41 protein-coding genes are annotated in these 50577 nt (G+C 71.5%); 14 read left to right on the top strand and 27 right to left on the bottom strand.

Annotation, left to right across the window (positions count from 1 at the left end; all coding sequences use genetic code 11):
• Positions 1-81: 81 nt before the first annotated feature.
• Positions 82-1041 (bottom strand): hypothetical protein, encoded by a 960-nt coding sequence (locus ACT3SP_RS16795; RefSeq protein ID WP_444588443.1) that lies wholly within the window; start codon positions 1039-1041, stop codon positions 82-84.
• A gap of 250 nt (positions 1042-1291) precedes the next feature.
• Between ACT3SP_RS16795 and ACT3SP_RS16790 the strand changes: the two genes are divergently transcribed.
• Positions 1292-1816, top strand: a complete 525-nt coding sequence (locus ACT3SP_RS16790; RefSeq protein ID WP_444588442.1) for a PH domain-containing protein — start codon at positions 1292-1294, stop codon at positions 1814-1816.
• A 97-nt stretch (positions 1817-1913) separates the two neighbouring features.
• On the opposite strand, the gene ACT3SP_RS16785 is transcribed toward ACT3SP_RS16790, so the two are convergent.
• A complete protein-coding gene (locus tag ACT3SP_RS16785; protein ID WP_444588441.1) occupies positions 1914-2456 on the bottom strand; it encodes a DUF2199 domain-containing protein in 543 nt (180 codons plus the stop codon).
• 250 nt (positions 2457-2706) lie between these two features.
• Between ACT3SP_RS16785 and ACT3SP_RS16780 the strand changes: the two genes are divergently transcribed.
• From ACT3SP_RS16780 to ACT3SP_RS16760, 5 genes are all read left to right on the top strand, one after another.
• Positions 2707-3753: an Atu2307/SP_0267 family LLM class monooxygenase gene (locus tag ACT3SP_RS16780; protein ID WP_444588440.1), complete on the top strand. Its 1047-nt coding sequence runs from the start codon at positions 2707-2709 to the stop codon at positions 3751-3753.
• A 116-nt stretch (positions 3754-3869) separates the two neighbouring features.
• Positions 3870-4334 (top strand): PH domain-containing protein, encoded by a 465-nt coding sequence (locus tag ACT3SP_RS16775; protein WP_444588439.1) that lies wholly within the window; start codon positions 3870-3872, stop codon positions 4332-4334.
• A 226-nt stretch (positions 4335-4560) separates the two neighbouring features.
• A complete protein-coding gene (locus ACT3SP_RS16770) occupies positions 4561-5502 on the top strand; it encodes a 3-methyladenine DNA glycosylase (RefSeq protein WP_444588438.1) in 942 nt (313 codons plus the stop codon).
• The gene (locus ACT3SP_RS16765) at positions 5499-5657 is read left to right on the top strand and encodes a hypothetical protein (RefSeq protein ID WP_444588437.1); all 159 of its coding nucleotides are present in this window, start codon (positions 5499-5501) and stop codon (positions 5655-5657) included. Before ACT3SP_RS16770 ends, ACT3SP_RS16765 begins: the two co-directional genes overlap by 4 nt.
• A 90-nt stretch (positions 5658-5747) precedes the next feature.
• Positions 5748-8309 carry a DEAD/DEAH box helicase gene (locus tag ACT3SP_RS16760; protein ID WP_444588436.1) on the top strand — a complete coding sequence of 854 codons (2562 nt, stop codon included), beginning with the start codon at positions 5748-5750 and terminating at the stop codon, positions 8307-8309.
• Between the two features lie 93 nt (positions 8310-8402).
• Here ACT3SP_RS16760 and ACT3SP_RS16755 read toward each other — a convergent pair whose 3' ends face one another.
• The 10 genes from ACT3SP_RS16755 to ACT3SP_RS16710 all read right to left on the bottom strand — a co-directional run bounded on the left by ACT3SP_RS16755 (position 8403) and on the right by ACT3SP_RS16710 (position 19939).
• The gene (locus ACT3SP_RS16755; protein WP_444588435.1) at positions 8403-8705 is read right to left on the bottom strand and encodes a hypothetical protein; all 303 of its coding nucleotides are present in this window, start codon (positions 8703-8705) and stop codon (positions 8403-8405) included.
• Between the two features lie 117 nt (positions 8706-8822).
• A complete protein-coding gene (locus ACT3SP_RS16750) occupies positions 8823-9860 on the bottom strand; it encodes a trypsin-like serine peptidase (protein WP_444588434.1) in 1038 nt (345 codons plus the stop codon).
• A gap of 315 nt (positions 9861-10175) precedes the next feature.
• On the bottom strand, positions 10176-10703 hold the full coding sequence (locus tag ACT3SP_RS16745) for a glycine cleavage system protein R (protein WP_444588433.1): 528 nt from the start codon (positions 10701-10703) through the stop codon (positions 10176-10178).
• 48 nt (positions 10704-10751) lie between these two features.
• Positions 10752-12368: a citramalate synthase gene (gene cimA, locus ACT3SP_RS16740; protein WP_444588432.1), complete on the bottom strand. Its 1617-nt coding sequence runs from the start codon at positions 12366-12368 to the stop codon at positions 10752-10754.
• A gap of 5 nt (positions 12369-12373) precedes the next feature.
• On the bottom strand, positions 12374-13465 hold the full coding sequence (locus ACT3SP_RS16735) for a branched-chain amino acid aminotransferase (RefSeq protein WP_444588431.1): 1092 nt from the start codon (positions 13463-13465) through the stop codon (positions 12374-12376).
• 52 nt (positions 13466-13517) lie between these two features.
• On the bottom strand, positions 13518-14594 hold the full coding sequence (locus ACT3SP_RS16730; protein ID WP_444588430.1) for a 3-isopropylmalate dehydrogenase: 1077 nt from the start codon (positions 14592-14594) through the stop codon (positions 13518-13520).
• Positions 14595-14666: 72 nt separating this feature from the next.
• On the bottom strand, positions 14667-16274 hold the full coding sequence (gene serA / locus ACT3SP_RS16725; RefSeq protein WP_444588429.1) for a phosphoglycerate dehydrogenase: 1608 nt from the start codon (positions 16272-16274) through the stop codon (positions 14667-14669).
• Between the two features lie 203 nt (positions 16275-16477).
• The gene (gene ilvC / locus ACT3SP_RS16720; protein ID WP_444588428.1) at positions 16478-17509 is read right to left on the bottom strand and encodes a ketol-acid reductoisomerase; all 1032 of its coding nucleotides are present in this window, start codon (positions 17507-17509) and stop codon (positions 16478-16480) included.
• A gap of 118 nt (positions 17510-17627) precedes the next feature.
• Entirely contained in the window at positions 17628-18179 is a 552-nt protein-coding gene (gene ilvN, locus ACT3SP_RS16715; protein ID WP_444588427.1) for an acetolactate synthase small subunit, read from the bottom strand.
• 2 nt (positions 18180-18181) lie between these two features.
• The gene (locus ACT3SP_RS16710; RefSeq protein ID WP_444588426.1) at positions 18182-19939 is read right to left on the bottom strand and encodes an acetolactate synthase large subunit; all 1758 of its coding nucleotides are present in this window, start codon (positions 19937-19939) and stop codon (positions 18182-18184) included.
• Positions 19940-20459: 520 nt separating this feature from the next.
• Here ACT3SP_RS16710 and ACT3SP_RS16705 point away from each other — a divergent pair.
• From ACT3SP_RS16705 to ACT3SP_RS16680, 6 genes are read left to right on the top strand one after another with little or no spacing between them, the layout of a single operon-like run.
• Positions 20460-21599 (top strand): ABC transporter permease, encoded by a 1140-nt coding sequence (locus ACT3SP_RS16705; RefSeq protein WP_444588425.1) that lies wholly within the window; start codon positions 20460-20462, stop codon positions 21597-21599.
• Between the two features lie 3 nt (positions 21600-21602).
• The gene (locus ACT3SP_RS16700) at positions 21603-22541 is read left to right on the top strand and encodes an ABC transporter permease (protein WP_444588424.1); all 939 of its coding nucleotides are present in this window, start codon (positions 21603-21605) and stop codon (positions 22539-22541) included.
• Positions 22542-22551: 10 nt separating this feature from the next.
• Positions 22552-23409: an ABC transporter ATP-binding protein gene (locus tag ACT3SP_RS16695; protein ID WP_444588423.1), complete on the top strand. Its 858-nt coding sequence runs from the start codon at positions 22552-22554 to the stop codon at positions 23407-23409.
• On the top strand, positions 23402-24253 hold the full coding sequence (locus ACT3SP_RS16690; RefSeq protein WP_444588422.1) for an ABC transporter ATP-binding protein: 852 nt from the start codon (positions 23402-23404) through the stop codon (positions 24251-24253). Before ACT3SP_RS16695 ends, ACT3SP_RS16690 begins: the two co-directional genes overlap by 8 nt.
• A complete protein-coding gene (locus ACT3SP_RS16685; RefSeq protein ID WP_444588421.1) occupies positions 24250-24492 on the top strand; it encodes a hypothetical protein in 243 nt (80 codons plus the stop codon). The genes ACT3SP_RS16690 and ACT3SP_RS16685 overlap by 4 nt, the downstream gene beginning before the upstream one ends.
• Positions 24485-26314 carry an ABC transporter substrate-binding protein gene (locus ACT3SP_RS16680; RefSeq protein ID WP_444588420.1) on the top strand — a complete coding sequence of 610 codons (1830 nt, stop codon included), beginning with the start codon at positions 24485-24487 and terminating at the stop codon, positions 26312-26314. Before ACT3SP_RS16685 ends, ACT3SP_RS16680 begins: the two co-directional genes overlap by 8 nt.
• Before the next feature lie 67 nt (positions 26315-26381).
• Here the strand turns inward: ACT3SP_RS16680 and ilvD are convergent, their stop codons facing one another.
• The 8 genes from ilvD to ACT3SP_RS16640 form a co-directional block, all read right to left on the bottom strand.
• Positions 26382-28214 (bottom strand): dihydroxy-acid dehydratase, encoded by a 1833-nt coding sequence (gene ilvD, locus ACT3SP_RS16675; RefSeq protein ID WP_444588419.1) that lies wholly within the window; start codon positions 28212-28214, stop codon positions 26382-26384.
• A gap of 191 nt (positions 28215-28405) precedes the next feature.
• On the bottom strand, positions 28406-30748 hold the full coding sequence (locus ACT3SP_RS16670; RefSeq protein WP_444588418.1) for a GNAT family N-acetyltransferase: 2343 nt from the start codon (positions 30746-30748) through the stop codon (positions 28406-28408).
• A 14-nt stretch (positions 30749-30762) separates the two neighbouring features.
• Positions 30763-32088 carry a lysine N(6)-hydroxylase/L-ornithine N(5)-oxygenase family protein gene (locus ACT3SP_RS16665; RefSeq protein WP_444588417.1) on the bottom strand — a complete coding sequence of 442 codons (1326 nt, stop codon included), beginning with the start codon at positions 32086-32088 and terminating at the stop codon, positions 30763-30765.
• Positions 32085-33626, bottom strand: a complete 1542-nt coding sequence (locus tag ACT3SP_RS16660) for a pyridoxal phosphate-dependent decarboxylase family protein (protein ID WP_444588416.1) — start codon at positions 33624-33626, stop codon at positions 32085-32087. Before ACT3SP_RS16660 ends, ACT3SP_RS16665 begins: the two co-directional genes overlap by 4 nt.
• A gap of 310 nt (positions 33627-33936) precedes the next feature.
• Complete coding sequence (gene gatB / locus ACT3SP_RS16655) at positions 33937-35448, bottom strand: Asp-tRNA(Asn)/Glu-tRNA(Gln) amidotransferase subunit GatB (RefSeq protein WP_444588415.1); 1512 nt, start codon at positions 35446-35448, stop codon at positions 33937-33939.
• Positions 35445-36953: an Asp-tRNA(Asn)/Glu-tRNA(Gln) amidotransferase subunit GatA gene (gene gatA / locus ACT3SP_RS16650; RefSeq protein ID WP_444588445.1), complete on the bottom strand. Its 1509-nt coding sequence runs from the start codon at positions 36951-36953 to the stop codon at positions 35445-35447. The genes gatB and gatA overlap by 4 nt, the downstream gene beginning before the upstream one ends.
• A gap of 43 nt (positions 36954-36996) precedes the next feature.
• Positions 36997-37293 (bottom strand): Asp-tRNA(Asn)/Glu-tRNA(Gln) amidotransferase subunit GatC, encoded by a 297-nt coding sequence (gene gatC, locus ACT3SP_RS16645; protein WP_444588414.1) that lies wholly within the window; start codon positions 37291-37293, stop codon positions 36997-36999.
• A 119-nt stretch (positions 37294-37412) separates the two neighbouring features.
• Positions 37413-38234: a GNAT family N-acetyltransferase gene (locus ACT3SP_RS16640; protein ID WP_444588413.1), complete on the bottom strand. Its 822-nt coding sequence runs from the start codon at positions 38232-38234 to the stop codon at positions 37413-37415.
• 124 nt (positions 38235-38358) lie between these two features.
• On the opposite strand from ACT3SP_RS16640, the gene ACT3SP_RS16635 reads away from it, so the two are divergent.
• Together ACT3SP_RS16635 and ACT3SP_RS16630 are read left to right on the top strand one after the other, a co-directional pair.
• Positions 38359-38589, top strand: a complete 231-nt coding sequence (locus ACT3SP_RS16635; protein WP_444588412.1) for a hypothetical protein — start codon at positions 38359-38361, stop codon at positions 38587-38589.
• A gap of 119 nt (positions 38590-38708) precedes the next feature.
• Positions 38709-40991: a DEAD/DEAH box helicase gene (locus ACT3SP_RS16630; protein ID WP_444588411.1), complete on the top strand. Its 2283-nt coding sequence runs from the start codon at positions 38709-38711 to the stop codon at positions 40989-40991.
• Between the two features lie 13 nt (positions 40992-41004).
• Here the strand turns inward: ACT3SP_RS16630 and ACT3SP_RS16625 are convergent, their stop codons facing one another.
• The 7 genes from ACT3SP_RS16625 to ACT3SP_RS16595 all read right to left on the bottom strand — a co-directional run bounded on the left by ACT3SP_RS16625 (position 41005) and on the right by ACT3SP_RS16595 (position 50572).
• Complete coding sequence (locus tag ACT3SP_RS16625) at positions 41005-42237, bottom strand: hypothetical protein (RefSeq protein WP_444588410.1); 1233 nt, start codon at positions 42235-42237, stop codon at positions 41005-41007.
• Positions 42238-42403: 166 nt separating this feature from the next.
• A complete protein-coding gene (locus ACT3SP_RS16620; protein ID WP_444588409.1) occupies positions 42404-44986 on the bottom strand; it encodes an NAD-dependent DNA ligase LigA in 2583 nt (860 codons plus the stop codon).
• A 39-nt stretch (positions 44987-45025) separates the two neighbouring features.
• Entirely contained in the window at positions 45026-46150 is a 1125-nt protein-coding gene (locus ACT3SP_RS16615) for a hypothetical protein (RefSeq protein ID WP_444588408.1), read from the bottom strand.
• The gene (gene mnmA, locus ACT3SP_RS16610; RefSeq protein ID WP_444588407.1) at positions 46147-47259 is read right to left on the bottom strand and encodes a tRNA 2-thiouridine(34) synthase MnmA; all 1113 of its coding nucleotides are present in this window, start codon (positions 47257-47259) and stop codon (positions 46147-46149) included. The genes ACT3SP_RS16615 and mnmA overlap by 4 nt, the downstream gene beginning before the upstream one ends.
• Positions 47260-47382: 123 nt before the next feature.
• A complete protein-coding gene (locus ACT3SP_RS16605) occupies positions 47383-48606 on the bottom strand; it encodes a cysteine desulfurase family protein (RefSeq protein WP_444588406.1) in 1224 nt (407 codons plus the stop codon).
• The gene (locus ACT3SP_RS16600) at positions 48603-49580 is read right to left on the bottom strand and encodes a hypothetical protein (RefSeq protein WP_444588405.1); all 978 of its coding nucleotides are present in this window, start codon (positions 49578-49580) and stop codon (positions 48603-48605) included. The genes ACT3SP_RS16605 and ACT3SP_RS16600 overlap by 4 nt, the downstream gene beginning before the upstream one ends.
• The gene (locus ACT3SP_RS16595) at positions 49577-50572 is read right to left on the bottom strand and encodes a vWA domain-containing protein (protein ID WP_444588444.1); all 996 of its coding nucleotides are present in this window, start codon (positions 50570-50572) and stop codon (positions 49577-49579) included. The genes ACT3SP_RS16600 and ACT3SP_RS16595 overlap by 4 nt, the downstream gene beginning before the upstream one ends.
• Positions 50573-50577 lie beyond the last annotated feature (5 nt).

The raw sequence follows: 50577 nt of genomic DNA, 5'->3' as shown, positions 1-50577 counted from the left end.
GAGGAGTTCGACGAACTCCTGAGCGAGATCCTCACCGGGAGCTCCCTGCAGCAATGACTCAGGGCTGCAGCCCTCGGGCCTTCACCAAGGCATACGATCTCGGATCCACTCATTCGCGTCCGTCGCCGTGCCCTCGATCCAGTCCTGAGCTCCCGAGGGGATGATGTTCTCGACGACGTGCTGAGGCGCATCGATGATCGGATCGATGATCGGGACGGCGTCACGGATGGTCTCGGACCCCCAGCCGAAGCCGTCCTCCACTGCCCCCGTCACAGCACCGGTGGCGTCGGACAGCATGGAGTTCCCCGTCGTCTGCTCGAGCAGCCATCCGGGCATCTCCAGCATGTAGCGGCTCGTAGAGCCATCCCCCGGCCCCCCGGCAATGGCGGACATCTGGGCCTGTGCGGTCAGCGCCGACCACGCGATGTCCAGCGAACCCGTGACTGCCCCCAGACCCTCCCCGACGACCTTGACGTGAGGTGCCGGAACCATGGAGAGCACGCCGGCGGGGATGTCGAGGAGGTTCACTCCCGCGGTCACGAGCCCGTCGAAGGTACCGAACGGATCGCCGTCCTGGAAGGACTGCGCGGCATCGTAGAGTCCGATGCCGGCGGACATCGCATCGATGGCGAGGCCGAACCCCGCCGCGACGCCGGTCGGCTCCGGAACGAGACCCGCGATGTCTCCCGCGATCGAGACCCCGCTCCAGCCGAGATTCCCCCAGTACCCCGCTTCAGGGCCTCCCAGGAGATCGCCGAAGAAGCCATCGCTCTCCTTCGCCTCGTAGCCTTCGAGCCAGCCCTGGAAGTCGTCCCATGGTGACGAGCCCTGGCCTCCTCGCGAGCCCGGGTCGCTCCCGCCCTCCCCGTCGCCGCTGCACGTGTCCTGCTCCTCCGCCTCCTCCTCCAGAAGTGCGGCCCTCCGCTCGAGGCGCTCACAGGACTCCTGGCCGAGCGATCGCACTTCACCATCCCACCGCTGGCGGAACGCGTCGGCATCGGGGCCGACCCACTCGATCGCACGGACCGTGCCGTCGAGCATCTCGATCAGCTCCTCCAGCCGACGACCGCCGTTCCTGGTCGTCGTCCCATGGTCGCGCAGCTGGTCGGTGTCCGCCCCGAGAAACACCATGTCGAGTCCTTCCCCCCTCGCCTCGCACGCCGCCGCAGCGCGTGCTGTCCATCGTCCCGGCGATAGTAGGCAGGCGAGGTCTCATCCCGCCACGGGGAGAACTCCCCATCGGCCCCCCGGATACGATGTGGCCCGTCGTCCGTCCAGAGGAGGAGTTCCCGTGAGCGCACCCCGAGCGGACCGCGAGCGAGCTGCGAGTCCGATCTACCGGGCCGGTCCGTCTGTCCTGTACCGGGTCCTGGTCGGGGTTCTCCTGCTGCTGCTCGCCGCCTCCCTGCTGGGCGGGATGCTGCTGGCGCTCCTCGTGCCGGAACGGCCTCACCTCCTCCTCGCCGCCGTCGCGCTGGTGATGCTCGTCCTGCTCGGGGCCGGCCTCTGTCTGCTTCTGCGGCCCTCCTTCCGGGTGACCACGCGCGGAGTGGAGATGCGCGGCCTCCTGGCCACGCGCCGCATCGACTGGCCCGATATCGCCGTGGTGGAGATCGACCGCTCCCTCATGAACCGTGGTGCCGTCGTGATCGTCACCCGGGACGGACAGCGTGCCACGAGCGCGCTGACCGGCTCGCGTTTCGCGCTGTACCGCGGGGAGTCGACCTTCGACCACGGCCAGGACCTGCTGCAGCCGGCGCGGCCTGCCCGCGCTGCGATCGACACCCACCGTCGGTTCCTGCACGGGGCCCTCTGAACTCGGCGTCCATGGCGCCGCCGGGAATCGCCACCCAGGGCGGCCCCCGGGCGTCGTCGCCCGTCCCCGCGCCGCGCTCGGTCCTCCGCGTCCCCGATCAGACCTCCGTGTCCTCGAGGAGCATCGAGCGGATCCGCAGCTCGGCCTCCTGGCGGCTGATGCCCTCGCGCTGCTCCCGTACCAGGGCATGGCCGGAGGCAGGATCGGGCTCGATCAGCGGCGGCAGCTGCCCGGGAGCGGTGACGAGCACCGGGACCGCCTGCGGGTGCTCGCACCCCGGCAGGACGCTGGCCAGCGTGCCCCGATAGCTCCCGCGGAAGCGGAGATTGCCCCAGTTCTCCAGCAGGTCCACGTAGTCGGCCTCGCGCAGCTTCACCCATGGCACGTACAGCAGCCTCGCCTCCTCGTCCCGGACCGGGAGGGAGAGCACCCCGGTCACGTAGCAGTCCACCGTGTCGCCGTTGTCGATCAGGCACATCTCCTCGGTCGCCCGCGCCCGGAACACCCGTTCCCAGGGGTTCATCCGCAGGTACGCCTCCGGACCGTCGAACTCGAGCAGCGGCCAGGGGTTGGCCTCCGTCCCGTCGGCCCCCTCGTGGCGACGGCCGCAGCCCTCGCAGTCGTAGTCGATGCCGGTCATCGCTGCTGCTCCTCCCCGCCCGCGGCGACCTGCCGCCGGACGGCTCCACCGTAGGAATCCACGCTGGTCCGCGGTCACGAGGAGCCCGTCGCTGTGGACGGCGGCGGGCTGGGGAGGAACGGTCGCGGGCCGCGCAGGACGAACCGGCCCCGCTCCCCGGCACCGGCGGACGTCTCCGACCGGACTGGACGTCGAGGCCGCCCCCTCCTATGCTTGAAGCATCAACTATTCGTGCGGGGAGCGCAGACAGATGAGCATCGATCCCGGGTCCATCACCTTCGGACTGGACACCTTCGGCGACGTGACCGTGGACGACGCGGGCGATCCCGTGGCCCCGGCCCAGGTGATCCGCGACATCGTCGCCCAGGGAGAGCTCGCCGACCAGGTGGGCATCGACCACTTCTCGGTCGGCGAGCACCACCGCCCCGACTTCGCCGTGAGCGCCCCCGACATGGTGCTCGCCGCGCTCGCCGCCCGCACCGAGCGGATCACGCTCGGGACGGCCGTCATCGTGCTGAGCTCCGACGACCCGTTGCGCGTCGTCGAGCGCTTCTCCACCCTCGACGCCCTCTCGCGGGGGCGGGCCGAGCTCACCGTGGGGCGCGGCTCCTTCACCGAGTCGTTCCCGCTGTTCGGCTTCGCGATGCAGGACTACGAGACCCTCTTCGAGGAGAAGCTGGATCTGCTCGTCGCGGCGCTCTCCGGCGAGCCGATCACCTGGTCCGGCACGACGCGCGCGCCGCTGGAGGATCAGTCGCTGCACCCGGCGCTCGAGCGGGAGCTGCCCACCTGGGTCGCCGTCGGCGGGAGCCCGGACTCGGTGATCCGCACCGCCCGGCACGGCCTGCCGCTCATGCTCGCGATCATCGGCGGGCCCGCGCAGCGCTTCGCGCCCTTCGTCGATCTCTTCCACGAGGCAACGGCGAAGCTCGGCGGCGAGCGCCGGCCCGTCGGCGTCCACTCCCCCGGGCACATCGCCGTGGACGACGCCGTCGCACGCGAGCAGCTCGCCCCGCACTGGATCCACCACCGCAACGAGATCGGCCGCGAGCGCGGCTGGGGCCCCTCGGGCATCGCCGAGTTCGACGGCGAGATGCAGCACGGCGCGCTGTACGCCGGCTCCCCCGAGACGGTCGCACGGAAGATCGCCTCGACGATCACGACCCTCGGCATCGACCGCTTCGACCTGAAGTACGCCAGCGGCCCCATGCCGCACGAGCAGCTGATGGAGTCGATCCGCCTCTACGGCACCGAGGTGATCCCGCGGGTTCGGGAGCTGCTCGCGGAGCAGCGGTAGGGAGTCTCCCGTGCGAGGACGACGTCGCCCCGACCGACAGGGTTCTTCCCGGATGCCCCCGCCTCCTCCCCCGCCCACGGTGCTGTGCACCGCGTCCCGCGCTGTGGGTCCGTCTCGTGCTGCTGGCCGTGGGCATCTCCGTCGCACTCATGATCGGCGGCGGGTCGATCGCGCTGCTGCTCTCGGACGGCGGCCCCTCGCCCGTCGGCTGGGTCACGCTCGTGCTCGCCGCCCCGTGCGCGCTCGTCGCACTCGCCCTCGTGCTCCTCGGGCAGCGCCCCCGCTTCACCGTGTCGACGACGGGCCTCGAGATCCGAACTCCCCTGCGCACTCGACGCCTCCCATGGGCCGAGATAGCGGTCGTCGAGGTCGACCATGGTTGGGTGCACCAGGGCCAGACCGTCGTGGTGCTCCGCGACGGGCGGCGGATCGGCGCTCCGATCACCGAGGCCCGATCGGCGAGGCGACGCGGCGAGCGCATCGCCGACCACGGCCCGGGATCCCGTGAGCCGGCGATCACGACCCGTGCGGCGATCGACGCCCATCGACGATGGCTGCGGGGCGAACTGTCCGGCCGGTGAGGATGCGCGCCCGGACGGCTGCCCTGTGGGCGAACCGGTCCGGACCGAGCGGGATGAGATGACCTCGCAGGTCGACGACCTGCACGAGCGAGCGATCGTCGCGGCGGGTGCGCTCGCGGAATGCGTCGGCGGGCCGCGATGGGGAGGGCTTCCCATGCCCCCGCCAGGGGAGAGCGGACCTACGATGAGACGCCACCGCTCCCCCGCTCCCCGAGGAACGCGCCCGATGCCGCATCCCACACCCCTCCGCACGCTCTCGGCCGACGAGGCACGAGGGCAGCGGTGCGCGCACGAGGAGCGGGCCGATGCGCTCACCGCCGCGCACCGCGAGCGGAAGCAGCGGGGCGAGAAGCATGCGGTCGAGGACTTCCTGTTCACCTACTACCCCTTCTCGCCCGCACGGCTGCGTCGCTGGCATCCGGGGTGGCGCACGGGCTACGAGACGGCGGCCGACGTCGACGCCGAGGGACGGCCGCTGATCGCCGACGTGGACGAAGCGGGGCATCGCTCCTGGTACGTCGACTCCCCCGGTCCCGACGCGGTACGGCGGGCCGACGTCGAGCGCTATCTCGCCGAGCGGGCCGACGCCTTCGGCTTCATGACACGGCTCCTGCGCGCCTCGACCCTCACGCGGCGTCGGCCGGAGTTCGGCTGCTTCGGGCTGCACGAGTGGGCGATGGTGCACCGGGTCCCCGAGGGCACGCAGCGCCACGAGGACCTGCCCCTGCGCCTCTCCCCCGCCGAGACCGACGCGGTGGTGGAGCGGGAGAACCTGATCTGCTCGCACCTGGACGCCTTCCGCTTCTTCACCCCGTCGGCCGCGCCGCGAAATGCGTTCGAGCCCACGCGCGCGACCCAGGTCGAGAACGACAACCCCGCCTGTCTGCATGTGGGGATGGACCTGTACAAGTGGGCCATGAAGCTCACCCCGCTGGTGCCCTCGGACCTGGTGCTGGACTGCTTCGAGCACGCCCGCGAGACCCGGGTGCTGGACATGGAGGCGAGCCCGTACGACGTGCGGCCGCTGGGCTACGGGGTGGTGCCGATCGAGACGCCCGCGGGCAAGGCGGAGTACGTGCGGCGCCAGCGCGAGCTCGCCACCCGGGCCGACGCTCTGCGCGAGCGCCTGCTGGACGTGCTCGATCCGCTGACCGGGAGGTCCCCGTGACTGCCGAGCACGGAGCCGGCACCGAGCGGGGCGAGCTGCTCTACGAGTGCCGCATCGAGGTGCGCGGCTATCCGAGCGACCGCTGGAACCTCTGGGAGCAGGTGGCGCGGGTGGAGACGAGCGATCACCGGTACCGGCGCCGTGCCACCCGCTGAGGCGCGGAGCGGGTCCGGCACGGCGCGGTCGAGGTGCAGTGCAGGACCGAGGCGGCTCGGCTCGTCGGCCCGCCCTGGCAGACTGGGCACATGCCGATCCTCACGCCCTTCCTCCCCGATCTCTCCTCCGAGGACGGATCGGACGGCATCGTCGACGGGTTCGTGCGGGCGCAGGAGTCGGTGGGGCGCACGCTCTACCCGCACCAGGAGGAGGCGCTGCTCGCGATCGCCGCCGGCGACCACGTCATCGCCGCGACACCCACCGGCTCGGGCAAGACCACCATCGCCTACTCCGCGATCTTCGCCGCCATGGCCCGCGGGGAGCGGTCCTACTACACCGCCCCGATCAAGGCGCTGGTGAGCGAGAAGTTCTTCGACCTCGTCGCCCAGTTCGGCGCCGAATCCGTCGGCATGATGACCGGCGACTCAGCGGTCAACCACGACGCCCCGATCATCGTGTGCACCGCGGAGATCTTCGCCAACCACGCCCTGCGCGACGGGGCAGGCAGCGACGTGGGCCTCGCGGTGATGGACGAGTTCCACTACTACGGCGACCCGCAGCGCGGCTGGGCCTGGCAGGTGCCGCTGGTGGAGCTGCCCGCGTGCCAGTTCGTGCTCATGAGCGCGACCCTGGGGGACGTCACCGTCCTCTCCCGCGACCTGGAGGAGCGCACCGAGAGGCAGGTGGAGGTCATCGACGACGCCCCGCGCCCGGTGCCGTTGGACTTCCGCTGGTCGCTCGAACCGCTGCCGGACACGATCCAGACGATCCTCACGGACCGCGACGCGCCCGTCTACATCGTCCACTTCACGCAGAAGGACGCGCTCGAGCAGGCACAGGCCCTGCAGGGGCAGAAGATCCTCAGCAGCGAGGAGAAGGAGCGGATCCGGGAGATCATCGGGGACTTCCGATTCTCCAAGGGGTTCGGCCAGATCCTCTCGCGCCTGGTGCGCGAGGGCATCGGCGTGCACCACGCCGGCATGCTGCCCAAGTACCGCCGTCTGGTGGAGAAGCTCGCCCAGTCCGGGCTGCTGCGGATCATCTGCGGCACGGACACGCTCGGGGTGGGGATCAACGTGCCCATCCGCACCGTGCTGCTGACGGGCCTGGCAAAGTTCGACGGCAAGCGGATGCGGCTGCTGAACGCGCGCGAGTTCCACCAGATCGCCGGGCGGGCCGGGCGGGCCGGTTTCGACACCCTCGGCCATGTGGTGGTGCAGGCCCCGACCTGGACGATCGAGTTCGAGAGGGAGCGGGCCAAGCTGCGGGCGCGGGAGGAGGCCGGCAAGGCCCCCAACAGTGCGAAGAAGCGGAAGAAGGAGCCCAAGCCGCGCATCCCCGAAGGAGCGGTGAACTGGTCAGAGGCGAACATGACCAAGCTGGTGGAGAACGCGCCGGAGCCGCTGCGCCCGCACCTGAGGATCACCGCAGGGATGGTGCTGGCTCTGATCGCACGACCGGGGGACGCGATCGCCTCGGGTCGGCATCTGCTCATGACCAGCCATCAGACGACCACGCAGAAGCTGAAGCTGGTGCGCGAGGCCGTGGAGATCTTCCGCGGGCTGCGGGAGGCGGAGATCATCGACGTGCTCGACGAGCCGGATCATCTCGGCCGGCGCTTCGCCCTGGTGGAGGACCTGCAGCTGGACTTCACCATGAACCAGCCTCTGGCGCCCTTCGCGATCGCGATGATCGACTCCCTGGACGAGGAGTCCGACACCCTGACCCTGGACACCGTCTCGATCATCGAGTCTGTTCTCGAGGATCCCCGCCAGATCCTGCTCGCGCAGCAGAACGCCGCCAAGGGCGAGCTGCTCGCGGAGCTCAAGGCCGACGGGGTCGAGTACACCGAGCGGATGGCGAGGCTGGACGAGGTCACCTGGCCGAAGCCCCTCGAGGAGGACCTCGAGGCGGCGCTGGAGATCTACGCCCGCACCCGGCCGTGGGTGCGCACCGAGGACCTCTCGCCGAAGTCCGTGGTGCGGGAGATCTACGAGACCGGGCAGACCTTCAGCGAGTTCGTGCAGCGCTACGGCCTGCAGCGCTCCGAGGGCATCGTGCTGCGCTATCTCTCCGACGCCTATCAGGCGATGCGCCGCACCATCCCGCAGGACCTGCGCACCGAGGCCCTCGAGGACATGATCGAGTGGCTCGGGGTGCTGGTGCGCGGCATCGACTCCTCGCTGCTGGACGAATGGGAGGCCCTGACCCACCCGGAGGACGCCGATCCCGACGGCGCCTCGGAGATCCGCCCCACCACTCCTCGCGGGCTGTCGGCGCAGACGAAGGCGCTGCGCACGATGGTGCGCGCCGCGATGTGGCAGCGCATCGAACACTTCGCCTTCGAGCGCGAGGCGCGCCTGGCGGAGCTCGACGCGGCCTCCGGGTGGGACCGCGCGCGGTGGGCCGCGGCGATGGACGACTACTACGACGCGCACGACCACGTCGGGATCGACGGGGCGGCCCGCTCACCGCAGCTGCTGCAGATCACCGAGGAGTCGATGGTGTGGAGGATCCGTCAGGTCATCGACGATCCCGCGCGGGACCATGACTGGGCCATCGAGGCCGAGCTCGATCTCGAGGCGACCGACGAGGCCGGGGAGCCCGTGCTCGCCATCACGCATGTCGGGGAGCTCTCCGCCCGCCCCTGATCGCGGAGGACGGGTCCGCGCAGCACAGGAGGCCGGGACCACGGGGGTCCCGGCCTCCTGTCGGCGACCGCCGGAGCGGTCACGACGCGGGGGTCACTGAGGATTGGCCTCGACCTGAGGGTTCGCCTCGACCCGCTTCTGCGGATTGGCCTCGATCTTCTTCTGCGGATTGGCCTCGACCCGCTTCTGCGGGTTCGCCTCGATCTTCTTCTGCGGGTTGACCTCGACCATGAGCTTCGAGGAGATCTGGGGATTCACCTCGACGGCCGAAGCGGCTCCGGCACCGGCGACCCCGAGGGCCAGGCCGAGGGCGAGCCCTCCGGCGAGCCTGGCCACCCGACCCACCGGGCTCCACGGGCGGGGGGAGGCGAACTGCACGTCCTTGTCAGCATTCACTGTGATGGTCCTCTCGGGGGCTGAGCGCTCGGGGGAAGCGCGCGGACTCCAGGATACCGCGCGTGATCCCATTCACAAGACATCCGTCCGTGAAGTCCATCCCGGGCAGCGACGAGCTCAGGCCGCCGCGGCCTCGGCGTAGACGTCCTGGGCGACATCCCCGAGGTACGGGCCGTACATGACGTTCGGCTGCGCGGTGTAGCCGAAGCTGTTCACGGAGATCTGCATCCCGTCGGCGCCGTCACCGACGAACCAGGGGCCGCCGGAGGACCCTCCGGTCATGTCGCAGTCGATGGCCTGGTCGTCCGTCCCGCCCAGGGTGTCGTCGGAGCCGTAGTCCTGGCACTGCTCGAGGGTCTCGCCGTCGAAGGGTGCCGCCGCGGGGTACCCGAAGGAGGTGTAGAGGGCGCCGCGCTCGGTGTTGAACTCGATGCCGGAGCCGCCCACCGCGTCGGTGAGGCTCGTGCTGCCGGACTCGGGAGCGACCACCGCGAAGGCGATGTCGTAGTTCATGTCCTCCTGGCCGACCCACTGCTCGGGGGCGTACAGCTCGGTCGCGCTCCACAGTCCGTAGGGGGTCTCACCCTGGTCGTAGGCGGGGGCGAAGACCCAGTTCGAGGCCCACTGCCCCGACTCGCTGGTGCAGTGCCCGGCGGTGGAGACGGTCGAGCCGTTCTGCGAGGCGACGGCGTTGCCGGAGCAGACGTAGTCGTTGCCGCCCACGGTGAAGAAGACCTTGCCGATGTGGTCGGTGCCGGACGCGGCCGCGCTCGGGTCCGCCTCGAAGCTCCAGTCCGCCTCGCCGCTCTGCGTCTGCGTCGCCGCGAGCGGGTCGACCCGGGGCACCTGCACGGTCTCCGAGGACTCGACCTGGCCGTCGGGGGCCTGCTCGCCCTCGATCAGGGTGTCCGCGGGGATCGCGGACTCCATCCTCTCGGCGGTCCAGTACTCGGTCGCGCCCTCCTGGTCGGACTGCGAGAAGGTGGTGGTCCCGAGGTCGTCGCCGGGATCGGCAGCAGCCATGCCGGCGCCGCCGAGGGACAGGGCCGCGGCGAAGGCGAGGCCGCCGGCGAGTCGGGCGCCGCGGCCCAGCCGCTGCAGCGGGGCGAGGTCGTCCTGGGGGCGGGGAGCGCGGGGGTGGGGATGATCGGTCACCGTGGTGGTCCTTCCGAGGAGCCGAGGGGAACGGGCGCGACCGTCGTCGGTCGCGACCACACCGTAGGCCGGGTGACACACCTCACGACAGGGGGCCGAAAGTACCAAGTGACCGACGGGTCACCTCGCGCGGCATCGGCCTCTCGCACCCTCGAGGACACGCAGCGCCGGCAGGAGCCTCCCCCGACCGCAGGTGCCACCGCTTTCCGGACAGCTGTGCACGTCAGCGGGGTCGAGATCCGCCCCTCGCGACCGCCGCCCCGGGATTTCCGACGAAAGTACCGGTCCTTCCCGGCGCGCCGGGAGTCCGCCCGATCAGGCGGGGGCGTCGAGCTCCAGGTCGACCATGAGCTCGGCGGCGATGGTCTCGAGCGCCTCGCGGACCCCGCTCTCGTCGGTCCCGGCGGGAAGGCGCAGCTCGGCCTCCGCCTCGAAGAGCATCCCGCCGCCCTCGGGCGCCTCCCGCGTCCAGCTGCGCAGGGCGTCGATGGTGGCCCCCTGCGAGCGCAGCGCCGAGGTCACCTCGCGGACCATGCCGGTGCGGTCCTGGCCCAGGAGGTGCAGGCGCAGCTCGCGGCTCGGGCCGGCGGGCGCGGATCCCCCACCGCCCGCGGTCGCCTCGACCTCGAGCCCCACTCCCTCGGCCAGGCCGGGCAGGGCGTCGAGGAACGCGGCCGAGTGCTCGTCCGGGACGTCCACCTGGACGATCCCGGCGAACTTGCCGGCGAGGAGGGCGAGCTGGCTGTCGACCCAGTTCCCTCCGTGCTCGTCGACGGCGGCGGCGAGGGCGGCGACGAGGCCGGGGCGATCGTCGCCGATGGCGGTCAGCACGTAGGTGGTCATGCGCTCAGAGTAGCGTCCGGCGTCCTCGCGGAGCCACGGATCCGGTGATCAGACCCCGGATTTGTACAGTCCGTAGGTGTACGCGTCGTAGACGGCCTCCCAGGAGGCCTCGATGACGTTGGGGCCGACCCCGACCGTCTGGAACTCGAGGCCGCGCCCCGAGGTGCGCACGAGCACCCGGGTGGTCGCGTCGGTCCCGTGCTGGGCATCGAGGATGCGCACCTTGAAGTCGCGCAGCTCGAACTCGTCGACCTCCGGGTGGCGCTCGCGCAGCGCGGCGCGCAGCGCGAGGTCCAGGGCGTTGACCGGACCATTGCCCTCCGCGATCGCGACCTTGCGCTCGTGCGGACCCTCGCCGTCGCCCAGCAGCTTGACCGTCGCCTCGGACTCGAGAGTCCCGTCGCGGCCGAGCTGCGAGGTGGCCCGCCAGGACTCGACCGTCGAGTAGCTGGGCACTTCCCCCAGCTGGTCCAGCAGGAGCAGCTCGAAGGACGCGTCGGCCGCCTCGTAGGAGTAGCCCTCCGCCTCGCGCTGCTTGATCGTCGCGGCGAGGCGCGAGAGCAGCTCCGGGTCACCGGCCAGGTCGAAGCCGAGCTCGCGGCCCTTGAGCTCGATCGAGGCTCGGCCCGCCATGTCGGAGATGATCATCCGCATGTCGTTGCCGACCACCTTGGGATCGGTGTGCTGGTACAGATCCGGGTCCACCCGGATCGCGCTCGCGTGCAGGCCCGCCTTGTGGGCGAAGGCGCTCGCGCCGACGTACGGGGCGCGCGGGGTCACCGGCATGTTCACGATCTCGCCGATCGCATGGGCGATGCGCGTGGCCTCGGCGAAGGTCTCGTCCGGCACCAGCTCCATGCCCATCTTCAGCTGGAGGTCCGCCATCAGCGTGACCAAGTCGGCGTTGCCGGTCCGCTCCCCATAGCCGTTGATGCAGCCCTGCACGTGGGTGATCCCGGCCCGGACCGCGGAGATCGCGTTGGCGACGGCGCATCCGGTGTCGTTGTGCGTGTGGGCGCCCAGGCGCGCGTCCTCGGCGCCGGCCGCGGCCAGCCGGGCGCGCAGGTCCTCGATGACGCCGGTGACCTGGTGCGGGAGCATCCCACCGTTGGTGTCGCAGAGCACCAGCACCTCGGCACCCGCCTCATGGGCCGCGACCAGCACCGAGGTGGTGTAGTCCGGATCGTGGAGGAAGCCGTCGAAGAAGTGCTCGGCGTCGACGAAGACCTCACGGCCCAGCCCCACCAGGTGCGCGACCGTGTCCCGCACCATCGCGAGGTTCTCCTCGCCGGTGGTGCGCAGTGCCCCGGTGACATGCCGCAGGTCCGACTTGGCGACCAGGGTGATGGTCGGGGCGCCGGCGTCCACGAGAGCGGCGACCTGCAGATCCTCCTCGACGGCGACACCGGCCTTGCGCGTGGCGCCGAAGGCCGCGAGCCGGGAACGACGCAGCTCGAGCTCGCCGGCCGCGCGGGCGAAGAACTCGGTGTCGCGGGGGACGGCACCGGGCCACCCGCCCTCGATGTAGGTCACGCCGAGCTCGTCGAGATGGCGGGCGACCGCCAGCTTGTCCGCGACCGAGAGGGTGAGCCCCTCCTGCTGGGATCCGTCCCGCAGCGTGGTGTCGTAGAGGTGGAAGGCGGGGATCGGGGGGATGCTCGTCATCGCGCTCACACCAGCCGGGTCAGCCAGCCGTGACGGTCCGGGACGCGGCCGTACTGGATGTCGGTGAGCTCCTTGCGCAGGGCCAGGGTGGTCTCCCCCGAGCCGCCATCCCCCACGGTCCAGGAGCCGCCCATGGCCCGGAACTCGCCGATGGGATTGATGACCGCGGCGGTGCCGCAGGCGAACATCTCGGTGATCTCCCCGCTGCCGAGCTGCTCGAGCACCTCACTCATCACCAGGCGCTGCTCGACGACCTCGAGACCGCGGTCCCCCGCCAGGCGCAGGATCGAGGCGCGCGTGACGCCCTCGAGGATGGAGCCGGTCAGCGCCGGGGTGAGGAGGCGGCCGTCGCGCGTGAGGGCGAACACGTTCATCCCGGAGAGCTCGTCGATGCTGGTGTGCGTCTCCGAGTCCAGGAACAGGACCTCGTCGGCGTCGTGCTCGGCGGCCTCCCGCTTGCCCAGCAGGGAAGAGGCGTAGTTGCCGCCGCACTTCGCGGCGCCGGTGCCGCCGGCGCCGGCACGCGCGTACTCGTCGCTGATCCAGACGACCAGCGGCTGCACCCCGCGCGGGAAGTAGGGGCCGGCCGGCGAGGCGATGACGTAGTAGTCCACGGTGTGGGAGGCCCGCACACCGAGGAACTCCTCGGAGGCGAACATGAAGGGCCGCAGGTACAGCGACTCCTCGCTCGTGGCCTCGGGGACCCAGGGCTCGTCGGCCGCGGCGACGGCGGTGAGCGAGGCGAGGAAGTCCTCGACGGGCAGCTCGGGCAGGGCCAGGCGGCGCGCCGAGCGCCGCATGCGCTCGGCGTTCGCCTCGGGGCGGAAGGTCCACACCGAGCCGTCGGCGTGGCGGAACGCCTTCAGCCCCTCGAAGATCTCCTGGCCGTAGTGCAGCACCGCGGCCGCCGGCGAGAGCTGGAGGGGGCCGTAGGGCAGCACCTCGCCCGCACCCCAGCCGTCCTCCACGGTCCAGCGGGCGTGGGCCATGAAGTCGGTGAAGTGGGTGCCGAAGCCGGGGGCGGCGAGGATCCGGGCGCGCTCGTCGTCACCGACGCGGCGGGCGGTGCTGGTCTGGGTGAAGTCGAGCGCGCTCACGGGGTTCTCCTCGGTGCAGTGGGGACGGTGTCAGTGTGCCAGGGGGCGGGGTTCAGCGCCCGGAGATGGCGGCGACGAGGGCGTCGCCGATCTGCGTGGTCCCGCGGGCGGCGAGCTCCTCGGAGGCGGCTCGCTCGGCGAGATCGTTCTCGACCGCGGCGCGCACCGCGGCGGCCGGCTCGAGATGGCCCAGGTGATCCAGCAGCAGCGCCACGGACAGCACGGTGGCGGTGGGGTCGGCGAGGTCCTTCCCGGCGATGTCCGGGGCCGAGCCGTGCACGGGCTCGAACATCGAGGGGAAGGCGCCGGTGGGGTTGATGTTCCCGCTCGCGGCCAGCCCGATGCCGCCGCCGACGGCGCCAGCGAGATCGGTGACGATGTCGCCGAAGAGGTTGTCGGTGACGATCACGTCGAAGCGGGAGGGGTCCTGGACCAGGTAGATCATCATCGCGTCGACGTGGGCGTAGTCCACCTCGACGTCGGGGTGCTCGGCGCCGACCTGCTCCACGATGCGGCGGTAGAGATGACCGGCGTGGACCAGCACGTTGTGCTTGTGGACCAGTGTGAGCTTCCCGCGGCGGCGCTCGGCCTGCTCGAAGGCGTAGCGGACCACGCGCTCGACGCCGACGGCGGTGTTCAGGGACACCTCGGTGGCGACCTCGTGCTCGGTGCCGGTGCGCAGGGACCCGCCGTTGCCCACGTAGGGGCCCTCGGTGCCCTCGCGCACCACCACGAAGTCCATCTCGCCGGGCTCCGCCAGCGGCGAGACCACTCCCGGGAACAGACGGGTGGGGCGGAGGTTCACGAAGTGATCGAAGGCGAAGCGCAGCTTCAGCAGCAGCCCGCGCTCGAGCACGCCCGAGGGCACCCCCGGGTCGCCGACCGCTCCGAGCAGGATCGCGTCGTGCTCGGCGAGGCGGGCCATGTCCTCGTCGGTGAGGGTCTCCCCGGTGCGGTGCCAGCGCCCCGCGCCCAGATCGAAGTCGGTGGTGGCGACCTCGACGCCGATCGGCTCGAGAGCGGCGCGCAGGGCGCGCAGCCCCTGAGGGACGACCTCCTTGCCGATGCCGTCGCCCTCGATGACGGCAAGACGCAGCGTGCTGGGGGTCGTGGTGCTGGGTGTGCTCATGACGGGGCTTCCTCCTGGGAGAGCGTGGGGACGTGGGCCGGGGCGGGGGCGACCGAACCGGACCGGGCCGGCTCAGTAGACGAGATCGACGGCGTGGATCGAGCGGGCGTCGATGGCGGCGCCGAGCTCCTCGGCGAAGTCCCGGTCCACGGACTCGTCGAGGTCCAGGACCACGAGCGCCTCGGCACCGCGGCTGCTGCCGGCCCGCGAGACCTGCATGCCGGCGATGTTGACCCCCGCCTCGCCGAGCCGGGCGCCGTACGTGCCGATCAGGCCCGGTCCGTCCTGGTAGCGGATGATCAGCAGGTGATCGCTCAACGGCACGTCCAGCGCGTGACCGAAGACCTCGGTGAGCTTGTGCTCCTGGTCGACGCCGCTGAGGGTGCCGGAGACGGTGACGACCTCGCCGCCGCGCAGGGTGCCGCGCAGGGTGATGACGTTGCGGAAGCGCTCGCTGTTCTCGTCGGTCACCAGCTGCACGGCGATGCCGCGCTCCTCGGCCAGCACCGGGGCGTTGACGTAGCTGACCTGCTCGGTGACGACCGAGCGGAACACTCCGCGCAGGGCGGAGAGCTTGAGGGCGGTGACGTCGCGCGAGGCGACCTCGCCGTGGACCTCGATGTCGAGCACCTCGGGCGCCTCGCCGGCCAGGACGGTGAACAGCTGACCGAGCCGGTCGGCGAGGGCCACGCCGGGGCGGACCAGGTCGTCGATCGCACCGCCGGCGACGTTCACCGCGTCGGGGACCAGCTCGCCGGCCAGGGCCAGTCGCACGGACTTCGCGACCGCGACGCCTGCCTTCTCCTGGGCTTCGCTGGTGGAGGCGCCCAGGTGCGGGGTCAGGGTGATGTTGTCCAGCTCGAGCAGGCGCCGCGCGCTCTCGGAGCTCGTGGGCGGCTCCGAGGAGTACACGTCCAGGCCCGCCCCGGCGATGCGGCCGCTGCTGAGCGCCTCGTAGAGCGCGTCCTCGTCGATGAGACCGCCGCGGGCGGCGTTGACGATGTGGAGGTTCGGCTTGGCGAGCGCGAACTGCTCGGCCCCGATCAGGCCGGTGGTCTCCGGGGTCTTGGGCATGTGGACCGTGACCACGTCCGCCTCGCGCATCAGCTCGTCGAGCTCGACGACGCGGGCGCCGAGCTCGGCGGCCCGGGCATGGTTGACATAGGGGTCGTAGGCCAGCAGCGTCACGCCGAAGGGCCGCAGCCGCTCGGCGACCAGCTGGCCGATGCGGCCGAAGCCCACGATGCCGACGGTCTTCTCCAGCAGCTCGACCCCGGTGAGCTGCTTGCGCTCCCACCTGCCGCCCTTGACCGAGGCATCGGCCCGGCCGAGATTGCGCAGCGAGGACAGGATCAGCGTGATCGCGAGCTCCGCCGCGGAGACGATGTTGGAGGTGGGCGCGTTGATGACCATGACGCCGGCGCTGGTGGCGCCGGGCACGTCCACGTTGTCCAGGCCCACGCCCGCGCGGGCGACGACCTTGAGGTGCGCGGCCGCGGCGTAGACCTCGGCATCGACCCGGGTCGCGGAGCGGACCAGCAGCGCGTCGGCCTCCGCGACCGCGGCCAGCAGCGCCGGACGGTCGGTGCCGTCGACGTTCCTGATCTCGACCTCGGACCCCAGGACCTCGACGGTCGCGGGCGACAGCTCTTCTGCGATGAGCACGACAGGACGCGTCACGGATACTCCTCCAGTACGGATGGTGGTCGTCGCGCGCATCCTCGAGGGCGACGGGTACGCGCACAGCCTAGACCCCTGTCCGCCATGCGGTCATGGGAGTCAGGATGCGAGATGCGGGTCGCGGGCGCCTCGGCCCGCGGTGCGGACGGAGACGGCGGGGGCACCCCCAGGGGTGCGCCCGCCGTCGCCGTGGGAGGGATCGCTCAGCGCGCGGCGCTGCCCTCGGTGTAGTCGTCGTCGACGGCCTGGGCGCTCCACGCGAACATCTTGCGCAGATCCTTGCCGACGGTCTCGATCTGGTGCTTCGCCTCGTCCTCGCGCAGCTTCGTGAACTCGGGCGCCCCGGCGTCCTGGTCCTCGATGAAGCGCTTCGCGAAGGCACCGGACTGGATGTCGCCCAGGATGTCCTTCATCGCCTTCTTCGTCTCGTCGGTGACCACGCGGGGGCCGGAGACGTAGTCGCCGTACTCGGCGGTGTCGGAGATCGACCAGCGCTGCTTGGCGATGCCGCCCTCGTTCATGAGGTCGACGATCAGCTTGAGCTCGTGGAGCACCTCGAAGTAGGCGATCTCGGGCTGGTATCCCGCCTCGGCGAGCGTCTCGAAGCCGGCCTGGACGAGGTGGCTCATCCCGCCGCAGAGCACGGCCTGCTCGCCGAACAGGTCGGTCTCGGTCTCCTCGGTGAAGGTGGTCCTGATGACGCCGGCGCGGGTGCCGCCGATGCCCTTGGCATAGGAGAGCGCGAGGTCCCAGGCGGAGCCGGTGGCGTCCTGCTCGACGGCGACGATGTCCGGGATGCCGCGACCGGCGACGTACTCGCGGCGCACGGTGTGGCCCGGGGCCTTGGGGGCGATCAGCAGCACGTCGACGCCCGCGGGGACCTCGATGTAGCCGAAGCGGATGTTGAAGCCGTGGGCGAAGGCCAGCGCCTTGCCCTCGGACAGGTGCGGCTGGATCGACTCGGCGAAGACCTTCCGCTGGTCCTGGTCCGGGGTGAGGATCATGATCAGGTCGGCCCACTCGGCCACCTCGGCGACGGTGCCGACGCCCAGGCCCTGCTCCTCGACCTTCGCGCGGGACTTCGAGCCCTCGCGCAGGCCGACCCGGACCTCGACGCCGCTGTCGCGCAGGTTCAGCGCGTGGGCGTGGCCCTGCGAGCCGAAGCCGACGACCGCGACCTTCTTGCCCTGGATGATGGACAGGTCGGCGTCGTCGTCGTAGAAGATCTCTGCCACGGTGTGCTCCTTCGTTGTGGGGTGCGGGCGACGGGTGGATCCTATCGCCCGGTGTCTTACGTCGTGAGAGGCGGTCTCTGGATGTGGGACCGCGGTGGCCTCCGGGTGGGGCGGACGATCAGCCCAGCAGCGCCCGATCGGTGATCGCGCGTCCGCCGCGGCCGATGGCGACCTCGCCGGACTTCACGATCTCCCGGATGCCGAAGGACTCCAGCATCCCCAGCAGCGCGGAGAGCTTGTCCTGGGTGCCGGTGGCCTCGACGGTCACCGAGTCGGCGGCCGCATCGACCACCTTGGCCCGGAACATCTGCACGATCTCCAGCACCGAGGTGCGCGTGGAGTTGTCCGCGGTGACCTTGATGAGGATCAGCTCGCGCTGGACCGTCTGACGGGCGTCGAGCTGGACGATCTTGAGCACGTTCACCAGCTTGTTGAGCTGCTTGGTGATCTGCTCGAGGCGCCGCTGGTCGACGTCGACCACCACCGTGATGCGGGAGATCTCCGGGTGCTCGGTCGGTCCGACCGCGAGGGAGGAGATGTTGTACCCGCGGCGGGAGAACAGCGCGGCGACGCGGGTGAGGACACCGGGCTTGTTCTCCACCAGGACCGAGAGCGTCTGGCTCTCGGGGGTCATGACGTAGTCCGAGGTGTTCGTCGTGTTCGTGGTCATGCTCAGATGTCCCTCTCCCACTCGGGGCTCATGCCCTGCGCGATCTGGATCTCGTCGTTGGAGACGCCGGCCGGCACCATGGGCCAGACCATGGCGTCGGCGCTGACGGTGAAGTCCACGACGACCGGGCGGTCGTTGATCTCCATCGCCTGGGCGATGGTGGCGTCGATGTCCTCGTCGCGCTCGCAGCGCAGGCCCGCGCATCCGTAGGCGTCCGCGAGCTTGACGAAGTCCGGGATCCGGCGCGTGCCGTGACCGGTGTTGAGGTCGGTGTTGGAGTAGCGCTTGTCGTAGAACAGGTTCTGCCACTGGCGCACCATGCCGAGGCTCGAGTTGTTGATGACCGCGACCTTGATCGGGATGTCGTTGATGACGCAGGTGGCGAGCTCCTGGTTGGTCATCTGGAAGCAGCCGTCCCCGTCGATGGACCACACGGTGCGGTCGGGACGGCCGACCTTCGCGCCCATCGCGGCGGGCACCGAATAGCCCATGGTGCCCAGCCCCCCGGAGTTGATCCAGGTCCTGGGGTGCTCGTAGGTCACGAACTGGCTGGACCACATCTGGTGCTGCCCCACGCCGGCCACGTAGATCGACTCGGGGCCCGAGATCGCGCTGATGCGCGAGATGACCTTCTGCGGAGCGGTGAAGCCGTCCTCGGTCTCGGTCCATCCCAGCGGGTAGTTCTCCCGCAGCATGTCCAGCGTGCTCCACCAGGCCCCGTAGTCCCGGGGATCGCCGTGATCCAGGCGCTCACGCACCTCCGAGGAGAGGGCGCGGGCGATGTCCGCGGCCTGGCCGACGATGGGCACGTCCGCGACGACGTTCTTGGAGATCTCCGCCGGGTCGACGTCGGCATGGACCACCTTCGCGTTCGGGGCGAAGGAGTCCAGGCGCCCGGTGACGCGGTCGTCGAAGCGGGCGCCGATCGCGACGATCAGGTCGGCCCGCTGCAGCGCCGAGACCGCGGAGACCGTGCCGTGCATGCCCGGCATGCCGAGATGGCTGGGATGCGAGTCCGGCAGGGCGCCCCGGCCCATCAGCGTGGTCACGAAGGGGGCGCCCGAGACGTCCACCAGCTCGCGGACCTCCTCGGTCGCATCCCCCCGCAGCACGCCGCCGCCCAGCAGGAACACCGGGCGCTTGGCCTCGAGCAGCAGGGACGCCGCCTCCCGGATCTGCTTGGAATGGGGGCGGGCGTCGGGACGGTAGCCGGGCAGGTCCAGGGTCTCGGGCCACTCGAAGGTGGTCTGCGCCTGCTGGGCGTCCTTGGTGACGTCCACCAGCACCACGCCGGGGCGGCCCGAGGAGGCGATGTGGAAGGCCTGCTTGATGACCTTCGGGATCTCGTCGGCGTCGGAGACCAGGAAGTTGTGCTTGGTGACCGGCATCGTCATGCCGACGATGTCCGCCTCCTGGAAGGCGTCGGTGCCGATGAAGGCGGAGCCGACCTGACCGGTGATGGCGACCATCGGGATGGAGTCCATCTGGGCGTCGGCGATGGCGGTGATGAGGTTGGTGGCGCCGGGGCCCGAGGTCGCCAGGCACACGCCCACCTTGCCGGTGGCGTGCGCGTAGCCGCTCGCGGCGTGCCCGGCCCCCTGCTCATGGCGGACCAGCACGTGGCGCAGGCCCTCCGCGTCCATCAGCGGGTCGTAGGTGGGCAGGATCGCCCCGCCGGGAAGGCCGAAGACGACCTCTGCTCCGGCGTGCTTGAGGGACTCGACCAGCGCCTGCGCGCCGGTCATCTGCTGTCCGGTCATCGGAACTCCTTCGTCGTCTCGGACGGTGGGCGTGGCGGGGACTGCTGCTGCGGCGATCTCCCGGCCCCTCCTGCGTCCGCGACCCGTCCGGGGCACGAAAAAGCCCCTCCGCCAGGGACTCGGGGAGGGGCGCGGATGACAGCTCGTAGAGACGAACGGGCGTCAGCCGCGCTCGGGAACTACGAGAAGGATCTTCTGCATGCGCCCATGCTAGGCCCTCCCCTGCGGACCCCGCCACCCGTCCGGATGGCGAGATCCCGTGGGACGGGACTCTCGCGGATGCGCTCGGCAAATGCGCCGCCGACCACCACCGGGTCGCCCTCCGCCCACCTGCCGCAGAGGTCACGGACGCATAACGGAGCGCCGAACGCGCAGAAACAATCACCTCGACGTGGTGGACTCCGGGCACCGACGGCGCACTCCACGCCGGTCGACACAGGAGTCGGGATCAGGAGTCGGGAGTGCATGGTGACCCAGCTCGAAGCAGCTGCAGCCGCTTCAGCCGACCAGGGAGAGGTCCATGAGCGCAGGTGAGTCCACGACGAACGCGGAGAGCACGGCGGGCGCGAGGGCCGAGCCGGGCGAACCCCCTGGTCGGACCGGGACGGTCACCACCGCCGCAGCCGTGAGGCGTCACCGGCGGCAGACGGCGATGTACGCGCTCTCGCGCATCGTGCGCGCGCTGTTCACGATCTTCGTCGTCGCCAGCGGCACGTTCTTCCTGGTCCGCCTCCTTCCCGGCAGCCCGGTCGACGTCTACATCAATGAGCAGATCAGCACCTACGGGATGAGCTACGAACAGGCCGCGGCACAGGCGGCCGGCCTGTTCTCCTTCGATCCCAACGCCCCGCTGATGGTGCAGTACGCCGACTACATGATCGCGCTGGTGCAGGGCGATTTCGGCAACTCGATCACCGCACCGGGAACCCCCGTGATCACCATGATCGGGCAGTACCTGCCGTGGACGCTGTTCAGCGTCGGTCTCGCGCTGGTCCTGAGCTTCGTCCTCGGTGTCGGTCTGGGCATGGTGATGGCGTACCGGCGCGGCACCTGGTTCGATCATCTGGCCACGGGGTTCGGCTCGGTCACCCAGTCCATCCCCTCGTTCCTGATGGCGATCATGATCATCGTCTTCTTCGGGGTCCAGCTCGGCTGGTTGCCGCTCGCGGCGATGCGGGGTGCCTACACGCCGGGCGTCACGATCGGCTTCAACGCGGAGTTCATCGGGGACGCCCTGTTCCACGCGGCCCTGCCGATCATCTGCTACGTGCTGACCTCGCTGGGCGGCTGGATGCTGGTGATGAAGTCCTCGACGGTGCAGGTTCTCGGCGACGACTACGTCCAGGTCGCCCGGGCCCGCGGGCTCAAGGACTCGAGGATCCAGTTCCAGTACGTGGGCCGCAACGCCATGCTGCCGCTGTTCACGTCCTTCATGCTCTCCATCGGGTTCGTCGTCGGCGGCTCGATCCTGGTCGAGACCATCACGAGATATCCGGGGATCGGAATGCTGCTCTACAGCTCGATCTCCTCCCGCGACTACACCACCATCCAGGGCGTGCTCCTGCTGACCACGATCGCCGTCGTCATCGCCAACCTGCTCGCCGACTTCCTGTACTCCACGATCGACCCACGCGTGCGCCTCACCGGGAAGGACGGCTGATCGATGAGCATCACCCAGGCCACCGGGGACATCCCCCCGGGTGACGAGGCACCGCACGTCGACGAGGAGATCCTCGACGAGGGCCGGGTGCGTCCGAACGGATTCACGGTCTTCTGGCGGAGCATGCGCCGCTCCACGACGGGCTTCATCGGCTTCTGCACCTTCGTCGTGATCGTGCTGGTCTGCCTGGTCGGCCCCTTCCTGACACCGGCCAACCCGGCGGACGTGCCGAGCCGCCTGCAGGCACCGAGCTGGCAGCACTGGCTCGGCACCGACAACATGGGTCGCGATGTCATGATCGATGTGATCAACGGCGGGCGCTCGGTGCTCCTGGTCGGCTTCCTGGCGGCGCTCATCTCCACCGGCGTCGCGGTCTTCTTCGGGTCCCTGGCCGCCTATGTGGGCGGCAAGGTCGACGCGGTGATCGTCACCGCGACCGACATCGTGCTGACGGTCCCTTCGATCATCCTGCTCGCAGTGATCGCATCCTTCTACTCCGTCGGCTCCGACTGGGGGCTGGCGCTCCTGATCGGCGCGCTGGGCTGGCCGGGACTGCTCAGAGCCGTCCGCTCCCAGGCCTTCTCGCTCAGGGAGCGCGAGTTCATCGAAGCGGCGAAGCTCCTGGATCTGGGGACGACCAGGATCGTCCTGCGGGAGATCATCCCGAACATGTCCAGCTACATCCTCATGAACTTCGTGCTCGGCGCCATCAACGCCGTCTACGCACTGGTGGGCCTGTACCTGCTGGGACTCGCCCCCCTGACCGGGACGAACTGGGGCGTGACGATGCACTGGGCCCAGAAGGCCGGGGCCCAGTTCTCGGCCGATTCGGTCTGGTGGGTGATGGGCCCTGTCCTGGCGATCTCGTTGCTCCAGCTCTCGCTGGTGACGATGTCGCGCTCCTTCGAGGAGATCCTCAACCCGCGCCTGCGGCACAACTGAAGGGGACCAGATGGGTGACGAACCTCTGCTGAGAGTGCGCAACCTCAGCGTGGAGTACCACGGCGCGGACAGCGCCGACACGGCGGTGCGGGCCGTCTCGGACGTCTCCTTCGACGTCCACCCGGGAGAGTCGATCGCCCTGATCGGGGAGAGCGGATGCGGCAAGACCACCCTGGCCCTCGCCCTGCTGCAGCTGCTGCCGAAGCTCGGGCGCATCCCGGAGGGGACGGTCGAGTTCCGCACCCGCGACGGAGAGATGGTGGACCTGCTCGCGCTCTCGGACAGCAGGATGCGCCAGTTCCGCTGGTCCGAGATCGCGATGGTCTTCCAGGGCGCGATGAACTCCTTCAACCCCGTGCTCCGCATCTGGGACCAGATGGTCGACACCGTCCGCGCCCACGAGCCGCGCGCCTCGACGAGGAGCATCCGCGAGCGCAGCGAGCACGTGCTGCGGGAGGTGGAGCTCGACCCGGCTCGCGTGCTCAAGGCCTACCCGCACGAGCTCTCGGGCGGCATGCGCCAACGGGTGCTGATCGCGATGGCCCTGCTGCTGGAGCCCCAGCTGCTCCTGCTCGACGAGCCCACCACCGCACTGGACATCCTCACCCAGCGCCGGATCGTCGACCTCATCTACGAGCTGCACGGCCGTCTCGACTTCGCGATGATCTTCGTCTCCCACGACCTGGCCGTCGCCGCCGAGCTCGCCAGCCGCGTCGCCACCATGTACGGCGGCGAGATGGTCGAGGTCGGAGACGTCCGGGAGATCTTCTACCGGCCGCAGCATCCCTACACCAAGAAGCTCATCGGTGCCGTGCCCACGGTCACCGAGGACCGCGACCCCTCCCAGGAGGCGAGGACCGATGGCTGAGGACCACAAGCTGCTGGAGTTCGACGGGATCAACCAGATCTTCCACACCGGGAAGGAGGACCTCCACGCCGTCAAGGACGTGGACCTGTCGGTGGACGCGGGAGAGGTGCTCTGCCTGGTGGGCCAGTCCGGCTCCGGCAAGAGCACCCTGGCCAAGATCGGCGCCGGGCTGCGTCAGCCGACCTCCGGGCAGGTGCGATTCGACGGGCGGGACATCTATGACAGGGCGCATCGGAAGACCTGGAGCTCCTTCCGCCGGTCCGTGCAGTACGTGCACCAGGATCCCTACGCCTCCCTGAACCCGATCCAGACGGTCTACTCGATCCTCTCCGCCCCGCTGCTGAAGCACAGGGTGGTGCGGGGACGGGCGGAGGCCGAGGAGAAGATCACCGAACTGCTCGCGGCGGTCGGGCTCGAACCGGCGGGGGCCTACCTGGAGAAGTTCCCGCACCAGATGTCCGGTGGGCAGCGCCAGCGCGTCTCGGTGGCGCGTGCACTGACCCTGGACCCGAAGCTGATCCTGGCCGACGAGTCGACCTCGATGCTCGACGTGTCCATCCGCACCGACCTGCTGGCGATGCTCACCGAGCTGCGCACGCACAGGGGCGTCGGGTTCCTGTTCATCACCCATGACCTGGCGATGGCCAAGTTCTTCGGCGCCGAGGGATCGATGGCCGTGATGCGTTACGGGGAGATCGTCGAGTACGGCCCCACCCTCGAGGTGATCAACGACCCGCAGCACGAGTACACCCGGGCGCTGCTGGAGGCGGTTCCGGAGGCGGACCCGGATCTCGCCCGCCGCAAGCGCGCGGCACGGCTCGCGCGGGAGGGGGACGCGGCGTGATGCAGCTGCCGCTGGAGATGGGGAAGGCCGGGCTCGGCCTGGTCAGCTTCCTCGTCGTGATGTGCCTGGGGGTTCTCGCCCTCGGGCGTCCCCCCGTGGGCGGCGGTCCGTTCGTGATGACCGTCCTGGTGCTCGTGGTGGCAGTCACCACCGGCACCGTCCTGATGCTGGCGATGCGCCGCACGGTGCGCTCGCACGATGTCCCGATGATCGATGACGAAGGAGAGCACCATGACTGAGAACACGAGAGTGGAGAAGAACCTCACCAGACGCCTCTTCGGCCTGCTGGGCCTCAGCGCCGCCGGAACCGGCCTGGTCGCCTGCCAGGCGGACACGGGCGGTGGCGACGGCGAGGGAGGGGGTGATCCCGGGACGAACAATCCCGACGGCGTCTTCCACGGCGCCTGGCCCTACGAGGCCCCGCCCACCGGCCACTTCAACTACGCCCCCGGGGTGATCGGGGGCATCATCCTCGGTCCCGGCCTGTGGCACCACATGGTGCTCGCCCCGGGCGGTCTGTGGGACTGGTCGGCGGAGGAGTGGCTGTACCTGCTCGCGGAAGGGTTCGAGTTCACCGAGAACAGGTTCGTCTACACCCTCAAGCCGGATCTGAAGTGGTCCGACGGCAGCGATCTCACCGCGGCGGACGTCGAGTCGACGTTCTGGCTGCGCTGGCTGATGAACCAGCAGGAGTGGACGATGGTCTCGGGCCTCGAGGCGACGGGTGACCTGGAGGTCACCTTCGAGCTGAACGACCCCTCGACAGTGGTCGAGCGACGGATCATGAAGGCCCCGATCCTTCCCGCGGCGGTCTACGGCGAGTTCGGGGAGAAGGCGAAGGCGCTCCAGGAGGACGGCCAGGAGACGGACAGCGACGAGGCGAACTCCCTGCGCGACGAGGTCCAGGAGTGGCGCCCGGAGGACAACGAGACCGAGGTGCTGTTCTCGGGCCCGTTCGCGATCGACTTCGGCTCGGTCTCCGACGCCTCGATCACCCTGCCGAAGAACGAGCACGGCCTGCTCGCCGATCAGGTCGCCTTCGAGTCCCTGGTCGTCTACAACGGCGAGACCGATGACATCACCCCGCTGGTCCTGGACGGCACCATCGACTACGCCACTCACGGCTTCCCCGTCTCGACGCAGCAGGAGTGGGAGGCCCAGGGGGTGGAGACCAAGCTCTCGGGCACCTACTCGGGGATGTCCCTGCTGCTGTCGATGGGACGGCACGAGGAGTTCAAGGACCCGCTGTTCCGTCAGGCGCTCGCCTGCGCGATCGACAAGGAGTCCGCCGGGACCATCTCGCTGGACAAGTCCGTGCAGATCCCCGACATGTCGGGGATGCCGCAGCTGCTGTCCGAGCAGTGGCTGGACGACGGGACCCGCTCCGAGCTCGATGCCTACGACTTCGACGACAGCCGCGCCGCCTCCCTCCTCGAGGAGGCCGGGTGGACGTTCTCCAACGGCACCTGGGCCACGCCCTCCGGTGACGCCGCCAGCTACTCGATCACCTTCCAGTCCGACTTCGCCGACTACCCGCCCAGTGCGCAGTTCATCGCGGAGCAGCTCACGGAGTTCGGGATCACGATCGAGCTGGACGGCATCGAGAGCCCGAACATGACCGAGCGTGTCCACACGGGGAACTTCGACATCGTCACCTTCAGCTGGGGCGGCGGCGAGACGCATCCGCACTACGCCTACTCCTCGGCGTTCATCACCGAGAACGAACCGATCTCACGCAACCAGGGAGGTCGCGGCATGGACTACGACCTGGTGCGCGAGATCGAGGGGATGGGCGAGGTGGACATCCAGAGACTGGTGACCGAGTCCGGCGAAGGCCTGGACGAGGATCGCCAGCGCGAGCTGATCAATCGGCTCGCGCTGATCTTCAACAGCGAGCTCCCCAAGGTCCCGGTCTGGGAGCGGCTCGGCAACAATCCCGCCCAAGCGGGTCCGCGCGTGCTCTCGTTCCCCGGCGACGACGACCCGATCTGGGCGAGCGGCTCGTACTCGGACAATCCCGTCGTCCAGGCGATGTACAAGGGCGACGTGATGCCGTCCTGAGCGCGGGTCCGAGCTGGCCGCACGGACCGCCGCGGCCCCTGCCCGGGGCGGGGGCCGCGGGTCCCGATCAGTCCAGCGGCCGACGGGTCGCGCCGTAGGTCGCCGAGCGCACCAGGTGCGCGTAGACCTTCAACGCCTGGGAGACCTGACGGTCGCGGTTCTCGGGGCGCCAGGGCAGCGCACCCTTCGCCTCACGGCGACGGGCCAGCTCGTCCTCGGGGACGTCGAGCTCGAGCAGGCGCTTGTCGACGTCGATGATGATCCGGTCGCCGTCCTCGATGAGTCCGATCAATCCGCCCTCGGCCGCCTCCGGGGAGATGTGGCCGATGGAGACGCCGCTGGTGCCGCCCGAGAAGCGCCCGTCCGTGATCAGCGCGCACGTCTTGCCCAGGCCCCGCCCCTTGAGGAAGGAGGTGGGGTAGAGCATCTCCTGCATGCCGGGACCGCCCTGCGGGCCCTCGTAGCGGATGACCACCACGTCGCCGGCCTTCACGGTCTTGTCCAGGATCTTCTGGACCGCGTCCTCCTGCGAGTCGCACACCACGGCGGTGCCCTCGAAGTGGAAGAGGTCCTCGGTGATGCCGGCGGTCTTGAACACCGCGCCGTCGCGGGCGAGGTTGCCCTTGAGGACGGCGAGGCCGCCGTCCTTCGTGTAGGCGTGCGGGACAGCGCGGACCACGCCCTCCTCGCCGTCGAGGTCGAGCTCGTCCCAGGTGTTGGTGGTGGAGAAGGCCTGGGTGGTGCGCACCCCGCCGGGGGCGGCGTGGAAGAGCGCCTCGGCCTTCTTCGAGGCGGTGCCTCCGCGCACGTCCCATTCGGCGAGCCAGCTGGCGAGGTCCGGCGAGTGCACGGTGTGGATGGTGTGGTCGAGCAGCCCGGCGCGGTCGAGCTCGCCGAGGATCGCGGGGATGCCGCCGGCGCGGTGGACGTCCTCGACGTGGGCCGTGCCGTTGGGGGCCACCTTCGACAGGGTGGGCACCAGGCGCGAGATGCGGTCGATGTCGTCGAGTCCGAAGTCGACCCCGCCCTCGATCGCGACCGCGAGGATGTGCAGGATGGTGTTGGTCGATCCGCCCATCGCGACGTCCATCGCCATGGCGTTGGAGAACGCGGCCCTGGTGGCGATCGAGCGCGGCAGCACCGACTCGTCGCCGTCCTCGTAGTAGCGGGTGGCGAGCTCGACGATCTTCCGCCCCGCCTCGAGGAACAGCTCCTTGCGGAAGGCGTGCGTGGCCAGGGTGGTGCCGTTGCCGGGCAGGGACAGGCCGAGCACCTCGGTGAGGCAGTTCATGGAGTTCGCCGTGAACATCCCCGAGCACGAGCCGCAGGTGGGGCACGCATTCTCCTCGACCTCCGCGAGCTGCGCGTCGGTCACGGACTCGTCGGCGGAGAGCGCCATCGCGTCGACCAGGTCGATGCGGCCGTCGGTGACGCCCTCGACGGGCTTGCCGGACTCGGAGGGGCCGCCGGAGACGAAGACCACCGGGATGTTCAGCCGCATCGCAGCCATCAGGTGGCCCGGGGTGATCTTGTCGCAGTTCGAGATGCACACCAGGGCATCCGCCGTGTGGGCGTTGACCATGTACTCGATCGAGTCGGCGATGACGTCGCGGCTGGGCAGCGAGTAGAGCATGCCGCCGTGGCCCATCGCGATGCCGTCGTCGACCGCGATGGTGTTGAACTCCTTGGAGATCCCGCCCGCCTCGGCGATCGCCCCGGCGACCAGGTCGCCCATGTTCTTGAGATGGACGTGGCCCGGGACGAACTGGGTGTACGAGTTCGCGATCGCGACGATCGGCTTGCCGAAGTCGCCGCTCTTCATGCCGGTGGCGCGCCAGAGGGCGCGGGCACCTGCCATGTTGCGGCCGTGGGTCGAGGTGCGGGAGCGGAGCTGAGGCATGCCGCCATGCTACGCCGCCATGCGAGACTGCGGTGTCACCATCCGGACAGCGGTCGAGGATCACACGCGGCACGAGGGCTGCTGCCCACGCGCGGGGGGACGTCGCGACGGCGCCCGGGCCCGAACCCTGCGAACGCCGTGCCGGGCGGCAGGGCAGGGCGACGGGCCGGTCCGCCGCCCTGCCCGTGCTCTCAGACCGTCGCCCCGACCCTCGCGACGGGGTTGTCCATGCTCCCGGCGTGGAGCAGGGAGGAGGCCTGATCTCCCAGGTCCACCATCTGCAGGGTGTTGCGCAGCTGCAGACGGTTCAGGCACGAGTGGGCGAAGGAGCCGGCCCGCAGGTCGACGTCCCCGGCGAGTCCGCGGGCGAGATCTGGGTGATCCGCCTCGTACTCGTCCAGCACCTCGGCGACCAGGGACCAGAACCGCTCGGCGGGCAACAGGGAGTCGGCGTCGAGGATCCCGGCGAGATGGCGCAGCACCCCGTCGAACACATCGGTGAAGATCGACAGCGCCTTCTCGTCCCCCGGGACCACGGCGCGCACCCGCTCCCTCCCCTCCGGGAGCGGGCGACGGCCCACCACGGCCATCTCCTCGCCGATGTCCTTGTAGAACGCGCCGACCACCTGTTGCTCCCGCACCCGCAGGATGAGGTTCTCGCCATGGGGCATGACCACCACGTCGTGGGCGAGCAGCGCGTGGACCAGCGGGCGCAGGTAGGCCCGCAGGTACTGCGCGACCCACTGCGCCGGGGCCAGGCCCGAGGCGCGGAGCATCTCACCGGCGAAGGAGCGGTCCTCGTGGTCGCGGTGCAGCAGCGCGGCCATGGTGAAGGCCCGCTCCCCCGCGGCGAGCTGCGGGACGGGGCTCTCTCGCCACAGCGCCGCAAGCATCTTGCGGTGCGGGTTCGTGGTGCGGGTGCGGTGGTAGGCATCGCCCGTGTAGCCGACCGCGGAGCGCTCGCGCAGCACCCGGAACCCCTGCGCGGCGAACTCCGGATCGCTTCCGACGAGGGAGGCGAGCCAGTCGTTGATCGCGGGCGTGTCGCGCATGTAGTGCGGGGAGAGGCCGCGCAGGAAGCCCATGTTCTGGATCGCGAGGGCGACCTTCACAGAGGGCGCCCCGGCGCGAGTGCGGTTGCAGAAGGTGCGCAACGACTGCTGGGGCTGCATCTCGTCGCCGCCCGCGCCGAGGGGCACGAGATCGCCCCGGGCGATGTCGGGGGCGAAGGTGATGGGCAGGCGGTGCTCGGCCTGCCACGGGTGCAGCGGCATGAGCAGATAGCCGGCCGGGTCCAGCCCGCGGCCCGCGAGCCGGGCCGCGAAGCTCTCCCGCTCCTCCGGGGAGAGCGCCCACTGCACGTGGGCCTCCTCGCCGAGTCCCTCGCCGAGTGAGAGGTGCCCGTGCTCCCGGCGCACCGCGACCCACTCGAGCCGGGTGCACCGGCCCTGCTCGGGGGCATAGGTGCGATAGTCCGGCAGGGAGAAGCCGATGCGGCCGTTGTTGGCCAGGAAGCCGGGGTGCCCCTCGGTCATGGCGGCCTCGACCCCCGGCAGGTCCGCCTGCAGGAGATCGCGGGCCGTCGGCCGCTCGCCGCGGCGGGCCGCCTCGAGCGTCGCGCAGCGGGCGGCGAAGGTCGAGGCGAGCTCCTCGAGGTAGGTGGAGAGCAGGTCGTCGGGGATGCCGAGCGTGTCCTGCAGCTCGGCGACGAGGACCTGCACGTCCGGTGCCGTCGGTTCCCCGGCGACGGTGCGGCGGATCGAGGCGGGGTCCACGATCCAGTGCTCGAGCGGGAGCACGCGGGCGGCGAAGGTGTAGCGGACCTCCGTGCCCGGCACGGCGAGCTCCCAGAGTCCGTCGTCGCACCGGGTGGGGGCGAGCACCCGCTCGTGGGACAGCTCGGCGAGCGCCTTGGCGAGCAGCCGGCGGTGCACCTCCTCCCCCACATCGGTGCTCAGGTGGGCGGTCGCCGCGCCGGCGACCGCGCCCTGACCCGCTCCGAGCACGGAGGCGGCGAAGTCCGCCCGCGTGCACACGCTGAGCGCGGCGCGCTTGGTGCCGGTGCCGTCGGGGATCTCCACGTGGCGCAGCACCCGGAAGCCGGCCGCCGCGTTCTTCGCGAGCACGGCGGCGTTGCGCTCGTCGGGCTCGACCACCACGCGGGCGGCGCCGCGCTCGTCGAGGCACCAGCGGAGCACCGCTGCCATCACCACGGCGGTGAGGCCGTGCTCGGGCACGCCGTGCGCCGGAGCGATGAGGAGGTGCATGCCGAGGTCGCCGGGTGCGTGCTCGAGCAGACCCTCGGGCAGGAGGTGACGCGGGTCGTAGGTCTCGACGTGGACCAATGGGACGCCGTCTCGCTCACCGATCCAGCCCTGCTCGTGCGGCGAGGCCGCGACGGCCTCGAGGTAGGTGCGCACGTCCTGGAGGCTGTGCTCGGTCATGCCCCAGAAGCGGGCGCGGGGCGCGGTGAGCCAGCCGTGCAGCAGCTCGGCGTGGGCGGCGGGGTCGAGGGGGTGGAAGGTCAGGTCCATCGTGGTGCTCCTGGTCAGTGCGCGGCGGGAAGGCCGAAGGTCTGGAAGGCGATGCGGCGCTCGATCGGGTAGGGCTCGGCGCCGGTGACGGCGGCGAGGACCGCGGAGGCGCGCCAGGCGCCGAACCCGAGGTCCGGGGCGGTGACGTCGTGGGTGTGCTCCTCGGTGCCCAGCACGTGGACGCGGCCGCGGTCGTCGGTCGTGTAGTCGCGGGACACGTCCAGTCGCCCGGCACCGTCGCGGCGGATCCGGGCGCTGAGCGGGGCGAGCAGCTCGGTGGATCGCGGGCGGTACCCGGTCGCGGCGACGACGGCGCCGGTGCGGCGCTCCGCCGCCTGGCCGGTGAGCCCGTGCTCGAGGTCGAGCACGATCTCGCCGCGGTCGGGGTCCCAGCGGGCGCCGGTCACGGCCGTGCCGGTGAGCAGCTGCGACGGCAGGTCACGGCCCTCCAGGGTGAGGGCGTAGAGCCGCTCGTGGATGTCGTCGATGAGGTCCGCGCTGATCCCCTTGTGCAGGTCTCGCTGCTCGCGGCCCAGTCGGTCACGCACCGGCTCGGGCAGGGAGCGGTGGAGGTCGGTGTACTCGGGCGAGGTCATCTCGAGGGTGAGCTTGGTGCAGTCCATGGGGAAGAACCGCGGGGACCATGTCACCCAGTCCACCCGCGTCCCGTGGGGCACGGCCTCGGCGAGGAGGTCGCGGTACACCTCCGCGGCGGACTGCCCGCTGCCCACGACCGTCACGGAGCCCGCCCCGAGCAGCTCCTCCTTCCGCTCGAGGTACTGCGCGCTGTGCAGGACCGCCGCCCCGCCGTCCTCGTCCTCGAGCTCGGCGAGGGCGGGCGGGAGGTGCGGAGCGGTCCCGACGGCGAGCGCGACATGACGCCCGCGCAGCTGCTCGAACCCGGTGGTGGCGCCGTCCGGGCCGAGCACGGCCAGGGTCACCAGCAGATGGTCGTCCTCCTCCTCGACGGCCACCGCGCGGCGGCGCCAGCGCAGCGATCCCAGCTGCCCCGCGACCCAGCGGCAGTAGGCGTCGTACTCGGCACGCAGCGGGTAGAAGGACTCGCGGATGTAGAAGGCATAGAGCCTGCCGGTCGCCTTGAGGAAGGCGAGGAAGGAGTACGGCGAGGTGGGATCCGCCATCGTCACCAGGTCGGCGAGGAAGGGCACCTGCAGGGTGGTGCCGTCGATCATCACGCCCGGGTGCCAGGAGAAGCCCTCGGATTGGTCGACGAACACGGCATCGACCTCGTCCAGCGGCTCCGCGAGCGCGGCGAGCCCCAGCCCGAAGGGACCGATCCCGATGCCGATCAGGTCGTGGACGCGGACGGGGACGCTCATCGGGTCTCCCCCGCGGCGGCGAGGCGGGTCCCGGCCAGCAGTCCGCGACCGGTCGCACGCACCAGGTCGAGCACGGCGGCGACGTCCAGGATCGTCGCCTCGGGGTTGAGCAGGGTGAGCTTGAGCCAGGAGGTGCCGTCGATCGTGGTGCGGGCCACCATCGCACGCCCCGACTGGAACAGGATCCGGCGGATCAGCGGCTGCAGCTCATCGGCGCGGGCCTCGTCGAGCCCCTCGGGGCGGAAGCGGAAGATCACCGTGCTGAGATCGGTGCTGCCGAGCACGTGCAGGTCCGGGTCGTCCCGGAGCAGCGCGCGCACCTCGGTGGCGAGGTCGCAGACGGCGTCGACCATGTCCCCGATCGCGTCGGGCCCGAGGGCGCGCAGAGTGGTCCACAGCTTGAGCGCGTCGAAGCGTCGGGTGGTCTGCAGGGACTTGTCGACCTGGTTGGGCTCGGCGTCGGCTCCGTCGGCCTCGGCGGCGGGGTTGAGGTAGTCGGCGTGGTGGGCGGTGGCCGCGAGGTCCGCAGGATCACGCACCACCAGGGCGCTCGAGGAGACGGGCTGGAAGCAGGTCTTGTGGAAGTCGACGGTCACCGAGTCGGCCAGCTCGATGCCGGCCAGCAGCCCTCGTCGCGTGGGCGAGAGCAGCAGGCCCCCTCCGTAGGCCGCGTCGACATGGAGCCAGGCCCCGTGCTCGCGGGCCGCCGCGGCGACCTCCTCGAGGGGGTCGATGGTGCCGCGGTCGGTGGTGCCGGCAGTCGCGACGATCGCCATCACGTGGTCCCCCGCCGACTCGAGGGCGTCCAGTCGGGTGCGCAGCGCCGTGGCGTCCATGCGGCCCTCGGCGTCGGCGGGGACGCTGCGCACGGCGTCCTCGCACAGTCCCAGCAGGGTGGCCGAACGGGAGACGGAGAAGTGGGCGGCATCGGTGGTGAGCACCCGCAGCCGCGGCAGCAGCCTCTCCCTCCCGATCTCCGCGATGCGCTCCGCACGGGTCCGGGCGAGGAAGAGTGCCTGGAGGTTCGACTGGGTCCCGCCCGACGTGAACACGCCGTCCCCTGCGGGGAAGCCGATGCGTGCGGCGGTCCAGCGCACCAGGCGCTGCTCCATCAGCGTCCCGACGAGGGACTGGTCGTAGGTGTCCACCGAGCTGTTGATCGCTCCCAGCATCGCCTCCGCGGCCACGGCGGGCAGGACCACCGGGCAGTTGAGGTGCGCGAGATAGGAGGGGTGGTGGAACCAGACGGCGTTGCCGGCGTAGAGCGCATCGGCCTCGCGCAGGGCGGCGGCGCCGCCCACCCCGGGTCCGTCGAGGTCGGGAGCCTCGACGAGCTCCTCGAGGTGAGCGCGGTCCGGGCCGACGGACGGCGCGCGCACGGTCCGGAACCGCTCGGCCACGTCAGCGATCACCTGGTGGAGCAGCTCCTCGTAGGCGTCCGCCGAGCGGGCGGAGAGGAGGCCGCTCCCGGCGGGACCGGGCCGGGACGAGGCGGGCAGGGATGGGACGAGGGCAGGACGCGTGACGAGCGATTCCATGGGACGGGGCCTCCTGGATGCGGCGGGCCGTCCGGACCCGCCTGGGTAAGGATTGCCTACCCTAAGGAGACGTGGGAGGCGTCGTGCAACCCCGTCGAGCGGACGCATGAGAAGCGCCACGGTTCCCCGGAATCGGGCATTTGCCGTGGACAGTCGCGCCTCCGCGTGCCGTCCAGCGTCCCGGGCCATGACCACGCGGCGGGCCGTGGGCGATGGTCAGCGCCCCGAGACGCAGGACGGGCCGCTCCGGTCTGCGGAGCGGCCCGTCCTGGGCGTGGAGTGCGTCGATCAGCCGCGCTGACCCGGCAGATCAGCTCACGCCGAGCTTCTCCATGATGATCTCGCGCACGCGCCCGGCGTCGGCCTGGCCGCGGGTGGCCTTCATGATCGGGCCGATGAGGGCGCCGATCGCCTGCACCTTGCCTCCCTGGATCTTGGCGACCACGTCCGGGTTGTCGGCGATCGCCTGGTCGACGGCGCCGGTGAGGACCGAGTCGTCGGAGACGACCGCGAGGCCCTCGCTCTCCACGATCGCGGCCGGGTCGCCCTGGCCGTCGAGCACCTTCGTGAGGACCTTCTTGGCGATCTTGTCGTTGATCTTCCCGTCGTCCACGAGGCGCTGCAGCTCGGCGACCTGGGCCGGGGTGATCTCGAGAGCGGGCAGATCGATCTCGCGGTCCTTCGCGATGCGAGCCAGCTCGCCCATCCACCACTTGCGGGCGCTCTGGGCGCTCGCGCCGGCGGCGACGGTCGCCTCGATGAGGTCCAGGGCGTCGGCGTTGATGGCGTCGCGCATCTCGAGATCGCTGTAGCCCCACTCCTCGCGCAGCCGACGACGCCGGGCGGCGGGCAGCTCCGGCAGGCCGGCGCGGATCTCCTCGACCCACTCGCGGCTCGGCGCGAGGGGCACGAGGTCCGGCTCGGGGAAGTAGCGGTAGTCCTCCGCATCGGACTTCGGACGGCCCGAGGAGGTGCTGGCGGTGTCCTCGTGGAAGTGCCGCGTCTCCTGGACCACCTTCTGCCCGGCATCGAGCACCCCCGCGTGGCGGGAGATCTCGTAGCGCACCGTGCGCTCGATCGAGCGGAAGGAGTTCACGTTCTTCGTCTCCGAACGGGTGCCCAGCGGCGCCTGGGCGCTCTCGCGCAGGGAGACGTTGATGTCGGCACGCACGTTGCCGCGCTCCATCCTCGCCTCGGAGACCTCCAGCGCCCGGAAGATGTCGCGCAGGGTGCGCACGTAGGCGGCGGCGACCTCGGGGGCGCGCCCCTTGGTGTCCGGGATCGGCTTGGTGACGATCTCGACCAGCGGCACCCCGGCACGGTTGTAGTCGACCTGCGAGTGGGTCGCGCCGTGGATGCGTCCGGTCGCGCCGCCGACGTGGGTGTTCTTGCCGGCGTCCTCCTCCATGTGCGCGCGCTCGATCTCGACCCGGACGATCTCCCCGTCCTCGAGCTCGACGTCGACCCAGCCCTCGTAGGCGATCGGCTCGTCGTACTGCGAGGTCTGGAAGTTCTTGGTCAGGTCGGGGTAGAAGTACTGCTTGCGCGCGAAGCGGCAGCTCTCGGCGATCTGGCAGTTCAGCGCCAGACCGATCCGGATCGCGTACTCCACGGCCCGGCGGTTCACGACCGGCAGCGAGCCGGGCAGGCCCAGCGACGTGGGGGTGATCGCGGTGTTCGGCTCGGCGGCGAAGATGTTCGGCGCGCCGTCGAACATCTTGGTGGCGGTGCCGAGCTCGACGTGCACCTCGATGCCGAGCACGGGGTCGAAGCGGGCGATCGCGTCGTCGTAGTCGACGAGGTCGGGGGTGGTCGCGCTCATCGGGTCGCTCCTCCTGCGGTGACGGCGAGCTCGGGGGCCTTCGCCAGCAGCGGTCCGCCCCAGGCGTCCTCGAGCAGCGCCTCCAGGGCGCCGCCCACCCGGTACAGGCGCTCGTCGGCGCGGGCCGGGGCGAGGAACTGGATGCCGGCGGGCAGGCCGTCCTCGGCCAGGCCCGAGGGCAGTGAGATGCCCGGGGTGCCGGCGAGATTGGCGGGGATGGTGGCGATGTCGTTCATGTACATCGCGGTGGGGTCGTCGACCTTCTCGCCGAGGCGGAAGGCGACGGTGGGCGAGGTCGGTGAGGCGAGCACGTCGACCTGCTCGAAGGCGGCGGTGAAGTCGCGCTGCACGAGGGTGCGCACCTTCTGCGCGCTGCCGTAGTAGGCGTCGTAGTAGCCGGCCGAGAGCGCGTAGGTGCCCAGCAGGATGCGGCGCTTGACCTCGTCGCCGAAGCCGGTGCCGCGGGTGGCCTTCATGACGTTCTCGGCGGTGGGGTGGTCCTCGGGGATCACGCGCAGGCCGAAGCGCATGCCGTCGAACTTCGCGAGGTTGCTCGAGGCCTCCGAGGGCATGATCAGGTAGTAGGCGCCGAGCGCGTACTCGAAGTTCGGGCAGGACACGCGCACGATCTCCGCGCCGGCGCGCTCGAGCTGGTCGAGGGACTCGGTGAAGCGGGCGCGGACCTCGGGGGCGAAGCCCTCGCCCTCGAGCTCCTCGATCACGCCGATGCGCAGCCCCGTGACGTCCCGGCTGCGGGCGGCCTCGGCGAAAGCGCCGACGGGGTCGGTCAGCGAGGTCGAGTCGCGGTGGTCGTGGCCGGCGATGAGCTCGTGCAGCAGCGCGGAGTCCTCGACGGTGCGGGTGACGGGTCCGGCCTGGTCCAGGGAGCTGGCCATGGCGATCAGCCCGTACCGGGAGACGGACCCGTAGGTGGGCTTGACGCCCACGGTCCCGGTCATCGCACCGGGCTGGCGGATCGAGCCGCCGGTGTCGGTGCCGATGGCGAGCGGGGCCTCGTAGGCGCCCACCGCCGCGGCGGAGCCGCCGCCGGAGCCGCCGGGGATCCGATCGCGGTCCCAGGGATTGCGCGTGGGACCGTAGGCGCTGGACTCGGTGGAGGAGCCCATCGCGAACTCGTCCATGTTGGTCTTGCCGAGGATCGGCAGTCCGGACCGGCGCAGAGCGGTGACCAGGGTGGCGTCGTAGGGAGGGATCCAGCCTTCGAGGATCTTCGAGCCGGCGGTGGTGACCTGGCCCTCGGTGACCACCACGTCCTTGACGGCGACGGGCACGCCCGCGAGGCGGTGCAGCTCCTCCCCGGCGGCGCGGCGGGAGTCGATGTCACGGGCGGTGCTCAGCGCCTCCTCGCTGCTGACGTGGAGGAAGGCGTTCAGATCGCCGTCCACGGCGGCGATGCGGTCCAGGTGGGCGCGGGTGAGCTCCTCCGAGGAGACCTCCCCGGCGCTCAGCGCGGCGGCCTGGGCGGCGGCGCTGCGCCGGATCATGTCGGTCTGCGGGGTGTCGTTCCGGGGCGTGTCGGTCACCGGATCACTCCTCTCCCAGGATCTGCGGGACGGCGAAGCGGCCGTCCTGCGCCTCAGGAGCGCCGGCCAGCGCCTGCTCCTGGGTCAGGGTGGTCTCGACCACGTCCTCGCGGAGGACGTTGGTCATGGCAATGGGGTGGGAGGTCGCGGGGACGTCCTCGGTGGCGACCTCGGAGACGGAGGCGACAGCGTCCATGATGGAGTCGAACTCGCCGGCGAAGCGGGAGATCTCCTCCTCGGTGAGCTGGATCCGTGCGAGGTCGGCGAGGCGTGCGACGTCATCTCGTCCGATCGAAGGCATAGCGGCATTCTAGGCCGGGCGACGTCCTGGTGAGGAACGAGCCGGTAGGAGCCCGGCCAGAGGAACACGCCGGGCCACGTCCTGGTGAGGAACGAGCCGGTAGGAGCCCGGCCAGAGGATCACGCCGGGTCGACCGGCGAGGTGCCCACCCGGTAGTGGTAGCCGCCGATCCGGCGGAAGCCGAGGCTGCGGTAGAGGGTGCGGGCCGGGGTGCTGTCGGACTCCACCTCGAGCAGGGCGCGACGGGCTCCCTGCACGTCGGCGAGCGCGAGCAGGGTCCCGGACAGCGCCCGGCCGAGCCCGCGCCGCCGGTGCTCCGGGGCCACGGCGATCATGGTGAGGATCACCAGGGTCTCCCTGCCGGACTCGACGAGGGCGGCGCGGCCCACGGCGGCATCGGGCTCGTCCCCGGCCGGGAGGCGCACCTGGATCGAGGGGGTGCCGGCGAGGATGTCGCGCATCGTCTCGCGCGCCCTGTCGCCCTCGCGCGGGGCGAGATGCCAGGCCGCCTCGAACCACTCCGGATCCAGGGCGCCGGTCGCGATCACGGCTGACGGGTGCGGGCGGGGCAGGCCGCCGGTGAGCGGCAGCTCGAGGATCTCGCTGCCGCCCACGGCACGGTCGCCGCGCGCGGCGAGCAGGGGGTCGAGCCCGTCGGGGCTGACGCCCTCGACGACGCGGTGCACGGGCTGCTCTCCGGCGAGAGCGACCAGGGAGTCCACACGCTCGACGGCGGCTCTCAGCGCGTGCTCGTCCTGTGGGGCCTCGAGCGCGAGGATGCTGTGGGCGCGGCGGGTGATGCCGCGCGAGCGCAGCACGGCGAAGCCGTCGGCGTCCAGACGCTGCAGAGGCCGCCAGCCGGCGATCAGGGCCTCGCCGAGACGGGCGCCGGTCAGAGGGCGCGGCGAGGGGGCGGAGGGTCGTCGATCTCGTCGGGTCACCGGCCGAGCCTACCCAGCCGGGCCTGCGCCGGCGCAGGGGTCGCGGGCCGGTCTCGCGGCGCGGGCCGAGAGGTCCATCCCGGATAGAGTGGTGGGGTCCAGCCGACCACGAAGGGACTCCGACATGTCCGTCGACCCGAACATCGATTATCACTCCCATGATCCCGAGGACGGGGAGGGCCGCTCGGAGGATCCCCGGCTGCGGGAGACCCAGGAGCTCGAGGAGCGCATGCGTCGTGCGCTGGCCACCAAGGACGACCCGCTGCGCGACGGCGAGACCACCTCGGAGCGGCTGCGCCGGCTCGAGAAGGAGAGGGCCGAGGAGAAGGCCGCGGAGGACTCCACGGAGTCCTGATCGAAGGGTCCCGTCCGCGTCCTCGAGGCGCGCGTCCTCTCGGAGCCCGTCCTCGCGACTCCGTCCACATCGGTGCCGCGCCCGTCCCGTCCGTCGGCCCGCCTTGCGACACTGGGACCATGGATCCCCTCGACGCCCCCACCGCCTCCCCCACCCCTGCAGGAGATCCTGACGCGCTGCGGGACGAGGCCCGGCAGGGACTGCGGGCGCTGACCGGACGCTCCGAGGCCGACTTCCACGCCGGCCAGTTCGAGGCGATCGAGGCCCTGGTCGCCCAGCGGCGCAGGGTGCTGGTGGTCCAGCGCACCGGCTGGGGGAAGTCCGCGGTGTACTTCCTGGCGGCGCTCCTGCAGCGACGACGCGGCACGGGACCGGCGCTGATCGTCTCCCCGCTGATCGCGCTCATGCGCGATCAGGTCGCCGCGGCCGAGCGTGCGGGGGTGCGCGCCGAGGCCATCAGCTCGGCGAACCCCACGCACTGGCGGGAGATCGAGCAGCGCCTCGCGACCGACGAGATCGATGTGCTGCTGGTCTCCCCCGAACGTCTGGTCAATCCCCGCTTCCGCGACGAGCAGCTGCCGCGCCTGGTGGAGCGCTGCGGACTGCTGGTGATCGACGAGGCGCACTGCATCTCCGACTGGGGCCACGACTTCCGCCCCGACTACCGCCGGCTGCGGGACCTGGTCTCTCAGCTCGGTCCCGAGGTGCCGGTGCTGGCGACCACCGCGACGGCGAACAGCCGGGTGGTCGCCGACGTCGAGGAGCAGCTCGGGGTGTCGCTGCAGGGCGTCGACGGCGCGTCCTCCGAGGTGCTGACGCTGCGGGGTCCCCTCACCCGGCGCTCGCTGCGCCTGGGCTCGCTGTCCCTGCCGGACGACCGTCAGCGCCTCGACTACCTGGTGCGTCACCTGGACTCCTTCCAGGGCTCGGGCATCATCTACACGCTCACGGTCTCCGCCGCCGAGGACCTCGCGACCCTGCTGAACCGTCCGGACCGCCCGGTGCGCGCCTACACCGGCCGCACGGACGCCGAGGAGCGGGCCCAGCTCGAGGCCGACCTCAAGGACAACCGGCTGACGGCGCTCGCCGCGACCAGCGCGCTGGGCATGGGCTTCGACAAACCGGATCTGGGCTTCGTGATCCACCTGGGGGCACCGAGCTCCCCGGTCGCCTACTACCAGCAGGTGGGGCGCGCGGGCCGCGCGACGGACACGGCGGACGTGCTGCTGCTGCCCGGCGCCGAGGACCGCGCGATCTGGGAGTACTTCGCGACCGCGTCGATGCCCTCGCAGGAGTCCGCCGCCCAGGTGCTCGCCGCTCTGGCCGAGGCCGGGTCCCCTCTCAGCACTCCCGCGCTCGAGGCACGGGTGGACGTGCGCCGCACCCCTCTCGAGCTGCTGCTCAAGGTGCTCGCGGTCGACGGCGCGGTGGAGGCCGTCACGGGCGGATGGATCGCGACGGGGCGCCCCTGGCACTACGACGCCGAGCGCTACGAGAACGTGGCCCGCACCCGGCGCGAGGAGCAGCAGGCGATGCTCGCCTACGAGCGGCTGGGGGGCGAGGGTCATGGGGCCGCGATCCTCGACGCCGACCCCGCGCAGTGCCGCATGGTGTTCCTCGCGCGTCAGCTCGACGACGTCACCGCCGTCCCCTGTGGGCGCTGTGACGTGTGCGCAGGGGCCTGGTACCCCGCCGCCGATGCTCCGGCCGCGGAGGGTTCCGGAGCCGCGGGCCGGGCGGCCGACAGCGAGGTCGCCGCACTGCTGGATCGCGTGGGCGTGCCCGTCGAGCCGCGCGCCCAGTGGCCGCAGGGCCTGGACCGTCTGCAGCTCGGAGCCGACGGGGGGACGCCGCCCAAGGGTCGGCTGCCGCAGGACGAGCGCGCCGAGACGGGCCGCGTGATCGCCCGCATGTCCGACCTGGGCTGGGCCGTTCCCCTGCGGGAGCTGCTGCGCACGGACGAGGACGGCGAGCGGATCGACGCAGAGGTCCCCTCGCGTCTGGGATCGCGCATCGTCGAGGTCCTCGCCCAGTGGGACTGGGAGCGCCGGCCGGCCGGCGTGGTCGCGATCCCCTCGACCACGCGCCCGCGCCTGGTGGGCTCCCTCGCCTCCGGGATCGCCGCGGTCGGTCGCCTCCAGGACCTCGGCGCGCTGGGTCTCGCGCCCGATGCCTCGCCCCTGCGCGGAGCCCGCAACAGCGCCTTCCGCGTCGCCGCCCTGTGGGACCGCTTCGTGGTGACCGCGGAGCTGCAGGCGCGACTGGACGCCTTGGACGGCGCCCCGATCCTGCTGGTCGACGACGTGATCGACACCCGCTGGACGATGACGATCGCCGCACGCCTGCTGCGTCGAGCGGGAGCCGGTCCGGTCCTGCCGCTGGCTCTCGCGCAGGAGGCCTGAGCGACGGCTGGGGTCAGCTGTAGCCGTCCTGCCGCACCGCGAACACCGCGCGGAAGCCCTCTCCCTCGGTGAGCGACCACAGGAGGTCCGGACCGTCCTCGTCCTCCCAGTAGCTCAGTGACTGGCCCCAGGAGACCCACGGGTAGGTGGTGAGCGCCCCCTCGCCGGGCCAGTGGTCGAGGGTCTTGTGCCGTGAGCTGTTGAACCACCAGCGCCCGTTGTGGGAGCCGACACCGTTGAGGTAGTGCAGGGGCACCTCGAGCGCCTCGCTGGCCGTCGTGGTGTCGGCGAAGGTGGGCCCGCCCTCCTGGAAGTCGAAGCGCACCGCGCGGGTCGTGCCCGTGGGGTACTCCTCGCAGTCCTCGCAGCGGTACTCCGTCATGACGATCGACCGGGTCACCCTGTCCAGGGAGACCGTCGACCACACCAGCGGCTCGGTGCCGGCGTCCACCTCGGAGGCGACGGTGCCGACCTGCGGCAGGACGTAGGCGTAGTTGTGGGCGTAGAAGGTCTCGCCCACCCGACCGATCTGGTCCTTCGTGCCGCCGGTGTCCGTGGTGAGGATCCTGCTCATGTCGAACACGCGCAGGCCGCCGGGCGTCGCGGCGGAGTCCGCGACGTAGAGCAGGTCCCCGTACCAGGCGATGCCGCCCGCGTGGATCGGCACGTCCTGGAAGCTGGGCTCCTCGGCGGTCCCGGTGGGTTCGACGAGCAGGATCCGTCGGTACGCGTCGGGATGGTTCGCGTCCCAGTCGATGAGGTTGATGCGGCTGGACTTCGGGGAGTTGTTGTAGAAGCTCACGGCGATCACCTGGCGGCCGTCGTAGCGGCCGTCCCCCGCGGTGCCCACCGCGTCACGGCTGGTGGCGATCCCCTGCGGGAAGGCATCGGGGTCGTTCTCGTCGCTCGTGGCGAAGCGGAAGCCGTGCACCTGGGTGTCGATCACCGTGGCCGGGGTGCGCTCGTGGTTGGCGTCGTCCATGACCTGGCTGACGCTCGCCCGGCCGGCCTGCTCGAGCAGCGCCTCGACCCGCGCGGTGTATTCCGTGTAGTCCGCGGTGAGGCGGAAGGCGGCCGGATCGACGACGGTGGGCGTCGGCGCCGCCCGGGCGGGGGCCAGCGCTCCTCCGGCTGCGCCGAGGGCGCCGAGCAGACCGGCACCCCGCAGCAGGGTGCGGCGGTCGAAGCCGCGGTGCGCCCGCGGCTCGTCGGGGACGGCGGACGGAGTGGGATGCAGGGCGCTCATGATCGAGCAGCCTTCCTCTCGGGTGCGGTGTTCTCCACGTACCGTTCCATCCGCGGCCGGCGGCGTCGAGGGCGCGACCGCAGAACCGTTCGAAAGGACGAGGGGCTCCGCCCGGTCGGACGAGAGGGGCTCCGCCCGGTCGGACGGAGGGCCTGCCCCTCCCGGATCAGTCGGCGCCGTCGCCGCCCTCGCCCTCCGGGGTCCGCTCGGCGCCCTCCGCCGTCAGCTCCGCGTCCGCCTCGTCGGAGCCGTCCGCGCCCACGTCGGGCGGGCCGTTCTCGAGCAGCGCGACGAACCCGGCCTCGTCGAGGATCCTCAGCCCGAGATCGCGGGCCTTGGTCTCCTTGGAGCCCGCGTTCTCCCCGACCACCACGAAGTCGGTCTTCCTCGAGACGGAGCCGGAGGCCTTGCCGCCGCGGGAGATGATCGCCTCCTTCGCCCCGTCGCGGGTGAAGCCCTCGAGCCCTCCGGTGACCACGACCGTGAGGCCCTCGAGGGTCCTGACGAAGCCCTCCTCGACCTCGTCGGCCATCCGCACCCCGGAGCGGGCCCAGCCGTCCACCAGCTCGCGGTGCCAGTCCACCGCGAACCACTCCACGACGGCCTCGGCGATGATCGCGCCGACCCCGTCGGTGTCGGTGAGCTGCTCGACGCTCGCCTCCCGGATCGCGTCCATGGAGCCGTAGGCGGTGGCCAGGGAGCGGGCGGCGGTGGGCCCCACGTGGCGGATGGACAGCGCGACGAGGACGCGCCACAGCGGCTGCTCCTTCGCCTTCTCGAGCTCCGCGAGCAGCACCTCGGTGGTCTTCAGGGCGACCGGCGACCTCTGCTGCTTCCACACCCCGTCACGCTTGTAGTGGCGGAACTGGGGTCGGGACCAGAAGGCCGGCTGGATGCGCCAGTCCCCCGTCGGCTCGCCGTTGCGGCGCTCGGGCTGCCAGACCACCACCTCCTGGAGCGCCTCGGCGGTGAGGTCGAACAGATCCGCGCCGGTGGTGATCACCGGCGTCTGCAGCGCCGGCAGCAGCTCGTCCTCGAGCGCGGTGATGCGCAGCAGCGGGACCCCGTCGGATCCCTGGACCACCTCGCCGTTCTTCACGACCACGAAGGCGTCCTTCTCCGTGTCCTCCACCGCACTGATCGGCAGGTGCACGGCGTGGCCCTCGGCGAGGGCCGCGAGCGCCTCGGCGCGGCGCTTGTCCGGATCGGTGAGCGCGATCGCGCTCTCCTCGCCGAGGGACTCGATGTCGAAGGCGCCGCGGGAGCCGGCGTGCTCGACACGACCGGTGACCTGTGCCGGGCAGTCGCGCTGGTTGGGGCAGCGCCAGTCCTTGTCGCCCTCCTTCTCGGGGCGGATCTCCGTCCCGCAGGCGGGGCACGAGGTCGGCATCACGAAGGGGCGCTCGGTCCCGTCGCGCAGGGACTCGACCGGTGCCAGGATCTCGGGGATCACGTCCCCGGCCTTGCGCAGCACGATGGTGTCGCCGATCAGCACGCCCTTGCGCTCGACGTCGAACTGGTTGTGCAGGGTGGCCTTCTCGACCGTCGATCCCGCCACGCTCACCGGTTCCATGATCCCGAAGGGGGTGACCCGGCCGGTGCGCCCCACCTGCACCTGGATGTCCAGCAGCTTGGTGGTGACCTCCTCCGGGGGGAACTTCACCGCGATCGCCCAGCGCGGGGCGCGGGAGGTGGAGCCGAGCGCCCGCTGCTGGGCGAAGGAGTCGACCTTGACCACGATCCCGTCGATCTCGTGCTCGAGGGAGTGGCGCTGCTCGCCGCGCTCCTCGACGTAGGCGAGCACCTCCTCGATCGAGTCGGCGACCTTCAGGTGGCCGCTGGTGGGCAGGCCCCAGGAGGCCAGCAGCTCGTACATCTCGCTCTGGGAGCCCACCGGCGGGTCCGGCCAGGCGCCGAGGCCGTGCACGGTCAGGCGCAGCGCCGCCAGGCGGGCCTCCCCCGCCTCCCGCTCGAGACCGCTCTTCTTCTCGAGCTGCTGACGCAGGCCCCCGGCCGCCGTGTTGCGCGGGTTGGCGAAGGTGGGGAAGCGGCGCAGCGCGGCGAGCTCCTCGCGGCCCTCGTCGAAGGGACGCCGCCCGCTCCCCTGCCGGGACTCCCAGCGGGCACGGGACTCGGCGACGGCGCGGTCGCGCAGCTCCACCTGGAGATCGTTGAGACGCTCGAAGTCCGCCGAGGGCATGTACACCTCGCCGCGCACCTCGACCAGCGCCGGATGCCCCTCGCCCGCGAGGCGCTGCGGGATCCCCTCGAGGCGCAGGGCGTTGACGGTGACGTCCTCGCCGGTGCGGCCGTCTCCGCGGGTGGCGGCGGTGACCAGCGCGCCGTGCTCGTAGCGGAGGTTGATCGCGAGCCCGTCGATCTTCAGCTCGGCGAGATAGCGAATCTGGCCGCCCAGCTCCGCGGCGGCGTGCGCGCACCAGTCCTCCAGCTCCTCGGTCGAGAAGACGTTGTCCAGGCTCTGCATCCGCTCGGCGTGCTCGATCGTCGGCAGCCCGGAGGCGGCGGCCCCGCCGACGGTCCGGGTCGGCGAATCGGCGGCGGCCAGCTGCGGATGAGCCTCCTCGAGGGCGCGCAGCTCCTTCTCGAGCTCGTCGTACTCGGCGTCCGCCATGGTGGGCGCGTCGTGCTCGTAGTAGTCCGCGCGCGCCTGCTCGATCTGCGCGGTGAGGGCGGCGATGCGCTGCTGCGCGGAGTCGTCGGCGGTGCGGGGGTCGGGCGCGTTCGTCATCACCCGGACATTGTGACGCACCGGTGGGTCGGCCGAGCCTCAGGCGGCCAGGCGCTCCGCCCAGGAGGGGGCGAGCCGCAGCAGCGCCTCGAGCGCCGCCTCGTCCAGCAGGGTGGAGGCCGCGGGCTGCGCGGACGGATCCACGAGGCCCGTGTGCAGGGCATGGGAGGCACCGGTGTGCGCGATCACGGCGACCCCGGCGGCGTCCGCGTCGGAATGCCCCAGACGACGCCAGGTCTCGAACATCATCTCGAGCTCGGGGCCCAGCAGCCCCCCGGGACGGGGGTCGACGACGATCTCGAAGGCGCAGCCGTCGTCGCAGGCCGAGGCGATGCCCTCCCAGAGGGCGCGGCCCTCGGGGCTGGTCAGCGGCGGCAGCCGGCGCGGGGCGATGGCCATCCGTCGGGCGCCCGCGTCGCGGGCCGCGCGCAGCAGGGCGATGTCGGCGCCGACGCCGAGGGTCACGGACTCCGCAGGCAGGCCGTACTCCTCGAGAGCGACGAACAGGCACCTCCACAGCACCCCGATGTCCGGGGCGGGGATGGGGGCGTAGCGTCGCCGGCCGGACGGGGTGGGGATGCGCCCCTCGTGGACCGCGGCCACCGCGTCCTCGCGCAGCAGCACGTGCAGCGGTGCTCCGGGCACCCGTTCGTGCAGGGTCGAGAGGTGCTCCACGAGCCCCTCGGCCAACAGCATCGGCAGGTCGCGCACCGCACCGGGATCGGCGAGGGTGCGCTCCCCCGACTGCAGGAAGGTGGCGCCGGCCAGCGTGGCGGGGCCCAGAGCGGACGTCATCAGCGGCCCCTCGTATCCCAGCAGCGCGATCCGGGCCGCGTCGAGCATCCGCTCGCGCAGCTCGCGGGCGTGCTGCCAGGCGAGCCCCGTGCCGGTGCCGAGGCGCCAGCCGTAGCTGACGAGGTCGCCCGTGGTCTCGGCGAGCAGCGCCAGGGTGGCCGGGAGCAGGTGGTCGGTCTCGTCGAGGCCGAGCGCCGAGGGCAGGTAGAGCCGGGTGGCGATCTGGTCCTCGAGGTCGTCGCCGAGCAGGGCGCGCAGACGCGTCAGCGCCGCCAGGTGCGGGTCGTCGGGCAGGTCGAGGCGCAGGGACTCCGCGGGCGTGGGCGCCCGGAAGGTGCCGTCGCCGGTGAGGGTGACCAGGGGTCTCATGAGCGGCGCTCCAGGGTGGCGGCGGCGAGGACCCGGTCCCCGTCGTACAGGACGAGGGTCTGGCCGGGGGCGACGCCGCGGATCGGGGTGGCCAGCTCGACACGCAGCGCGCGGGAGGAGCCGGGGGACGGGGAGGCGGAGCTGGTGGAGGGGACCTCGAGGAGGCGGGCCGGGGTCGCCTCGCCGTGGGCGCGGATCTGGGCGTGCACCGCGCGCCCCTCCTCGAGCGGCTCGAAGGAGATCACGTCGGTGGCGACCAGCTCGCGGGTGGAGAGCAGCTCGGCGGCGCCGATCACGACCTGGCGGGAGGCGGGATCGATGTCGACGACGTAGCGGGGGGCGCCGTCGGGGGCGGGCTGCTGGATGCCCAGGCCCTTGCGCTGGCCGATGGTGAAGCCGTGGGTCCCGCGGTGGGTGCCCAGCACCGCCCCCTCCGCATCGAGGACCTCGCCGGGCGCCTCGCCGAGGTGACGCTCGAGGAAGCCGCGGGTGTCGCCGTCGGCGACGAAGCAGATGTCGTAGCTGTCGGGCTTGGTGGAGACCCCGAGACCGCGCGATCGCGCCTCGGCGCGCACCTCGGCCTTGGTCGCGTACTCGCCCAGCGGGAACAGGGAGCGTCCGACGGCGTCGGGGCCCATCACCGCCAGCACGTAGGACTGGTCCTTGTCCATGTTGCGCGAGCGGTGCAGGGACGGCGCCCCACCCGGGCCGTCGGTGCGGATCGAGGCGTAGTGGCCGGTGCACACGGCGTCGAAGCCCAGCAGGGAGGCGCGCTCGAGCAGGGAGGCGAACTTGATCCGCTCGTTGCAGCGCACGCACGGGTTCGGGGTGCGGCCGGCCGCGTACTCGGACAGGAAGTCCTCCACCACCAGGTCGTGGAAGTCGTCGGAGAGGTCCCACACGTAGTAGGGGATGCCGATGCGGTCCGCGGCCCGACGGGCGTCCGAGGCGTCCTCGACGGTGCAGCAGCCACGGGATCCGGTGCGGGTCTGGTCGCGGTTCTTCGACAGGGCCATGTGCACGCCGACGACCTCGTGGCCGGCCTCCGCGGCGCGCGCCGCGGCGACGGCGGAATCGACCCCGCCGCTCATCGCTGCCAGCACCTTCATGCGCTCGTCCCCTTCCCCGGTCCTCGTCGCGGGATCCGCGGTCGTCGCGGGTCCTGCGCATCGAGTGTACGGAGATGCCCGGGTGCGGTGAGCGTGCGCGGACGTGAGATGGGCCCCGTCCGCTCAGCGGTGCAGGGCGCCGACGGCGCGCGAGCGCGCGAGCGCCTCCGGGAGCGCGGCGAGCAGGATCTCCACGTCCTGCGCCGAGCTGGTCCAGCCCAGCGAGAGGCGCAGCGCACCGCGGGTCTCCTCGTCCGAGTGTCCCATCGCGGCGAGCACCGGGCTCGACTGGACCACCCCGGCCGAGCAGGCGGAGCCGGCCGAGGAGTCCACGCCGCGCTCGTCGAGCAGGAACAGCAGGGAGTCCGCGTGCGCGCCGGGGAAGAGGACATGGACGATGTGACCGGACTGCGGAGAGTCCTCGGGCAGGGTGAAGCGGGCGTCGGGGTCGATCTCCCGGATCCCCGAGCGCAGCCGTGCCGCGAGCTCGTGCACGCGACGGGCCTGCTCCTCGCGCTCGGCCAGGGTCTCCCCCAGGGCGGCGGCGAAGGCCGCGGCGTGCGGGGCGTCCAGGGTCCCCGAGCGCACACCGCGCTGCTGACCGCCGCCGGTGCTGAGGGCCGCGAAGGGCACGGCCGGCTTCGCGATCAGGGCACCCACCCCCACCGGGGCGCCGATCTTGTGCCCGGTCAGGGACATCAGGTCGACGTCCTCGAAGGAGGGAGGGCGCATGTGCCCCAGCGCCTGCACCGCGTCGGTGTGCAGCAGGGTGCCATGGGGGCGTGCCGCGGCGGCCAGCGCGGGGAGGTCCTGCATCGCACCGGTCTCGTTGTTGACCAGCGCCGCGCTGAGCAGACCCACCCTGCCGTCCGCGAGCGCCCGACCGATGCCCTCGGGGTCCAGCACGCCGGCGCTGTCGACCCCCAGCTCACGGACCTCGAGCGGAGCGGCGTCCGCGGCGAGGGACCGGGCGGTGGCCAGCACCGCGGGATGATCGGTCGCGGCCACGGCGACGGCGGTGCGGGATGGGTCGCGGGAGAGCAGACCGAGCGGCACGGCGCGCAGGGCCAGGTTGTCCGCCTCGGTGCCGCCGGAGGTCATGATGACCCAGCTGCGCGGGACCCCGAGCAGGGCCCCGATCCGCTCGAGCGCCTCGTCGAGCACGGCGCGGGCGCGCCGTCCCGCGGCGTGGGTGGAGGACGGGTTGCCGTGCACCGCGGCGGCCTCGAGGAAGGCCTCCCGCGCCGCGGGGCGCAGCACGGTCGTGGCCGCGTGGTCGAGATAGGCGCGGCCCGCGGCGCCGGTGCGGTTCACGGGCTGGCCCGCGCCCTGGTCCTCGGCGCTCACCACGGCTTCGCGGGATCCTGCTCGGAGCCGCCGTCGTCCTCGCCCTCGCCTCCCTGGGCGTCGCGATTGCGCTCCTCGAGCTCGTCGTCCTTCTGGTCCTCCTCCGAGGGGCCGTCGGTGGGCGCCTCCTCCTCGGGGCCGTCGCCCTCGGGATCCTCCCGGGTGGGGTCGCCGGGGTCCTGCTGGCTGGGGTCCCCGCCCTGCTCGTCGCCGTCGCCGCCCTGATCCTCGCCGCGCTCGTCGGGATCGTTGCCGGCCTCCTCGTCGGCCTCGCGGCGCTTCTCCTCGACGCGTTCCCCGTTCTCCTCGGTGGTCTCGGAGTCCTCGTTCCCGGCGCCGCCGCCCTCGCCCTCGCCGTCGCCCTCGCCGCCTCCGCCGCCGCCGGCGCAGGGGGCGAGCAGCTCCTCGGCCTCGAAGAGTCGGTCGGCCCGCTGCTGAGGATCCTCGATGAGGTCGGCCTGACGCTCGATGGAGATCGCGAGGTTGTTGATGATCTTGCACTGGGCGTGCATCGGGGAGTTCAGGTCGCTGTGGTCGTTCCACTCGTCCAGGGCGGTGCGCAGCTCCTCCTCGGCGGCGGCGTCCTCGCCCTGCTGCAGCAGGGACGTCCCGGTGGACAGGTGCGGGAGGTAGGGCTCGAACCAGTTGGCGAACTCGACCGGGCGCAGTCGCTCGACGGCGGCGGGATAGTCGCCGTCCTCGTAGGCGCTGAGATGGGTGGCCTGGGTGATGGGCATCGAGAGGAACCGCAGCGCCAGCAGCGCCAGCACCGCGAGGGCCGGGGCCAGGATCACGAACACGATGATCCGCGTCAGCCGCAGCCGCTTCACGTTCAGACCGAAGTCCTTGGGGCTGCCGCTGTCGTCCTGGGCGAGGTCCGGGGAGGTCGGCCCGACGTCGTCGGAGCGCCCCTCGGGCCCGGCGGCGCCCTGCGGGTCCTCGGTGCGCGGGCCCTGCGCCAGCGGTGTGCTCATCTCTGCGCTCCTCCGACGTCATAGCGGTCCAGCTTGCGCGGCAGCCGGTAGGTCATCTCGCCGAGCTCCCAGATCAGCAGGGCGGCCAGCGGTATCGCGGCGACCCAGTACCAGTCCTCGAAGCTCGCCACCCCGCGGCGGGACTCGATCGGGACCGGGCGCAGCGTGATCCCCTCCATCGTGCCCTCGATCTCCGCCTCGGGGTCGTCACGGTGCAGATAGGGTACGCCGAGCTCACCGGCGATGGTCTGCAGCTGCTCCTCGTCGATGACGGAGACGCCCTGCTGGCCGTCGGGACCGGTGATGTACTCGCCGTCGTCGGTGCCGCCCTCGACCTTCATGGGTCCGCCCTCGGCGGTGCCGTAGCCCAGCACCGCGCCGCCGTCGATGAAGCCCGCCGCCTGCTCGAAGGACTCCGACTCCCTGTCGTCGGTGTTCTCGCCGTCGGAGAGGAAGTAGACGAGCACGCTCGAGTCGGGATCCTCGCGCTGGGCCTCGGAGATCTGGACCATCAGGGTGGTCAGCGGTCGATCCACGTTCGATCCGGTCGAATACGCGGTGGGCTCGGTGGTGAGCGTGTCGATCCAGGCGCGCGCGGCCCCGGCGTCGGTGGTCAGCGGGAGCTGCTGGGTGGCGGAGGAGTCGAAGGCGATGATCGAGTAGCGCGCGCCCTCGGTCATCCCCATGATCCGTTCCATGTCCGCCGTGACGCCCTCGAGCCGCGGCTGCTCGCCCGCGTAGTCCTCGGCGTTCATCGATCCGGTGCGGTCCACGACGAAGAACACGTTGGCGTTCATCCGCTGGGTCTGCTCCCCCTCGATCGGCGTGACCGGGCGCAGGGCGACCACGAGCAGCAGCAGCACCATCAGCAGGCGTCGGCCCCAGGCGGCGCGCTGCCGCGGGCGGCGCACCAGCAGCACCGCGCACAGGGTCAGCATCGTGCCGAACAGCGGGATCGTGGCCCACAGGGGCAGGAGGTGCTCGAAGTGCATCAGCG

Source organism: Brachybacterium sp. AOP43-C2-M15, assembly GCF_052446295.1.
Classification (GTDB): Bacteria; Actinomycetota; Actinomycetes; order Actinomycetales; family Dermabacteraceae; genus Brachybacterium.
Note: the sequence above shows the minus strand (reverse complement) of the source record. Positions and strands in the feature narration are given on the sequence as shown.

What these genes read in the sequence shown, in the direction of transcription:
- ACT3SP_RS16795 (WP_444588443.1), bottom strand. Translation starts at nt 1,041, where the DNA reads ATGCTCGACGGCACGGTCCGTGCGATCGAGTGGGTCGGCCCCGATGCC.
- ACT3SP_RS16785 (WP_444588441.1), bottom strand. Translation starts at nt 2,456, where the DNA reads ATGACCGGCATCGACTACGACTGCGAGGGCTGCGGCCGTCGCCACGAG.
- ACT3SP_RS16780 (WP_444588440.1), top strand. Translation starts at nt 2,707, where the DNA reads ATGAGCATCGATCCCGGGTCCATCACCTTCGGACTGGACACCTTCGGC.
- ACT3SP_RS16770 (WP_444588438.1), top strand. Translation starts at nt 4,561, where the DNA reads ATGCCGCATCCCACACCCCTCCGCACGCTCTCGGCCGACGAGGCACGA.
- ACT3SP_RS16760 (WP_444588436.1), top strand. Translation starts at nt 5,748, where the DNA reads ATGCCGATCCTCACGCCCTTCCTCCCCGATCTCTCCTCCGAGGACGGA.
- ACT3SP_RS16745 (WP_444588433.1), bottom strand. Translation starts at nt 10,703, where the DNA reads ATGACCACCTACGTGCTGACCGCCATCGGCGACGATCGCCCCGGCCTC.
- cimA (WP_444588432.1), bottom strand. Translation starts at nt 12,368, where the DNA reads ATGACGAGCATCCCCCCGATCCCCGCCTTCCACCTCTACGACACCACG.
- ACT3SP_RS16730 (WP_444588430.1), bottom strand. Translation starts at nt 14,594, where the DNA reads ATGAGCACACCCAGCACCACGACCCCCAGCACGCTGCGTCTTGCCGTC.
- ilvN (WP_444588427.1), bottom strand. Translation starts at nt 18,179, where the DNA reads ATGACCACGAACACGACGAACACCTCGGACTACGTCATGACCCCCGAG.
- ACT3SP_RS16710 (WP_444588426.1), bottom strand. Translation starts at nt 19,939, where the DNA reads ATGACCGGACAGCAGATGACCGGCGCGCAGGCGCTGGTCGAGTCCCTC.
- ACT3SP_RS16705 (WP_444588425.1), top strand. Translation starts at nt 20,460, where the DNA reads ATGAGCGCAGGTGAGTCCACGACGAACGCGGAGAGCACGGCGGGCGCG.
- ACT3SP_RS16700 (WP_444588424.1), top strand. Translation starts at nt 21,603, where the DNA reads ATGAGCATCACCCAGGCCACCGGGGACATCCCCCCGGGTGACGAGGCA.
- ACT3SP_RS16695 (WP_444588423.1), top strand. Translation starts at nt 22,552, where the DNA reads ATGGGTGACGAACCTCTGCTGAGAGTGCGCAACCTCAGCGTGGAGTAC.
- ACT3SP_RS16690 (WP_444588422.1), top strand. Translation starts at nt 23,402, where the DNA reads ATGGCTGAGGACCACAAGCTGCTGGAGTTCGACGGGATCAACCAGATC.
- ACT3SP_RS16680 (WP_444588420.1), top strand. Translation starts at nt 24,485, where the DNA reads ATGACTGAGAACACGAGAGTGGAGAAGAACCTCACCAGACGCCTCTTC.
- ilvD (WP_444588419.1), bottom strand. Translation starts at nt 28,214, where the DNA reads ATGCCTCAGCTCCGCTCCCGCACCTCGACCCACGGCCGCAACATGGCA.
- ACT3SP_RS16670 (WP_444588418.1), bottom strand. Translation starts at nt 30,748, where the DNA reads ATGGACCTGACCTTCCACCCCCTCGACCCCGCCGCCCACGCCGAGCTG.
- ACT3SP_RS16665 (WP_444588417.1), bottom strand. Translation starts at nt 32,088, where the DNA reads ATGAGCGTCCCCGTCCGCGTCCACGACCTGATCGGCATCGGGATCGGT.
- ACT3SP_RS16660 (WP_444588416.1), bottom strand. Translation starts at nt 33,626, where the DNA reads ATGGAATCGCTCGTCACGCGTCCTGCCCTCGTCCCATCCCTGCCCGCC.
- gatB (WP_444588415.1), bottom strand. Translation starts at nt 35,448, where the DNA reads ATGAGCGCGACCACCCCCGACCTCGTCGACTACGACGACGCGATCGCC.
- gatA (WP_444588445.1), bottom strand. Translation starts at nt 36,953, where the DNA reads ATGATCCGGCGCAGCGCCGCCGCCCAGGCCGCCGCGCTGAGCGCCGGG.
- gatC (WP_444588414.1), bottom strand. Translation starts at nt 37,293, where the DNA reads ATGCCTTCGATCGGACGAGATGACGTCGCACGCCTCGCCGACCTCGCA.
- ACT3SP_RS16635 (WP_444588412.1), top strand. Translation starts at nt 38,359, where the DNA reads ATGTCCGTCGACCCGAACATCGATTATCACTCCCATGATCCCGAGGAC.
- ACT3SP_RS16630 (WP_444588411.1), top strand. Translation starts at nt 38,709, where the DNA reads ATGGATCCCCTCGACGCCCCCACCGCCTCCCCCACCCCTGCAGGAGAT.
- ACT3SP_RS16625 (WP_444588410.1), bottom strand. Translation starts at nt 42,237, where the DNA reads ATGAGCGCCCTGCATCCCACTCCGTCCGCCGTCCCCGACGAGCCGCGG.
- ACT3SP_RS16620 (WP_444588409.1), bottom strand. Translation starts at nt 44,986, where the DNA reads ATGACGAACGCGCCCGACCCCCGCACCGCCGACGACTCCGCGCAGCAG.
- ACT3SP_RS16615 (WP_444588408.1), bottom strand. Translation starts at nt 46,150, where the DNA reads ATGAGACCCCTGGTCACCCTCACCGGCGACGGCACCTTCCGGGCGCCC.
- mnmA (WP_444588407.1), bottom strand. Translation starts at nt 47,259, where the DNA reads ATGAAGGTGCTGGCAGCGATGAGCGGCGGGGTCGATTCCGCCGTCGCC.
- ACT3SP_RS16600 (WP_444588405.1), bottom strand. Translation starts at nt 49,580, where the DNA reads ATGAGCACACCGCTGGCGCAGGGCCCGCGCACCGAGGACCCGCAGGGC.
- ACT3SP_RS16595 (WP_444588444.1), bottom strand. Translation starts at nt 50,572, where the DNA reads ATGCACTTCGAGCACCTCCTGCCCCTGTGGGCCACGATCCCGCTGTTC.